The sequence below is a fragment of the Scandinavium lactucae genome (genome assembly GCF_033843265.1).
GTDB classification, from domain to species: domain Bacteria; phylum Pseudomonadota; class Gammaproteobacteria; order Enterobacterales; family Enterobacteriaceae; genus Scandinavium; species Scandinavium lactucae.
Map to the genome: position 1 here is coordinate 741,261 of NZ_JAWXRD010000040.1, position 56,246 is coordinate 797,506.

Genomic DNA, 56,246 nt, shown 5'->3' on the forward strand with positions numbered 1-56,246 from the left:
GCATGAGAATTAAGCTATGTCTCAGTGTTTTAATAGAATTATTCTTGTCACTATTATAAAAACAATCGAAAAATTCCTGATAAGCTTATAAATCAGCAGGTTTAGACGCCCACTAAAAAAACCAGGTTTAAAATCAGGATCACCATCTCATTTACTTAAGCTTTCTCTACGATAAATCCGTTACAGGAATAGAAATTAATTAATCTTGAATCTCATTCAAATGATTGAAAATATATTCTATAACTATCAGCATCATAGATGATTTGTGTGATTTACAAAATTGATGCAACATTATTTTAATGTACAACTTTATCATCACTTCTAAATGGTCAACCCTCTCATAAATTACATTTTAATATTCATTTTTACATTCTGTTACAGTGTTTGATCTTGCTTAAAGTTTAGTAATGACTAGATTGAAACCAGCAGCACCGAATATCGTTTTATTGACTTTTACCCATCTTGGGCTTTCGACTTTACGTATACACAGCAATGCAGCCTCAATCAGTACTTCTGGCATCACGTATATTTTTACGTGGGAACTGATAGCTGCTATAAAAAACGTTGGAGTTTCATCATGTTAAATGAAGTCCATAGTTTAGGTAGTACGCTCGTCCTTGTTACCAAACCGTCTTTGCAAGCCAGTGCGCTTTTACAATATTTAAAATCGACACTGGATATTTCAGGAAAAGTGCAGAATATTCATCGAATTATCGAAGAGCCGTTGCCTGACAGCATCATGATCTTCGATATGATGGAGGCGGATAAAAGGCTGATTACGCACTGGCAGGAGAATTTAGGCCGGAAAAACAACGGGATGAAATTAGCATTACTTAATACACCAGAGGAATACCCGTTCAAGGACATAGAAAACTGGCCGCATATCAACGGTGTCTTTTATAGCAATGAAACTGAATCACGTTTAATCGAAGGATTAAACATGATCATGCAGGGTGAATGCTACTTTTCACATAAGCTCGCCAGTTATTTGATTACCCATTCAGGTAACTACCGTTACAACAATGCCGAAAGCGCAATGCTGACGCAACGAGAACGGGAAATCCTCAATAAACTGCGGGTTGGCGCATCTAACGTCGAAATTGCGCGATCGTTGTTCATTAGCGAAAACACCGTCAAAACCCATCTGTACAATCTTTTCAAGAAACTGGCCGTTAAAAACCGGACCCAAGCTGTTTCCTGGGCAAATGATAATCTCAGGCGTTAAGTCAACAGGCAAACACCATGAAACGTTCCCTGTGCTGGCTTGCAGCGGCAAACCTGCTGCTGCTTGCGCCCTCTTCGCAGGCCGGAGAGGTCGAAATACCGGGTATCGTGGCCGATCATACCGTCTCGTCGGTAGGACATGATTTTTATCGTGCCTTTACCGACAAATGGGCCAGCAGCACCCGAGAAAATTTATCGATAAATGAACGCCCCAGCGCACGCTGGGGTAGCTGGATAACAATAACAGTCAATCAGGACGTAATGTTTCAGACCTTTTTATTCCCGATAAAACGGGAATTTGATAAGACCGTAGACGCAGCACTACAGATTACTCAAGAAGGTATTAATAAACGTCAAATCGACCAGACATTATTAAAAACGGACGATTTGGCACACGATGAATTTTAAACATAGAGGGTGGAGGCAATCATGCGTATCGCCTGTACTGTCGTTTTGCTCGCTTTGATTACACCAGCAAGTTGGGCCGGTAATATGGTTTTCCAGTTCGTTAACCCGAATTTCGGAGGAAACCCGAATAACGGCGCTTTCTTGCTAAACGAGGCCCAGGCGCAGAACTCCTATAAAGCGCCCGAAGGCAGTGACGATTTTGGTTATACCGCGCCGTCGGCACTGGATAACTTTACGTCAGCCATTCAGTCACAGCTTTTAAGTGGGTTGCTGGGTAATGTCGCCTCCGGAAAACCCGGACGCCTCGTGACCAATGATTTTATTGTCGATATTCAGAACAGTAATGGCCTGCTCACGCTAAACGTGACCGACCGAAGTACCGGGAAAACCTCAACGATTCAGGTATCCGGGGTGCAACAGACATCAACGAGTGACCAATAGTCACAGACCTCAACAGGAATATAATTATGAAGCGTTTATTTGTACTTCTGGTGGTCATCGTACTCAGTGGCTGTCTGACCGCCCCGCCGAAAGAGGCTGCAAAACCGACGTTAATGCCGCGGGCGCAGAGTTATCGTGACCTGACTCACCTGCCTTCCCCGCAGGGCAAGCTCTATGTTTCGGTCTACAACATTCAGGACGAAACCGGGCAATTTAAACCGTATCCGGCAAGTAACTTCTCAACTGCCGTGCCACAAAGTGCGACAGCGATGCTGGTGACGGCGTTGAAAGATTCCAAATGGTTTATTCCGCTGGAACGTCAGGGATTACAAAACCTGCTCAATGAACGCAAAATCATTCGTGCAGCACAGGACAATGGCACCGTTGGCGTCAACAACCGCGCGCCGTTACAATCCTTAAGCTCGGCGAATATCATTATTGAAGGGTCGATTATTGGCTACGAAAGTAATGTGAAATCCGGCGGGGTCGGGGCGCGTTATTTCGGTATCGGGGCCGATACGCAATACCAGCTTGATCAGATTGCAGTTAACCTTCGCGTGATTAACGTGAGCACCGGTGAAGTGCTGGCCTCGGTGAATACCAGTAAAACTATTTTATCTTATGAAGTGCAGGCCGGGGTATTCCGCTTTATAGATTACCAGCGCCTGCTGGAAGGAGAAATAGGGTATACCTCGAATGAACCGGTGATGCTGTGTCTGATGTCAGCCATTGAAACGGGCGTCATTTACCTGATTAACGATGGTATCGATCGTGGCTTGTGGAACCTGCAAAGTTCCGGCGAGGCGAACAATCCAATCCTTGCGAAATACCGCGATATGGCTTCACCGCCGGAATCCTGATACCGATTCGGCAAAAAAAAGCGTAGCCACTTAGCTACGCTTTTTTATTTCTGATTTAATTCTCGGGGTTCATCTTCACGGCATTCTCAGCCGGTTGTCGCCGGGTGCTCCAGGCTGCTAACCACAGTCCGCTGTTCTTCATCGCATAGCCAAAAATCAGCCCCACCAGCAGCGAAGGCACCACCAGTTTCCAGTCACCCTGCCCCGCAAAGGTGGCGCAGGCTCCCATAAAGGTGCCCGGCACAAACGACAGCAGCATCTGCTTCGCCTGTAAACACATCAGGAACGCGACCACGCCGGTCATCATATAACCGAGGATCTCCAGATGCGGCGCTAGCGCGCTGCCGTGGATAATCACCATCGCCCACACCACGCCGCTCATCACGGTGGCAGAAGCAATAGCCAGCCCTTTCAGCCCACCCTGCGGACAGGCAAAGTAAGCGGTACAGCCGAGAAAGCCCGCCCAACTGAGCAGGCCGAGAGACACGGCAACCCATCCCCAGAGACCGGAGAGAATGCCTGTTGTCAGCGCGAGAGAGAGAAGTATGTTCATGCCGCGCATCATAGCAGATGCGCGGCTAGCAGATGAGATCGGACGCACAATTTTTGCAACGACTGGCACTTCGTTACATTTACATTGTGATGCAAATCACCTTTTACTGCTCGTCGTCTTCCGAGATTTCGTCCCACATCGCGGAAATGGCTTCGCGGGTAATAGTCGACAGCGTACGCCAGAACGCGGTAGTAGCGTGAGCATCCAGCTTACCGAGGAAGGTGCCAACCCACGGCAGCAGATAATCGGCAAACAGGGTATCTACCGCTTCGTTCTCATCGTCAGCGGCGTTGTCTTCCAGCCAGGACGCCGCCAGCAGCAGCGTGCCGATGTGGTCGGCTGGCGTATCGCTCAGCGGCATTCCGCGTGAAGAGAGGAAGCTGCGCACATCGGCTTCTGTCGCCCCTTCAACCCAGGCGCTACGATAGGGGGAAACGCTACACTCTTCGCCGACGAACAGCGCGTTGTAATCTGTTGCCACCTCCTGCATATCGCAGCTCTTTTGCAGACGTTCCAACAACTCGTCCTGCTCCAGCGGCCAGCTCGCCGCCAGCTTGCCGTCACGAATCAGCGTAAACAGCGGCACCAGCAGCGGATCCTGCGGTTGACGGTAGTACAGAGAGCCCAGCACGCGGCAGAGGATTGAAAACTCGTTCATTCATTTATTCCATTGAGACAATTAAAGTTCAGAAAATTCAGCAATCGGCGGCACGCCGCGCGATTCGAGGAAATTCAGGAACCGACGCGGGGTGACATTAAGGATCCGCTCTTCGGGGAAATCGACCGCATCCAGAATTTTTCGGCACTCGGTAAAGTCACCCAGTGTGAACGCGGTGTGGGAATCTGAGCCTAACGCCACCCAACCTCCGGCATCACGCACCGCGGCGGCGACCGCCCGGCAGTTATCTTCGCTGCCGAGGCGCGAAGAGATGAAAGAGGAGTTATTGATTTCCAGCGCCACGTCGTGTTTCGCTGCAGCTTGCGCCACCGCGTTGATATCAATCGGGAATTTCGGGTTGCCCGGATGGCTTATCATGTGCACATTGCCGCTGGCGATCGCGGCAATCATCGCTTCGGTATGGGTGGCTTTATCCTGCGGCGGGAACACCGGTTCGTGGAATCCGGCGATGATAAAATCCAGAGAGGTCAGCATCGGTCCGGTGCAATCAATTTCGCCGAGCGTATTTTTAATGTTGGACTCAATGCCACGCAAAATCCCCACTCCATCGACCATCCGCGGCCAGATACGCATGTTGACGAAGTGCCAGTAGTGCGGGGCATCGGCCATATCAGGCCCGTGATCGGTAATCGCAAACAGCTTGATACCTTTGCGTTTCGCTTCGGCGATATAGTCATGAAGGGTGCTGTAAGCGTGGGTGCTGGCGACGGTGTGCATATGCAGGTCAACAGGATACATCACATTCTCCTCTCTCTTTTAAAGCCAAGCATAGCAGGAATGCCTGGCCTTTATTAGCGAAAAACCCGGCACCGCCGGGTTGAACTCAGTATCCGCGTGACCTGTCGACCTGCCCGGTAACGGCTTCCCCGTTCTCCAGCCCGGTGATGGTTTTACCGATATAGGTAATGGCTTCCTGCGGACGCGTCACTGCCGCAATGTGCGGGGTCATTGCCACGCGAGGATGACGCCACAGCGGGCTTTCAACCGGGAGGGGTTCGCGGCTGAACACGTCGAGCATCGCGCCTTTCAGCTTGCCATTCTCCAGGGCGCGCAGGAGATCATCTTCATTGACATGCACCCCACGCGCGAGGTTCAGCAGATAGCTGTGATCCTGTAGTTGCTCGAGCAGCGAATGATTAATGATACCAACAGTCTCTGCGGTATTCGGCAGCAGGTTAATCAGTACCCGCGTTTCACGCAGGAACTCGCTCAGTTCGTCGCTACCGGCAAAACTCTTCACATTCGGCCAGTTTTTAGGGCTCCGGCTCCAGACTCGTACCGGGAAACCCCACGCCAGCAGGCTTTCGGCGACTTTACTGCCCAGCACGCCCGCCCCCATGATGCCGATAGTAAATTCTTCCCGGGAGTATTCATCCAGCGGCTGCCAGCGCGTTTCCTGTTTCAGCACCTGATAATCATCAAAGCGACGGAACCAGTGCAGTACCTGGCTGACCGCATATTCTTGCATTTGCAGGCCCATGCCGGTGTCCTCGAGACGGAACAACGGAATCGACTGTGGCAGCATTTCCGGATGTGCTTTCAGTTTGCTGAGAATGGAATCCACCCCAGCGCCGAGTGCAAATACGGCTTTCAGGTCGCGGCCTTGCAGCATCTCGACCGGTGGATGCCACACCAGCGCGTAATCGGCACTTTCGTTGTCGCCACTCTTCCATTCCCGGACGCGGGCCCCCGGCAGTTGTTTTTCCAGGGCAGCGATCCACCACGCGGCATCAAAAGTGGGATGGTAAAAAATAATCTCCATACTGCTCTCCTTTTATAATGCGTCTTTCTTTTATCAGGACGTTTGCGCTTCGATTGTGTGTTGTTTTATATCGGTTTGTCAGCATAGCAAATTTCAGCGGGCTATTAGAGATTAAGCGGATGATGAGAAAAAAAGCGGATCGCGGTTAATCCGAAACCAGGTTGGCTGAAGTTTGGCTAATCGCGTGGATTTTTAAAAAAGTTGATTGACGCAAGTTACGCTTTTCCCTACATTAGCGCCCGTCCCAGCAACACTGGGAAGACAATATGGTGAGGTGTCCGAGTGGCTGAAGGAGCACGCCTGGAAAGTGTGTATACGGCAACGTATCGGGGGTTCGAATCCCCCCCTCACCGCCATATTCGAGATGAAAGCTCGTACGAAAGTACGGGCTTTTTTCTTTTATATCCTCCCGACAAGGGGGGATGAGAATCCCCGACCGGGGTTCGACAACTGGCGTCAGCCAGTTGGACAGACCGGACGCTTGCGGACGGACTGCCCGCAGGGCGAGCAAAGCGAGTCCATCCCCCCCTCACCGCCATATTTAAAGAAGAGCTCGCATGCAAATGCGGGCTTTTTTTTCGTCTGTCGCCCGGTGGCGCTACGCTTACCGTGCCTACAAAACCCGTATGACCGGCAGAGGCGCTCAATGCTTAACCGAACGCATCAAAATCAAGAAAATATCCTTGACCGTTTTCATCCAACTCCCTATAGTAGCGCCCCGTTGCCCCCGAGAGGTCAGGCAGCGAAACAATATGGTGAGGTGTCCGAGTGGCTGAAGGAGCACGCCTGGAAAGTGTGTATACGGCAACGTATCGGGGGTTCGAATCCCCCCCTCACCGCCATATTCGAGATGAAAGCTCGTACGAAAGTACGGGCTTTTTTCTTTTATATTCTCCCGACAAGGGGGGATGAGAATCCCCGACCGGGTCTACAAAACCCGTAGGCCTGATAAGCGAAGCGCCATCAGGCGGTAAACATTCCAAAAACAGCAAAGCCCGCATGCGCGGGCTTTGATATCGACAAACCAAACTCAGTTGTAGGCGTGTAACGTACGCTGGCAGAGCGCGGATCGCACGCAATCCTCTTTGTTAAAGCGAACGACACCGACCATATCGTCCTCCTCAAAACGTGCCAGCGCATCGCTCAGGCCAGACACCACGCCCCGCGGTAAGTCACACTGGGTGATGTCGCCATTGACGATAACCGTCACGTTTTCCCCGAGGCGCGTCAGGAACATCTTCATTTGCGCTGCGGTCACGTTCTGGGCCTCGTCCAGAATCACAACCGCGTTTTCGAATGTACGTCCGCGCATGTAGGCGAACGGCGCGATCTCTACCTTGCCAATCTCCGGGCGCAGGCAGTATTGCATGAAGGACGCCCCCAGCCTTCTGACCAGTACGTCATAGACCGGGCGGAAATACGGAGCGAACTTCTCGGATATGTCTCCGGGTAAGAAACCAAGATCTTCATCGGCCTGCAGAACCGGACGGGTAACGATTATCCTCTCCACATCCTTATGAATAAGGGCCTCTGCCGCTTTCGCTGCGCTGATCCAGGTTTTCCCACACCCCGCTTCGCCGGTGGCGAAAATCAGCTGTTTACTCTCGATAGCATTCAGGTAGTGCGCCTGAGCGTCATTGCGCGCTTCAATTGGAGAATGATCACGACTGTCCCTTGCCATGCCAATTGCTTCTACGCCACTCATCTGCACAAGCGAGGTGACCGATTCTTCTTCACGTTGTTTATGACTGCGTGAATCCCGTCTCAGCACACGTTTTGCTTCACGACGAGCTTTGATCACTGCTTTTTGTCTTCCCATGGATAGCACCTTGAGTTGTTGGTCAACATTACACGTGTCCGATTCGACACGATTATGCGCACTAACGTCTGAGGTTTGGCTTCCTTCTAAGCCATTGCTTGCCGGTTGAATAGACGTGATGACGCGACTACGCGCCCCGCGCATCACATCGTTGGTGAACTCATTGGTTGGTGTAAAAGAGAGGAATTTTGTGGCGAAGAAATCGCTGCCGGAGGTGAGGCCTCCGCGCTGACTGGTGCGGTTGGTTTTACATTTATTATGTCCGGTACAGGACCCACCCATTCGCGATCTCCTAAGTGACGACTTTCACGCACTGCCGGGAACTACCGCTGATGTAATAAGTACATCATGAATTATCATAAATGCAACATATTTTTTACCTGCAAGCAACCAAAACTATCCTGCCCGGACGGGCAGGACAGATTATCAGGCTTCCAACAGGCCCTGCGCGAGATAACCGGCGCGGTCTTTCACCCCTGGCAACACAAAGAAGTACCCGCCGCCAATCGGCTTGATGTACTCCTCCAGCGCCTCGCCGTTGAGCCGCTTCTGCACCGCCAGAAAACCTTTTTCCAGGTCATGCTGGAAGCAGACAAACAGCAGCCCCATTTCCAACTGACCCGAGTTGGTCACCCCGAGCGAATAGCTGTAGCCGCGACGCATCATCAGGCTGGATTCGGTTTCCGGAGTACGGGGATTCGCCAGTCGAATATGACTATCGAGCGCAATCACATCGCCATCAGGATCTTTAGCGTAGTCCGGGACATCGTGCTCGTGCTGCATCCCAAGCGGGGCCCCGGAATGCTTATCGCGCCCGAAAATGGTTTGCTGCTCTTTTAGCGGCGTGCGGTCCCAAAACTCGACGTGGAAGGCGATTATCCGCACCGCCTGATAGGATCCGCCGATGGCCCACGTCGGTTCATCTTGCCCTTCCGTGACCCACACGATGTTATCCATCAGCTTCGCGTCGTGGCTGTCCGGGTTGGCGGTGCCATCCTTGAAGCCCAGCAGGTTCACCGGGGTTTCTTTGCCTTTGCTGCGGGCGGCATGGTCAGAGATAAACCCTTCCCGCTTCCAGCGCACGCTCAGTAAGTCCGGCGAATGCTTAATAATATCGCGCAGCGCATGAATGACCGTGTCCTGGGTGTTGGCGCAGATTTGCAGCAGCAGGTCCCCATGACACAGCGCCGCATCCAGTGAATCATTGGGAAAACGCGTCATGTGCTGGAGTTTTTTCGGTGCATACGGGGCCAGGCCGTAGCGCTCATCAAACAGCGACTGCCCCACCGACACGGTGATGGTCAGATTATCCGGCGCGATAAACGACCCGAGAATACCGGAATCCATCGGTGGCAGGCGTGGATTAGGCGTATCCGGCGCAGGCCCGCCAGTGGTCAGGAAGGCAATGCGGTCGGTCAACAGTTTGAACAGCCGCGTGAGATCCGCCTTATCGCTCGCCAGCACGTCAAAGGCCACCAGCATCATCGACGCCTGCTGAGGGGTCAACACACCGGCCTGATGCAGCCCATGAAACGGCTGAGTTTCCATTCGGGCATCCGGCGACAATGTTCCCGGCGCGCTTTGCGGTTTCGCCGCATGGGCGACTGGACATCCCCCGGTCAGCGCCAGCGCGCCTCCCAGCGCGCCAATATTTTTCAGTAAGCGACGACGAGACGGCTCGGTCACATCGTGTGGTTTATTCTGTGCCATAACGCCTTAGTCCAGTCCGAGGATCCCACGCAGATGGGCCAAATCTTCCGCCAGCGTGGTGATAGGCCCTTTTAGCGCATTGCGGTCAGCGTTGGTCAGCTTGTCGTAAGTCTGGTAGCCGTCTTTGGTCTTATACTTCGCCAGGATGGTATCGACTTTTTTGAAGTTGGCATCCACTTTCGCCAGCAAGGCACTGTTTTCTTTCTGCAATTGAGGACGCAGCAGGTCGACAATTTTTTGTGCGCCATCAACGTTGGCCTGGAAATCCCACAGATCGGTGTGGCTGTAACGATCTTCTTCCCCGCTAATTTTGCTGGCAGCGACTTCTTCAATCAGACCCGCGGCACCACCGACCACTTTTGACGGTGGGAAGGCCAGTTCGCTGATACGTTTTTGCAATTCCTGCACATCGCTATTCAGCTGGGTCGCGTAACCGTCCATCCCTTTGGTGGAGTTATCGCCAAACAGGGCTTTCTCCAGACGGTGGAACCCGGTGAATTTCGGGTCTTCCGCTTTCTTCTCGTAATCGTCTTCACGGGCATCAATGCTGCCGTCGAGGTCAGAGAACAGCTCCGCGATCGGTTCGATACGCTCGTAGTATTGACGCGTCGGGGCGTAAAGGGCTTTGGCTTTTTCAATATCACCCGCTTTCACCGCGTCGGTAAAGGCCTGAGTGCCTTTGACCAGTTCAGCCGTTTGGGCGGTAACGTAAGTTTTATAGGCGGCAATCGCGTCGCCGAGGCTCAGCACGGCGTTAGCTTTCGCCGCATCCGCCGTGGCTGCGCCTTTAACGACCAGCGTGCCTTTCGGATTAGTCAGCAGGCCGCAGGTCATTTCATACTGACCCGGTTGCAGGTTGGCGGTCATTTTCTGAGTGAATCCCGGCGCGATATTTTCACGCTCTTCAACCACCATCACCCCTTTAAGAATTTCCCACTCCAGGGCTTTCTGGCTGTGGTTTTGGATGATGAATTGGGTTTTGCCCGCATTGACGGTGATGTTCATCGGCTCGCACTGTTTGTCAGTAACCGTGACTTTCACCTGCGGAATATCGGCGGCCTGCGCGGCAAAGGCGGAGGAAAACAGCGCAGCCATGCCCAGCTGCAGCGCACTACGGCGGAAATTAATCGTCATGACCCATCCCTTTAAATAAGTATGTTGTAACTAAAAGCCAATCATTGTTGTGCCGATCACGCCGTCCGGGAAGGACTCGTTTCGGCGCGAGGCGGCAGTGCGAACAGCACTAGCGCCGGGATCAGATAAATAAAGTACACCGCCACTTCGCTGACGCTGGGCGCTTCCTGGTAGCCGAAAATGCCTTCCAGCAGCGTGCCGAACAGCGTGTGGGTGGACAGCGTCTGGCTGAAATCAAACGCCACGTTCTGGAAATGGTTCCACAGACCGGCCTCGTGAAAGGCGCGGATCGCCCCCGCCGCCAGCCCGGCCGCCACCAGCAAAATAAACAGGCTAGTCCATTTGAAGAACGCCCCAAGATTGAGACGAATGCCGCCCCAGTAAATCATAAAGCCGAGTACCACCGCGGTCGTCAGGCCCAGTATCGCCCCAAGCGGTGGCCAGATGCCGAGATCCTGCTGAAAGGCCGCCAGCAAGAAGAACACCGACTCCAGGCCTTCACGCGCCACGGCGAAAAAGACCATCAGGATCAGCGCCCAGCCGTGGTTATTACCTTTCTGCAACGCGGTATCCACCGCTTCTTCCAGCTGCTTCTTCACATTGCGCGACACTTTGCGCATCCAGAACACCATCCAGGTCAGGATCAACACCGCGATAACCGCCACGATTCCCTCGAACATTTCCTGCTCTTTCTGCGGGAATTCACCGGTAGTTTCGTTGATGAAAATGCCCAGACCCAGGCATAGGGCGGCGGCGAGCACAACGCCAATCCACATCACGCCAATCCAGCGGCCGCGCTGCGTGCGTTTCAGATAGCTGGCAATCAGGCTGACAATCAGCGCTGCCTCCAGCCCTTCGCGTAACATAATGAGAAATGGAACAAACATGCCTGAAACCCTTCAGTGTGAACCGCAGTCAATCGATGCAAAGTTTCGTAAATATGAGTGATAGTGATTATCATTACGGCACAAGGAAACACAAGTGAAATATACGGAGAATGATGTCAGGTTGTAAAAGATTGCTGCGGTTATCGTTATCGTGCGAAGTAAAATCGCTAAGCTTATTAACAGGTAATCGTTTACGCTGCCGCTGCGCTGTGGCTAAATATGCCTCCCGTTTACCTGTAAATTGACTGAAATGGCCAATATTCTTCACTTCCTGCTGGCGCTGGTGGTTATCCTTGCCCTTGCCTGGCTGGTCAGCTTTGACCGCAAAAAAATCCGTATTCGCTATATTGCGCAGCTCGTTATTATTGAAATTGCGCTGGCGTTCTTTTTCCTGCATGCCGAAAGCGGTTTAGTCCTGATTAAATCGGTTTCGGGGGTCTTTGAATCGCTGCTCAAATTCTCGGCTGAAGGTAGCAACTTTGTCTTCGGGGGCATGAGCGATAAAGGTCTGGCGTTTATTTTCTTAGGCGTGCTGTGCCCGATTATCTTTATTTCTGCGCTGATCGGTATTCTCCAGCACTGGCGTATTTTGCCGATTTTCATTCGGGTCATTGGCACGCTGCTGTCGAAGGTCAACGGCATGGGCAAGCTGGAATCCTTTAACGCAGTGAGTTCGATTATCCTCGGACAATCGGAAAACTTTATTGCCTACAAAGGCGTGCTCTCCGACCTCTCCTCTCGGCGTCTGTTCACCATGGCAGCCACCGCGATGTCGACGGTATCGCTGTCGATTGTCGGTGCGTACATGACTATGCTCGACGCGAAATATGTGGTCGCGGCGCTGATCCTCAATATGTTCAGCACCTTCATTATCCTGTCGGTGATTAACCCGACGCGCCCGGATGCCGAAGCGGAAATTAAACTCGAGAAGCTGCACGAATCGCAGAGTTTCTTTGAAATGCTTGGCGAATATATTCTCGCCGGTTTCAGAGTGGCGATGATTATTCTGGCGATGCTGATCGGTTTTATTGCCCTGATTAGCGCGGTGAACGCGCTGTTCTCCACGGTATTCGGCCTGAGCTTCCAGCAGATCCTCGGGTACGTCTTCTATCCGCTGGCGTGGCTGATTGGTATTCCGCTGAGCGATGCGCTGAACGCGGGCAGCATCATGGCGACCAAACTGGTGGCCAATGAGTTTGTGGCGATGATCGAGCTGCAAAAAATTGCCGCCCAGATGACGCCGCGCGGCTTAGGGATCCTGTCGGTGTTCCTGGTGTCGTTCGCGAACTTTGCCTCTATCGGCATTGTGGCGGGGGCGATTAAGGGGCTGAACGAGAAACAAGGCAACGCGGTGTCCCGCTTTGGTCTGCGCCTGGTGTACGGCGCGACGCTGGTGAGTCTGCTGTCGGCAAGCTTTGCCGGGTTATTCCTGTAAGCTGATAACTGCCTGGCGGCTCTGGCAATATTCTGCCGAGAGACCGCCGGGCCATCACTCGCGAAGAGCATTATTAGTTGTGGTCCACCTGACGACGCAGCAGGTCGTCAATGGCCCGGATAGCCAAAGAATACCCCTCTGCTCCCATGCCGCAAATCACTGCGTTGACCGCACCAGACATGATTGAGTGTCGGTGCAGTGCATCCCGTGCATGAATATTCGACAAATGCAGTTCAATCAGCGGCGTGTGGATCACCTTCAGCGCGTCGAGCACCGGAATCGAATGAAACGACAAGCCGGCCGGGTTGATAATCACAGCAGCCCCCTCCTCAAAGGCTTCTTGAATCCAGTCCACCATCACGCCTTCATGGTTGGTCTGGCGGAAATCACATACCAAATCAAGTTCCCCGGCCAGTCGTTCACTGCGCTGACGTATCTGCTCGAGCGTGGTGTGTCCATAAATGTGCGGTTCACGACGCCCCAGCAAGTTCAGGTTAGGGCCGTTAAGAATAAAGACGGTGCGGTTCATGGTCGTCCTAATGTGTTATTTGAAAAGATGGCTGGAGCAGCAGTAGCCTCCGAGTCGGGTGCCGAAACGGTATTCAGGTTGATGCCACGGGTTTCAGGACCGATGAGGATCATGGCCAGCGAGATCAGATTAATTACCGCGCATAGCGTCACTAAAGGCCACGGCGAGTTGTGCGACTGACTCATCAACCACACGGCAATCATTGGCATCGGCCCCCCGATAATCAGGTTCGCCCCGGTGTAGGCCAGTGCGGAACCCGAATAACGAACCTGGGTCGGGAACGCTTCAGCGAAGGCCACTGGCTGGATGCCGCTCTGAAACTGAGTGAAGCCCAAGAATAACCCCATGATTGCCATGATCGCGGCGACGTTTAGCGTGTTAAGAATCGGGAAATAGACGAACAGGATCAGCAATGTCATGCATGAACCAAACGCCAGCGCCTTTTTACGGCCCCAACGGTCTGACAAATACCCCCCCGCCAGCGCGCCGAAAATCGCACACATGTTTGCCACCATCAATGACATAAAGCCTGTCGACTGACTAAAGCCCAGGTGCTTGGTCAGATAGCTGAGAGAGAAGATCACTATCAGATAGAACAGTGCGGCTGGCGAGCAGAAGAAAAACATCAGGCGCAGGATGGTTTTGTAGTGACTGCCCACCGCAGATTTGAGCGGGCTTTTTTCCTGCTTCTCCGGGGCCTTTTTCAAGGCGATGAACGCCGGGGTTTCATCGACTTTCAGCCGGATAAAGACTGCCACCACCACCAGTACGAAACTCATGACGAAGGGAATTCGCCATCCGAAGCTTTCGAATTGTTCGCTTGAAAGTGTCGCGGCCAGCCCCATCAGTACGCCGTTGGCCAATATCTGACTCATGGGTGAACACAAGCCGAGCAAACCAGAATAACGTCCGCGTCGGTCTGGAGATGCGTGCTCCAGCGCCATCAGTTGTGCCCCGGTGGACTCACCGCCCAGTGCGAAGCCTTGAATAATTCGCAGCAGCACAAGAAGGATCGGTGCCCAAATGCCAGCCTGCGCATAAGTCGGCAACAGCCCCATCAGTACTGATGCCAGCCCCATCAGGGTCACGGTAGCTAGCATCAGGTTGCGGCGGCCCAATTTGTCACCGAGGTAGCCACAGGTAATCGCCCCCAGCGGGCGAGCAGCCAGGCCAACACCGAAGGTTGCAAGCGAAGCGAGCAGTCCAGCGGTCGGCTCCATCGCCGGGAAAAACAGTTTAGGTAGAATGGTGGCCGATACCGCGCCATATAGCGTGAAGTCAAACCATTCCAAAGCAGTGCCAATGGTTGCGGCGGTGACTGCTTTTCGGGGCATGCGTAAATCATGACTCTCATTACTTGTTGTGTTCATAGAGGTATTTGTCCTTTATTTTTATGCGTGCAGGTAGGATTTCCATACAACTCCGTTCCGGCATAAGTGCGGGCAAGAAACGTCGAAGTAAATAGACATTAGCGCATCCCCTCTTCAGAATAATTATGAAAATTACGATAAATCGATAAGCTAACCTTATTAAGGTGGACTATGGAACTGCGTCATTTGAAAGCCTTCACCGTCGCCGCTGAATTGCAGCACTTCAGCAAAGCGGCCGAACAATTGGGCATTGCGCAACCAGCACTGAGCCAATTAATGCGAACACTGGAGTCCGAGCTGGGTCTGGCTCTGTTTCGCCGGGAAAACCGGGGGGTGGTATTGACCGCTGCCGGCGAGGCGTTTTTGACACATGCGCGGCAGTCGATCGAGTCCAGTAAACTGGCGATAGCCGCTGCCGGGCGAGCCCGGCGTGGAGAGGTGGGCGAGATCAATATCGGTTATCACTCAGCGTTGTTCGAGGCTCACCTGCCGCAATTACTGCGCCATTACTTCAGCACCTTCCCTGAGGTCAAAGTGTCGTTGGTGGACGCGGGTATTAGCGCGCAATTCGACATGTTGCTGAACCACACACTCGACCTGGCATTTGCCAGGGTGTTTAAAGATCACCTCCCCGACCGTCTGCGGACCCATCAATTCAGCCAGTCCAGGCTGGTTCTGCTCATCCCGGACAACCATGAACTGGCGGAGAGTTTTACGGGCGACCTGTCGACGTTGCGCCATGAGAAATTCGTGTTTTTGCAAGACGCCGCGGGCATCGGCCTGACCTCACACACCCTACAGGCGTGCCGACAAAATCACTTGCATCCCGAGAACATAATGTACGTCCCGTCGTTGATGAGTATTCCCGGGTTGGTCGCCGCAGGGATTGGATTGAGTATCGTGCCTGAAACAGTCACGGGTTTAACCATGCCTGGTATACGGATTGTGCCCTTAGCCCAACCGGAAATGGTGAGTGAGTTGTTATTGATTTCCAGGATTGATGAGCGTTCAAGCGCGGTACAGCACTTTATCAATGAAGCCCATGGTTGGGCTGATAAGGTGTAATGTTGGGATACAGGCATTCACCAGAATGAAATGCCAGAACGTCACTGGGTGAATCGTTAGGACTACAGACCCAGCGAAATACATCCATGATGCTGGTTTACTGATAATTAGCGGGAGTCCCTCAGGGGATTTCCCGCCGTTTGCTTTAGAACTGCACGCACACCGGCTGGTCAACGCGCATTACCGACTCCTGCGCAAAGCGGGATTTATAGACCCCACGCAGGGCTTCGATATTGCTTTCGCTCTGCGCATCCTTGCCATGAATCAGCATCAGCGCCTTGCTCTGCTCACGCGCCACCGTGCCGTTGTTGCCGAGCCACTGTCCGCGCGCATCAAACACCGTCAGGCCATCTTTGAAGCGCGGCGTCACGTCGTTATCAACAAACTGCTGCCACTCCTGGGCCGTAATGTCTTTCCCGGCCGGGCGGCTCAGGCCGAAGAACAGCGTGGTTTGCTGCATCTGGTTGTCCGCTTTACAGCTTTGCATGTCTGCGACTGATTTTTGCGATGGTGCCGTGCAACCGCTGAGGGCGAACGCCAACGCGATGGCAGCGGATCCCATTTTCATTTTGCTTGTCATTGCCTGCTATCCTCATTGTTTTTTTGCTGGAAGATATCAGCGCATTTTCAGGCAATTAGCAAGCAAAAAGCCCGCTGACGCGGGCTTGTGAAGGAGGGAAGCTTATTCCGGCTGTAAGCGTGACGGAGGCGCTGAATGGTAATGCGCATCCGCTTCGGCAAAGCGTTGTTGCATCGTCGCCGACGGGGCTTTGCCCAACAGGCTGAAGACCACGATCCCGATGCTGCCAAAGATAAAGCCAGGGATGATTTCATACAGACCCAACCAACCGAACTGTTTCCAGACGATAACGGTTACAGCCCCAATCACCATTCCCGCCAGTGCTCCGTTGCGGGTCATGCGTGACCACAACACCGAGAACAACACTACCGGGCCAAACGCCGCCCCGAAACCGGCCCAGGCGTAGCTCACCAGGCCCAGCACGCGGTTTTCCGGGTTTGCTGCCAGAGCAATCGCTACCAGCGCGACCACCAGCACCATCAGACGGCCCACCCAGACCAGCTCTTTCTGGCTGGCACCTTTACGCAGGAACGCTTTGTACAGGTCTTCGGTAATCGCACTGGAACACACCAGCAGCTGACAGCTCAGGGTCGACATCACCGCCGCCAGAATCGCCGACAGCAGAATGCCGGCAATCCACGGATTAAACAGAATTTGCGCCAGTTCGATAAACACGCGCTCGGCATTCTGGTTCACTGCCCCTGCCAGGTCAGCGTGCGTATTAAAGAAGGCGATACCGAAGAAGCCCACCGAGACCGCACCCGCCAGACACAAAATCATCCACGTCATACTGATCCGACGCGCATGCACGATGCTGTGGTGAGAATCCGCCGCCATGAAACGCGCCAGAATGTGCGGCTGACCGAAGTAGCCCAGGCCCCAGCCCATCAGCGAGATAATCGCCACGAAATTCAGGCCTTTGAGCATGTCGACGTTTTCGATGCTCTTTTGCTTAATCACTTCCAGCGAATCGCCGAAGCCACCGACGGTGATAATCACAATCACCGGGGTCAGGATCAGGGCGAAAATCATCAGGCTCGCCTGCACGGTGTCCGTCCAGCTCACGGCCAGGAAGCCACCGACGAAGGTGTAGAGAATCGTTGCCGCCGCTCCAGCCCACAGTGCGGTTTCGTAGCTCATGCCGAAGGTGCTTTCAAAGAGACGCGCCCCCGCCACAATGCCGGATGCACAATAGATGGTGAAGAACAGCAGGATCACCAGCGCGGAGATAATACGCAGCACACGGCTTTTATCTTCGAAGCGACCGGTGAAGTAGTCCGGCAGCGTCAGGGCGTTGTTGTTGACTTCGGTATGCACGCGCAGACGCCCGGCCACCAGTTTCCAGTTAATCCATGCCCCGACGCACAGGCCAATGGCAATCCAGCTTTCGGAAATCCCGGAGATGAAAATCGCGCCCGGCAACCCCATCAACAGCCAGCCGCTCATATCGGACGCACCGGCAGACAGCGCGGTAACAAAAGGGCCCAGGCTGCGGCCACCTAAAATGTAGTCATCGAAATTTTTGGTATTACGCCATGCAATAAACCCAATCAGGATCATGCCAAATATATAAACCAGAAAGGTCACCATCATCGGTGTGCTGATAGCCATTAATAATCTCCAGAATAACGCTGTTTTTTTCCCTTTACCGGAACGAAGTATCGGGTTCTTAGCTACGGCCGGTGCGTATCCTGCCGTATGCGGAATTTATTCACAAACGATTTAACACTGCATTTACAGATAATACATCCCGCCAACAGGATCAATTTCCTATAGGTTGCACTCGCTCACGCTTTTATCGGTTGCACCCTGCAAAAGTGTTAAGCGCCGCATAAAACCAGGCTTCTTCACAATAACGATGTTCATTTTTCAATGTTAAAAAGATTTAACAGGTCATTGCTTTTCCTGATTGCTGGTCAGGTCACACTTAACATGGTTGCACAAAGTTGCAACATGATAGATATTTCTGTGCAACTCAATAACGCAGCAGCAAAGAACAATGGGAGTAACTGGCATGGGCAGCACCACCATGGGCGTAAAACTGGACGACGCCACGCGCGAACGTATTAAAAGCGCGGCAACCCGCATTGACCGCACGCCGCACTGGCTGATTAAACAAGCGATCTTTAATTATCTGGAAAAGCTGGAAAACGACGAAGCGTTACCGGAACTGCCTGCCCTGCTGTCTGGTGCGGCAAATGAAAGTGACGAAGGCGTCATTCAGGTTGAGGAAACGCCGCAGCCGTTCCTCGAATTTGCCGAGCAGATCCTGCCGCAGTCGGTGACCCGGTCGGCGATCACCGCCGCCTGGCGTCGGGCCGAAACCGACGCAGTGCCCATGCTGCTGGAGCAGGCTCGTCTGCCGCAAAACGTGGCCGAAGAGGCGCACAAGCTGGCCTATCAGCTGGCGGAAAAACTGCGTAACCAGAAAACCGCCAGCGGTCGCGCGGGCATGGTACAGAGTCTGTTACAGGAATTTTCCCTCTCTTCACAGGAAGGCGTGGCGCTGATGTGCCTGGCCGAAGCGCTGCTGCGTATCCCTGACAAAGCCACCCGCGATGCGCTGATCCGCGACAAAATCAGCAACGGCAACTGGCAGTCACACATTGGCCGCAGCCCGTCGCTGTTCGTGAACGCCGCCACCTGGGGCCTGTTGTTCACCGGCAAGCTGGTGTCGACCCATAACGAAGCCAGCCTGTCGCGATCCCTGAACCGCATCATTGGTAAGAGCGGCGAGCCGCTGATCCGCAAAGGCGTGGACATGGCGATGCGTCTGATGGGCGAACAGTTCGTCACCGGGGAAACCATCTCCGAAGCGCTGGCTAACGCTCGTAAGCTCGAAGACAGAGGCTTCCGCTACTCCTACGATATGCTTGGCGAAGCCGCGCTGACCGCCGCCGATGCGCAGGCGTATATGGTCTCTTATCAGCAGGCGATCCACGCGATTGGGAAAGCCTCCAACGGGCGCGGGATTTATGAAGGCCCGGGGATTTCCATTAAGCTGTCGGCGCTGCACCCGCGCTACAGCCGCGCCCAGTATGATCGGGTGATGGAAGAACTTTACCCGCGTCTGAAATCCCTGACTCTGCTGGCACGCCAGTACGATATCGGCATCAACATTGACGCCGAAGAAGCCGATCGCCTGGAGATCTCCCTCGATCTGCTGGAAAAACTGTGCTTCGAGCCAGAACTGGCGGGCTGGAACGGCATCGGCTTCGTGATTCAGGCCTACATGAAGCGCTGTCCGTTCGTGATTGACTACCTGATCGACCTCGCCACCCGCAGCCGTCGTCGCCTGATGATCCGTCTGGTAAAAGGCGCGTACTGGGACAGCGAAATCAAACGCGCGCAGATGGATGGCCTCGAAGGTTATCCGGTGTATACCCGCAAGGTGTATACCGACGTGTCCTACCTCGCCTGCGCCAAAAAACTGCTGGCGGTGCCGAACCTGATTTATCCGCAGTTCGCCACCCATAACGCCCATACCCTGGCGGCGATTTATCAGCTGGCAGGCCAGAATTATTATCCAGGCCAGTATGAGTTCCAGTGCCTGCACGGCATGGGCGAACCGCTGTACGATCAGGTGGTCGGGAAAATTGCCGAGGGCAAACTGAACCGTCCGTGCCGTATTTATGCCCCGGTGGGCACCCACGAAACGCTGCTGGCGTATCTGGTGCGTCGTCTGCTGGAAAACGGGGCCAACACTTCGTTTGTTAACCGCATCGCCGACACCACCCTGCCGCTGGATGAGCTGGTCGCCGACCCGGTCAGCGCGGTGGAAAAACTCGCTCAACAGGAAGGCCAGACCGGGCTGCCGCATCCGAAAATCCCGTTGCCGCGCGATTTGTACGGCGAAGGTCGAGACAACTCTGCCGGGCTGGATCTGGCGAATGAACACCGTCTGGCGTCGCTTTCTTCATCGCTGCTCAATAGCGCCCTGCATAAATGGCGGGCTTTGCCGATTCTGGAACAGCCGACCGAAGAGGGTGATATGCAGCCGGTTATCAACCCGGCAGAGCCAAAAGATGTGGTCGGTTACACCCGGGATGCCACCGAGCGCGAAGTGGAGCAGGCCCTCACCAACGCGGTGAACAATGCGCCTATCTGGTTCGCCACCCCGCCGCAGGAGCGCGCCGCGATTCTGGAACGCGCCGCGGTAATAATGGAAGGCCAGATGCAGCAGTTGATGGGCATTCTGGTGCGCGAAGCGGGCAAAACCTTTAGCAACGCCATCGCCGAAGTGCGTGAAGCGGTCGATTTCCTGCATTACTACGCCGGGCAGGTGCGCGACGATTTCGCCAACGAAACCCATCGCCCACTGGGCCCGGTGGTGTGTATCAGCCCGTGGAACTTCCCGCTGGCGATTTTCACCGGACAAATTGCCGCCGCCCTCGCCGCCGGGAACAGCGTGCTGGCCAAACCGGCGGAGCAAACGCCGCTGATTGCTGCCCAAGGGATCAACATTCTGCTGGAAGCGGGCGTACCCGCAGGCGTGGTGCAACTGCTGCCGGGCCGGGGCGAAACCGTCGGGGCGCAGTTGACCTCCGACAGCCGCGTGCGCGGGGTGATGTTTACCGGTTCCACCGACGTGGCCACCCTGCTGCAACGCAACATCGCCAGCCGGCTCGATCCGCAGGGGCGTCCGACGCCGCTGATCGCCGAAACCGGCGGCATGAACGCGATGATCGTCGACTCGTCAGCCCTGACCGAACAGGTGGTGGTGGACGTGGTGGCCTCGGCGTTCGACAGTGCCGGACAGCGCTGCTCAGCCCTGCGCGTTCTGTGCTTACAGGATGAAATTGCCGACCACACCCTGACCATGCTGAAAGGCGCGATGGCGGAATGCCGGATGGGTAATCCAGGCCGCATGACCACCGATATCGGCCCAGTGATTGATGCCGAAGCGAAAGGCAATATCGAACGTCACATTCAGACCCTGCGTGCGAAAGGCCGTCCGGTATTCCAGGCGGTGCGCGATAACAGCGACGATCGCTGGGAATGGGCGCACGGCACGTTTGTGCCGCCAACGCTTATCGAACTGGACAGCTTCGATGAGCTGCAAAAAGAGGTGTTCGGGCCGGTGCTGCACGTGGTCCGCTATCGTCGCAACGAACTGAACGCGCTGGTCTCGCAGATTAACGCCTCCGGCTACGGCCTGACGTTGGGGGTGCATACCCGTATCGACGAAACCATCGCCCAGGTCACCGGCAGCGCTCACGTCGGCAACCTGTACGTCAACCGCAACATGGTCGGGGCGGTAGTCGGGGTACAACCGTTTGGCGGGGAAGGATTATCCGGCACCGGGCCAAAAGCCGGGGGACCGATGTATCTGTATCGCCTGCTGTCGAGCCGCCCGGACGATGCGCTACTCACCACCCTCAACCGTCAGGATGCCGATCACCCGGTTGATGCGCAGCTGAAAACGCTGCTCGAACAGCCTCTGGTCGCGCTGCGCGAGTGGGCTGGCAGCCGTCCAGCGCTGAAAGCCCTGTGCGATCGTTACGGCGAACTGGCCCAGGCGGGCACCCAGCGTCTGCTGCCGGGCCCGACCGGAGAACGCAACAGCTGGACGCTGATGCCGCGCGAACGCGTGCTGTGTCTGGCGGATAACGAAGATGATGTGCTGACGCAACTCGCCGCCGTGACTGCCGTCGGCAGCGAAGTGCTGTGGCCGGATGAAAGCCTGCACCACACGCTGGTTAAACAGTTGCCGAAAGCGGTGAGCGAGCGCATTCGTTTCGCTAAACGCGAGCAGATTACCGGGGAAGATTTTGACGCGGTTATCTACCACGGCGACTCCGATCAGCTGCGCGAGCTGTGCCAGCAGGTGGCGGCCCGCGACGGGGCAATCATCTCCGTGCAGGGCTTCGCCCGCGGCGAAACCAATCTGCTGCTGGAGCGTCTGTACGTGGAACGATCGCTGAGCGTCAACACCGCGGCGGCGGGCGGTAACGCCAGCCTGATGACAATCGGTTAAGGTTGTGATTTATTAGGGGCAACGCGCCCCTGTAGGCCCGGTACGCGCCAGCGCCACCGGGCTTTTTTTTGGAGAAAACACGATGAAACTGAGTATTATCGCCGCTGCCGCACTGCTTATCAGCACCTCCGTTCTGGCGGAAGACTGTGACAATGCCACCTCACAGGCCGCACTTAACGCCTGCGCCAGCAACGACTATAAAAAGCAGGATGATCTCCTGAATCAGACTTACAAAGAGGCGATGAAACTCGCCACCGAGACGCAGAAAACCCAGCTCAAAGCCGCGCAAAATGCATGGATTGCCTTTCGTGATGCCGACTGCGCATTTTTAACCTCTGGCGCTGACGGCGCATCCGTCGCCCCGATGGTTCACGCCCAGTGTATGACTGACAAAACCCGCGAGCGCACCGAGCTACTGAAGAGCACCCTCAGCTGTGAAGAAGGCGATGTGAGCTGCGTTTTCCCCCCACGTTAACGCAGGCGGATCCCTTCGATTATCATGCGCTGCACGTTCTCCACCGTTTGCTGAAAGAAGGTTTCATCGCGCAGCGTTTTACCGGTGACCGCCTCCACCTGCGTGGAAAAATCCGCGTAGTGCTGGGTGGCGGCCCAAATCATAAAGATCAGGTGATTGGGGTCGATCGGGGCCAGTTTTCCCTCGCTGACCCAGGCTGAAATAATCGCCGATTTTTCATCGACCAATGATTTCAAATCCCCTGTTAGCTCCGCCATTAACAGCGGCGCACCCTGTAACATCTCAAGGCAGAACAGCCGTGAAGCTTCCGGATGATCGCGGGAAACTTCCAGCTTAAGGCGAATGTATTCACCAATCGCCACCAGCGGGGTGAACTCCTGGCGAAAGGCACGCAGCGGGGCCAGCCAGATATCGAGGATATTGCGCATCACCGCAACATACAGCGCTTCTTTCGACGGGTAGTAGTAGAGCAGATTGGTTTTTGACACTCCCGCCTGCTCCGCCACCTGCTCCAGACGGGTACCATGAATGCCGAATTGTGAGAAGGTGTTCAGCGCCGCCGTCAGAATGGCTTCTCGTTTGGCACTCACCGCCTGGCTACGTTTTCCGGTTTTCTGCCCCATCACGCTCTCCTTATTCCTGCGCCGTACATTTGTTTTCCGCCTCTTCCGTCACCGGCGATAACGCTTTTTTCTTTTTGAATTTGAGTTCGCTGACCAGTACGCCCGCGATGATAAATGCCGCGCCGAGCAGGGCCAGCATCGGTAAACGCTCGCCCGCCATACGACCAAAAATACCCGCCCACACCGGCTCACCAGTATAAATGACCGTCGCCCGGGTCGGGGACACGCTGCGCTGGGCCCAGTTCATCACCACCTGAATAATGGCGCTGAAAATGCCTAACCCCAGCGCCACCGCCAGCAGACCCGGTGAAAAGGACGGCACCGATTCACCCGCAGGCACCATCATGGTGAAAGCCACCAGTGAGGCGGTCGCCAGTTGAACCACCGTCACCCGACGCACATCGACCTTCCCGGCCCAGGCGCTGATTAAAATGATTTCTGCCGCGATGGCCAACGCACCCGCGAGGGTAATGATTTCCCCTGCGCCCAGCGCCAACACATTACCGTCCGGCCCGGCCAGCAACATCAGGCCGATAAACGCCAGCGCTATCCCAATGCAGGACATCAAACCCGGCATGCGCCCGAGGCACAGCCATTGCAGTAATGGCACCAGCGGAACGTACATCGCGGTAATAAAGGCGGATTTACTGCTGGAGATGGACTGTAAGCCCCAGGTTTGCAGGCTGTAGCCAAACGCAATGGCAATGCCGATGACCACCCCTGCTTTCAGCTCAAGCCGGGTTAATCCGCCAAGCGTACGCCAGGACAGTACACCCACCGCCAGCGCCGCGGTCGCAAAACGCAGGCCAACAAAGAAGAAGGGATCGCTCAGCGTCACGGCATATTGCACCGCGAGGAAAGTACCGCCCCAGAACATGGTGATCACAATCAGGAGCGCTTCCTGAGGTTTTATCGAGAATTGATAGCGAGACAGAAAGGACATAACACCGCCGGGATGACATTCAGCCCGTCAGTTTGCAGATTCCCGCCAGGCTCTGCAACCACCAGAAATGAAAAAACCGCCGGGTTAACCCGGCGGCGGGGATTGATGGGCTCAGGTCGCCACATCATACGGCGTCAGACCACTAGCTATTACGATTGCTGCCGTGGCTGTTCTTACCCCCTTTTTTGCCCGCTTCAGAGGCGCGTTGAGGATCGTTTTTAAAGTTCCCCCCGCTGTGCTGGCCACCTTTACGACCTGCTTCTGATGCTCTATCACGGTCTTCGGCAAAATTGCCGGAACCGCCACGATGGTTTGCCATTACGGACCTCCAATCAATTGGTCAGACATCATATTGCATTACGTGAGTGTGGAAGATTCCACTGCGCGACCTCAGGGCAACACCCTGTTCGTTGCCGCGTGGAACTAAGCTTAGTGGAAGCTCATGATTCCTCCAGCAGACGGTAATATCCTGCAACATGCGCTCAGCGGAAAGTATGAGTTTGCCGCTCCGCGACGCATAAGCGACTCTTATGGCTTATGAAAAATTCGCACAAGAAAGTGTGTCATTTTGCTACAGGACAACTGCCGCTTGCCGTCACGTTCAACTGACTGAATTAAGGGGTGTTTTCACCAATGGACTGCCCCAACGTCAGCCGTGTAAATTCCCGACGTAAACGCCTTGCTTCATTAGCGCCACTTTTCCTGTTTTATAAACAATCACCTGGTATAAACCGGAGCTGTAAACGGTAGCGTTGGACGTTTTCTCATCCAGCGCACACGGCTTATCATCCAGGTAGGCGAAATAACCATTATCCACGCGAAAACTGACCCCATAGCCTTGATAACTGTGCGACATATGGGTTGCCGCCTGGCAGATCAACGAGGTTCCAGCCAACAGGAAACCTAACACGACAGACTTCATGCTCATCATCATTCACTCTTTTTATTTCCGTTTCGGACGGAGTTTTGTTTATGTCGGGCTGATTAGCCCCGATAGAAATGGATTACCAACCGATTGATACGCCTGCGCCATAGCCGACATTTTGTTGGGTATCGTCTGACACCGAGGCTTTAACAATGACGCTTTGCGATACGCGCGCCGACATCCCTACCGCAACGGCGTTTTCGCCTTCGTAACCACCTATACCCGCGCCGACGGAGAAGGTTTGCCCCTGAATGACCTGAGGAATATTCGCCTGAGCCATGGCCCCGGAGGCCCCGGCCGCCGCATCGCGTTTATTACTGTCGACTTCAGACTTCAGGTTGCTGAAATTGTTATTCAGCTTGTTAATTTGCGCGGTATTACTTGAGACCTGGGTTTGCGTTGCGCGGACTTCCGAATGAACGGTTTCGATGTTATTTCCGTTAATATCGATATCACGATGGTTTTGAGCAATTGCCGTTTGGTTATTAACGATTAATTTTTCATCCTGCTTTATGGCATCGCCATTTTTCACAATCGCATCCTGGTTTTGCGCAATACCTTTATGGTTGCGGTCAATCTCATGACTGTTATCAGCAAGGTGGCTGCTATTGTCTGCTATCGCTTCGCGCGTGCGCTGGATTTGGTCATGAGTTTGCTTAAGACCTTCCTGATTCTTTTCGATTTCTTTTTCATCCTGAACAATCGCATTGCTATTTGCAGTGACCACTTCACGGGTGCGTTTAATCGCCTCCTGATTCAGTTCAACACCCTCCTCGGTTTTCGCAATTTGACGTTGGTTTTGCGTAATGAGCCCATTCTCAGCATCATCGGATTTTTGTACCTCAGGCAGCGTGCTCTTTAACGGCGCAATCGGGTTATCTATGTTGCTATGGGTATCAGGATCGGGAGCAGAAACTGGCTGCGTGATTGACGGTTCAAGATTGACCATTGGCACGCTATGGGTTGTGCTGAGTGTAATCTGACCTAAGGTCAAATAACCATTTGTTGCAGGGTTCCATGGCTTATTGCCCGACAAATAAGTATTGGCTTCCTGAAGGGAATTTTTTTTCATTACTTCGTTGTAAACATAGGGGGCGATTTTTTGAATTTCTGGATGCAACGTAAAATAATCATTTGCCGCATCAAGATCGGTCCCCGTTAACGCATAGGCGGAAGGAACAATAGCAGTGAAAAACAGACAAGCAGGCACTATAAATTTCATTAAATTACCATCAGATCATTATTTAAAGGTCGAAGGAGTATCAGTACAAATGTCCTTGAGCTGAAACCGGGGTTGACACCTTACAAACAAAAATTCCTTTTATCCTGGTGATGGCCAGCTAAGCGGGGTGATTTTAGACGTACGGGATAGGGTAAAATTTGATTTAAGATAATTTTGCGAAATGTTTCACATGAGAAAAATTCGCTTTGTGAATAATAAAGGTGAGAAATTGTTGCGGCCTGTTACAGCACGAATAGCGTAGACAGATCATGTTGTATGAAAATTGTGAAACAGGGTTTCATGTGAAAAGAAAGGTGTCTGCACGTTACTCTGCGTTTATCTGGGTCTCAAAGTTGACCACAGCCACTCTGTGACCAACACTTTCAGAAGTATTGGGCTAAAACACAGTGTCATTACGGAGAATAAGGCTATGAGTGGAAACGCAAAAATTCTGGTTCTTTTTTATTCCATGTACGGACACATCGAAACAATGGCGCAAGCCGTTGCGGAAGGTGCGAACAGGGTGGATGGCGTGGATGTGACGGTGAAACGCGTGCCGGAAACCATGTCGGCGGAAGTGTTCGCCAAAGCTGGCGGGAAAACGCATACCGCCCCGGTTGCCACGCCGCAGGAGCTGGCTGATTACGATGCCATTATCATCGGCACCCCGACCCGCTTCGGCAATATGGCCGGGCAAATGCGCACCTTCCTCGATCAAACCGGTGGCCTGTGGGCCTCGGGTGCACTGTACGGCAAGCTCGCCAGCGTGTTCAGTTCGACCGGCACCGGCGGCGGCCAGGAACAAACCATTACCTCCACCTGGACCACCCTTGCCCATCACGGGATGATTATTGTGCCAATTGGCTATGCCGCACAGGAACTGTTTGACGTTTCTCAAGTACGCGGCGGCACGCCGTATGGCGCTACCACCATTGCAGGCGGGGACGGTTCCCGTCAGCCAAGCCAGGAAGAGCTGTCAATTGCTCGCTATCAGGGTGAACACGTTGCCAATTTGGCCGTGAAATTTAAAGCGTAATCTTCTGTAAGGAGGAGTGATATGCCAACACAGGAATCCAAAGCACATCGCGTGGGCGAATGGGCCAGCTTGCGAAATACCTCGCCAGAAATCGCTGAAGCCATTTTTGAAGTGGCGAAGTACGATGAAAAACTGGCGGAGAAAATCTGGGAGGAAGGCAGCGATGAAGTGCTGACGCGCGCCTTTGAAAAAACCGATAAAGACGCGCTGTTCTGGGGCGAACAAACTATCGAACGTAAAAACGTCTAAGCCAACAACTCCCCCGCCCTGCGGGGGAGCCTGCATTTATTTTGCCGCGTTATTTAATACCGCATTGAATTTATCTACCGGACAGAAACCGTCTGCATCCACCGGGCAGCCTTTCAGTTCCAGCGTCACGCGCTGCGGCGGGGCTTGCAGGGTCAGCACATCGGCGTTACGCAGCTGTTTGCTACTCTGATAGACATAGTCAATTTTCATCAGTTCACGATTGCCGCGGGTATCGTGCCAGCGCTGGAAGACGATTTTGCCGCCAATCGGGGTGCGTTCGTACTGGTCATGCAGCTGATAGGGTTTGAAATCCAGCGCCATTAACAGCGACGCAATGTTGGAATCGTGCCCCACCAGCAGCGTGAGTTTCGCCGCTTTGTTGGCATCGGTTACCAGCGTTTTATCAATGTATTTCACCAACGGTGCTGCCACGTTGCGCGCCACCTCCGGCGAGGTAAACAGACTGTCCTGATAGCCGTTTTTCAACTCTGACAGCACACGCCATTGCTGATCGGTTTTGATCTCCCCCCACGCCACCTGATCGAGCGGGAACCCTTCGTAGTATTGCAGCGTGAAGGCGTCCACTAGCGAGTTACCGATTTTCAGCGGCCCGGACACGCCTGGCTCTTTCTCAAACGGTGCGCTGAAGGTGTCTTTATCATCGCTCAGCGAACAGACTTTTTTCTCTTTGCAGGATGGCGAGTTCTGATAATCGACGATCTTCTCCAGCAGCTTGTAGCTGTCGTCGAGATTCATCTTCTGCCGCTCTTCTGCCATCACCTTCACCGCCTGCTGGCTGAACGCCGCCGAGGAATCGGTGATCACCGGGTTGAAGGTCGGGTCCATAGTGCCCATTTTTTCCTGATGATGAACCGGGACATCACAGCCAGGGAACGCGCCGGTGATAAAGAACTGCGCCGTCGCCACGGTACGTTGCAGACTGTTGGCGTAAGCATACACCGCATCAGACGGCGGACATTCCCCGGCGGTGACCATCCCCTGCTCGGCCAGCCATTCGCGCATGTAATGGCCCATGTACACCTCGAGCACGCCACCTTTGGTGGTCAATTGTCCACCAGGTACATCCCACTCTGGCCATTTGTTCGGCGTGGATTGTTCCAGCACGCTACCGTTATTGGCGAGGGGCGCACGCAGGTTGTGTCGACTCATGATCAACACCTGCTGGAGTTGATACCCCTGCGGCGCGGTTTGCGCCTGTCCGCCGAAAGAGGCCAGTAAAGACCCTATTACCATCACCGCCAGTGCGCTTTTTCTCATCCCTTAGTCCTCATGCGTTAATGAATTGTCTTTAGTGTGACAGAATTATGACAACTTACCGGGAAGTGCGCCGCAAACTGGCGATTTTATCTTCGCTTGCGGGCGGCGATGCCCTCATCCGGCGGGTCCTGTGCTACATTTTCCGCAGATGAGTCAGGGATCCCCATGAAAACGTTATTCAAAAAACTCAGCGCGATCAAAACGGTATTACCGCCCCACCGCTGTATTGGTCTGCTAACGCTGATTATCGGCTGCGTGTTTCTCAAACCGTTACTGCTGCACATTTACCATTTCATCCCGCAGGCGCGGGGCACCTTTACCGGCTGGAAAGATCTCATTTCGACCTTAGGTCTGCTGACATTACCGCAGGTGGGGCTCGGCATCGCCATGGTGCTGATGAGTATAGGTCTGTTTCTGCGTGCGCGGGTGGCGTGGTCATTTACCTTGATTTTGCTGGTCGCCGTAGCGCTGTTTAACTATTTGCTGCCCGGCGGCAGCCAGCATATCGGCAACTTTGCGCTGTTCGACGGTCTGTGCCTGCTGTGGTTCTGGCGCGAGTTCAGCCAGTCGAGCCTGGCGGCCGGGACACTGTTCGCGCTGATAAGCTTTGCCTCGTTGCTGACTTACGCCCTGTGCGGATCGCTGTATCTGGGGGAAGAGTTTCACCCGGTCATTGATGAGCTGTCGACCGCGCTCTATTTCTCGACGGTCAGCATGTCTACCGTCGGTTTTGGCGACATCGTGCCGGTCACCCCGTCGGCGCGCCTGTTTACCGTCTCGATCATTATTCTGGGTATTACCGTGTTCGCCACGTCAATCAGTGCGATTATCGGCCCGGTGATTGGCGGCAACCTTAAACGTATGATTAAAGGAAGAATTTCACACGCTATGCGCAAAAATCACATGATCATTATCGGCGCAACTCCGCTGGCGCTGAGCGTTTATAACGGCCTGAAAGAGCGCGGGGATACCGTGACGGTGATCGTACCGCCCGGCGTGGGCCATGATTATCCGGCGGATACCGATCTCATTACCGATGACCCATCGTCAGACAAAACCCTACGTGACGCAGGCGCGGATAAAGCGCGGTATATTCTGGTGCTGCGCAATGACGATTCTGATAATGCCTTTATTGTGCTGGCCGCGAAAGAAGTGGTGGGATCGGAAAGCAAAATCCTGGCGCTGGTCAATTCCGATAAAAACCTGAAGAAGATTAAACGGGTTCAGCCGGATATCGTTTTCTCGCTGCAAACCCTCGCCAGCGAAATGCTGCTGCGTAAGCTCAGCGGGGAAAATATGGATACCGATAATCTGATGGAACTGCTGTTCCAGGATGGGCATTAAATAAAACACCCGGCGGCATTGCGCTTGCACGAGCCTACTGATGGGGTAGGCCAGGCAAGTACAATGCCGCCGGGCAGTTTAGACGGTTAATTATTCAGTCACGCTTTTCTTCACGTCTTCCGCACCGGCTTTGGTTTTATCCCAGGCTTTGGCGCTGCCTTCTTTGGTCGCGTTCCAGGCTTTTTCAGAGCCCTGCTTGGTTTTATCCCATGCCTTCTCGCTACCCTCTTTGGTGCGGTTCCACGCTTTCTGGCTATCCTGCTTCATGTTGTCGGTCGCCGAACCGTCGCTATGTGCTTTATTCACCTGCTCCTGGGTGCGGTGCTCGGTCTGATGCAGTTTCTCTTTTGCTGTATCGGCCCCCTGATGGGCGGCCTGAACGGTGTCGTCTGTAGCATGCTGAATTTCACCCTGTGCCAGCGCGCCAGTGGTGATAAACATAAGGGACAGTGCAATTGCAGTCTTTTTCATTATCTGTATTCCTTTTTATCAAAGTCCGGAATCTACTTTATTTTTCAGCAAGCGAAGCGGCAAGACGATTATTCCTGGATTGGTGACGGAGGTTTTACTTTGTCCATCCCACTCTGCGTTGAGAATGGGTTCGCGTGTTAGGCTCATTCGACGTGACTTTCGTGGGCCAGCAGCAGGTTATATGCAACGTAGATTACCGTTTCAGGTGAAGCTATTTCTTTCTCTGGTGGGCTTTTCCTGCCTGCTGTTAGCCCTGCTGGGGGGTATTTTGTACCATGTCATTGACCGCCAGCTTCATCGTGACCTCGGCCAGCGCGCCCGCGTTCAGGCCAGTGAAATCGCCCTGATGCCCGGTCTCGCCGACAGCGTGGCCCGCCGTGACGTACCAGCGATCGCCCGTTTAATTCAGCCGCTGCGCACGCAAAGTGATGCCAGCTATATCGTCATTGGCGACGTGCATGAGAATCATCTCTATCATTCGGAATCTCCGGAACGCCTGCATCTGCCGATGATCGGCGGGGATAACGCTGAAGTCTTACAGGGCAAAACCATTATCTCGATGCGTAAAGGCGGAATTGGGGTTTCCTTGCGCAGCAAGGCCCCAATATTCAACCCTCAACATCAGGTCATTGGCATTGTTTCGGTCGGGTATCTCACCTCGTATATCGCCAATATTAACGCGGGTCTGCTGTGGCAGGCGGGTTTATATGGTCTGCTGCTGTTGCTGCTGCTGTTTATTTTTTCATGGATATTCACCCGCAACGTTAAAAAGCAGATGTTCTGGCTGGAACCCAAAGATATTGCCCAGTTGGTACGGCAACAAAAGGCGCTGCTGGAAGCGATGTACGAAGGGATATTTGCGGTTAACGATGAGAAGCAGCTGATTCTGATTAATCGCGCCGCCCGTGAACTCCTGGATATTCGCCAGCCTGAGAAAGAGCTGATTGGCCAACCGCTGGAAAAAATAGTGCAAACGCCACCGACCTTTTTTGCACAAAGCGATATGCCGGAAAACAGCAGCGTTCACGATCAAATCACGGTGTTAAATCAGCGGCAGATGATCGTCAACCGGGTGCCTATCGAGCTGGAACCCGGCGCAGGCAGCGGGTGGGTGTTCAGCTTTCGCGACAAAAATGACATCAACACCTTAAGCAGCCAGCTCAGCCAGGTTAAGCGCTATGCCGATAATCTGCGCATGATGCGCCATGAACAGCTGAACTGGACCGCTACCCTGGCGGGACTGCTGCAAATGCAGCGGTATGATGAGGCAATGCGCTATATACAGGCTCAATCGGAAGGCGCACAGGCGGTGCTGGATTTTGTTTCTGCCCGATTCACTTCCCCGACGCTGTGTGGCCTGCTGTTAGGGAAATTCGTCAGCGCCCGGGAAAAAGGGGTTGAGCTGGCGTTCGATCCGGCGTGTCAGCTGAAGCGGATCCCGTCCACCATCAGCGAAACTGCACTGATGTCGGTGATCGGCAATTTACTGGATAACGCGGTGGATGCCACCCTGAAAGCGCATAACACGCACGCCCCGGTCGAGCTCTATATTTCAGACCGAAACCAGGAGCTGCTGATTGAAGTCGCCGATCGGGGCGTCGGCATTGAGGATGCGCTTAAACCGCACATCTTTGAGCAAGGCGTTTCCAGTAAACCGTCAAAGCTGCATGAAATGGCCGGGTCGGATCATGGCATCGGCCTGTATCTGGTCGCGGGCTATGTCGACCAGGCCAACGGCACGATCGAAGTCACGGACAACACCCCGCAGGGCACTATATTTTCGGTGTTTATTCCCTTCCCTGCCCCAATATCAACAGGACCTTCCGATGAGTAAAAGCATCGCGTTCGATGTTGTTATTGTCGAGGATGAACCTTACCTCGCCGGTCTGCATCGTGATTTTATTGAGCAAAATTTTGCGCTGCGGGTGGTAGGTATCGCGGCGACGCTGGAAGAGGCAAGGGTCCTGCTGGTACGGCATCAGCCCCGGCTGTTGCTGCTCGACAACTATTTGCCGGATGGTCAGGGCGTGGAGCTCATCGACAGTGAACTACTGAAAAGCATCGACTGCTCGGTGATTTTCATCACCGCCGCCAGCGACATGCAAACCTGTAGCCACGCCATGCGCAGCGGCGCGTTTGACTACATCATTAAGCCGGTGTCGTTTCACCGCCTGCGCAGTTCGCTCGAGCGGTTTATGCAGTTGGTCGATACCCTGCAACACGTCAAAGTGGTCGATCAGACCGCGCTGGACCGGCTGTTTAACCTCCCGGCGATCGCCGCACCGTCGGCCCCGTCTACCAAAGGCATTGAGCCGAATACCCTTGAGCGGGTGCAGCGAATTTTCACCGCGAAACCGGATGTCACCTGGTCCGTCGAGCAGGTGGTGGACGAAGTGGGGATCAGTAAGACCACCTGTCGACGTTATCTGGAGTACTGCGTGGAAATGGGCGTTATCGTGGTGGAGATGCAGTACGGCAATATCGGCCATCCGCGTCGACTGTACCGCAAAAAAAACGGAGGATAATCGGTGCGTTTTCAGCTCGGCGGCTGCCCCCTCGCCGTGGTGTTAATGGTGTTAATTGCCTAAAAAAAGCCCCGAATCACAATTCAGGAAGATAAAAAAATCCCCCCATTGCCTGAAAGAGAGCTTGCGTTATGTTGGCCTTGAGTTTCATAAATGTAACTATAAGGTTAAATATAATGTCGAACACTTCACGCTTCTCTCTAATGACTGCCGCTGTGCTGATGTCTGCCTCTGCTATGTCGGCGTTACCTCAAGGTTATCCGGCGGATTACCAAAAGATTGTTGATGCTGCGACCAAAGAGGGGAAAGTGGTTGTCTATTCCACCACCGATACCAAAGCCGCAGGCCCGCTGATTCAGGGGTTCGAAGCCACCTACCCCGGCATCAAAGTGGAATATAACGACATGAACAGCACCGAGCTGTACAACCGTTATATCAGCGAACAGGCGGCGGGCGGCACCAGCGGCGACGTGATCTGGAGTTCGTCGATGGACACCGCGCTGAAACTGGCGGTCGACTATGCGCAGGAATACAAATCCCCTGAGCAGGGTCAGCTCCCGAAATGGGCGATGTGGAAAGACAAAGCCTACGGCACCACCTACGAACCGGTGGTATTTATCTATAACAAACGCGAGATCCCGGCGGGTGAAGTGCCTGACTCCCACGCTGCGCTGGCGAAGTTGATTGCCAGCCAGACCGACAAGTTCAGTAAGAAAGTCACCACCTACGATATCGAGAAATCGGGCCTCGGCTTTATGCTCTCGGTTCAGGACGCCAAAGCCGATCCGAACTATTTCCACACGCTGGCTGACATCGCCAAAGGCGGGTTAGCCGTGCAGTCGTCCACCGGCACCATGATGGAACGCGTCTCCTCCGGCGAAAACCTGATTGGCTTTAACATCCTCGGTTCCTATGCCGAAGCCCGCGCCAAAACCGACCCTTCACTCGGCATCTCTTATCCGAAGGATTACACCCTGGTGCTGTCCCGCGTGTCGTTCATCAGCCAACAGGCGCAAAACAGCAATGCGGCAAAGCTGTGGCTGGACTATGTGTTGTCTGAAAAGGGCCAAAGTATTCTGGCTAATCAGGCAGACATCCCGTCTATTCGTCACGACATCGACGGCAAGAACGACATTGATGGCATGACCAAAATGTTAGGCAAAGCGCTGAAACCTATTCCGGTTGACGACAGCCTGCTGGAGTACCTGCAACCGAAAAAACGTCTGGAATATATCAAACAGTGGCGCACCGCTGCGGCGAAGTAGCACCCAAGTGGTGGATGGCGCGTTGCTTATCCCCCCTTCAACAGCCCGTCGTAGGTCGGATAAGCGCAGCGCCATCCGACATTTAAAGGAAGTCGTATGCGTGCATTACTCAGAAAGTGGCAAAGCCTGCCGCGCGGCGTGGTGGTGTTGCTCACCGCGCTGGTTATCTACGTGCCACTGTCGTTTATCGTGGTGCAAAGTTTTCTCTCCGCGCCATTCTTTTCGCCGTCAAAAGAGTGGAGCCTGGAGTCGTTTGGTTTCATCTTTACCGATCCGGATTTCTATAAAGCGCTGAAAAGTGGCTTTATTCTCGCCTTCGGGCTGGTGATTATCGCCATCCCGCTGGGCGGCATTCTGGCATTCCTGATGGTGCGGACCGATTTGCCCGGTAGACGACTGATTGAGCCACTGATCCTGGTGCCGATTTTCGTCTCGCCGATGGTGCTCGGCTTTGGCTATGTGGTGGCCGCCGGTCCGGTCGGGTTCTTCTCGCTATGGGCGCAGTCGCTCCTCGGCTTCGTGCCGTGGAACATCTACGACATGTCGAGCATTGTGGTGATTGCGGGCCTGACGCATGTGCCACACGCCTATCTGTATATCTCTTCCGCGCTGCGCAGCGTGGGCTCGGACGTTGAGGAAGCTGCGCGTATCGCAGGTGCGTCGCCATTACAGGTGATGACCGCGGTCAGCCTGCCGATGGTGCGCCCGTCGATCCTGTATGCGTCGGTGCTGCTGTTCTTCCTCGGGCTGGAAGTGTTTGGCCTGATGCTGGTGCTCGGCGATCCGGAAGGCAACATGGTGCTGGCCACCTATCTGTATCAGCTGACCAATAAACTCGGCACGCCGTCCTATCACTTAATGGCCGCCGTGGCAGTGGTGCTAATTTGTATCACCATCCCGCTGGTGATGTTGCAGCGTCGCCTGATGCGCACCGCCAACCGCTTCGTGACCGTCAAAGGCAAGGCGTCCCAGGCTCGTGCTTTGCCGCTGGGGAGATGGCGCTGGGTGGCAGGTGCAGTGGTGGCCTTCTGGCTGACGGTGACCATCGGCGTACCGCTGATGGGCGTAGTCCTGCGGGCATTTATCTCCAACTGGGGCGTTGGGGTGTCGATTTGGGATGAGCTCTCGCTGAACACCTTCCGCACAATCTGGGCACAGCCGAACCTGCTGCGGGCGATCGTCAACTCGATGGCGATTGGCGTTTTCGGCGGCGCGCTGGCGGTGGGCTGTTATCTGTTTATCGGCATCGCCATGCACCGCAAACCGGACAACGTGACGCGTTTTCTCGATTACAGCGTGCTGGTGCCGCGCGCGGTGCCGGGGCTGCTGGCCGGTCTGGCCTTCCTGTGGGTGTTCCTGTTCCTGCCGATGTGGCTCGATAACGCGCTCAAATCCGGCTGGCTCTCCGGGATGCCGTGGTCGCAGTGGCTGCGTGACAACCTGATTGTCTGGCTGCGGTCGTTGCGCAGCACCATTTTCAGCGTCTGGCTGGCGTACACCGTGGTGTGGATGGCCTACGGCCTGCGGTTGATCTCCTCCACGCTGTTACAGGTCGGGCCAGAACTGGAAGAGGCGGCGCGCAGCACCGGGGCCACCCGGGGTCAAATCACCCGCCACGTCACCATTCCGCTGTCACGCTACGGTCTGATCGGCTCATGGCTACTGATGTTCCTGATCTTCGAGCGCGAATATTCAACCGGGGTGTACCTGCTTTCACCGGGCACTGAAACCATCGGCTCGATGCTGGTTTCGCTGTGGGCTGCGGGTGCCATCGATATCGTGGCCGCCCTTTCGTTTATCAATATCCTGCTGGTGGTGGTAGGTCTGGGCATTGCCCTGCGCTTTGGAGTCAAATTACATGATTGAATTATCGGTCGATAATCTGCATTTAACCTACGGCGACAACCCTGTGCTGAAAGGCGTGTCGATGAACCTGAAACGCGGAGAAGTGGTGTCGTTACTTGGCCCTTCCGGCAGCGGAAAAACGACCCTGCTGCGCGCCGTCGCCGGGCTGGAAAAACCGACCCAGGGCGCGATTATTATCGGCAATAACAAGGTCTATGGCGGCACGCCGCGCAGTGAAATTCCGGCGGAAGAACGTAACCTCGGGCTGGTGTTCCAGTCCTATGCGCTGTGGCCGCACAAAACCGTGTTTGAGAACGTGGCCTATCCGCTGAAACTGCGTAAAGTCGCCAGCGCGGAAATCGCCCAGCGCGTGCAGGCGGTATTGGATCAGCTCGGCCTCGGGCATCTCGGGAAACGGCATCCGTATCAACTTTCCGGCGGGCAGCAGCAGCGGGTGGCGATTGGCCGGGCGCTGGTGTATAACCCGCCGGTTATTCTGCTCGATGAACCGCTGTCGAACCTTGATGCCAAACTGCGCGAAGAGGCCCGGGTGTTCCTGCGCGAGCTGATCATTAAGCTCGGTCTGTCGGCGCTGATGGTGACCCACGATCAGGGCGAAGCAATGGCGATATCCGACCGGATTCTGCTGCTCAATAACGGCAAAATCGAGCAACAGGGCACCCCGCAAGAGATGTACGGCTCACCGAAGACGCTGTTTACCGCCGAGTTTATGGGCAGTAATAACCGCCTGCACGGCAACGTGACGGAGGTGCGTGACGGCAAAGCCCGCATCGAAGGCCGCGGTTGGGCGCTGTGGGGATTAGCCGGGGAAGGCGTGCAAAGCGGTCAGGAAGGCACGGCGGTGATCCGCGTGGAGCGTGTCGCCCTGGTCGACGGGCCGGGTGAAAACCAACTGGAACTGCCGCTGCTGACCAGCATGTATCTGGGCGATAAATGGGAATATCTGTTCCGTACCTCCGGCGATGATTTTGTGATCCGCGCCTACGGGGCCGAGGTGCGTGATCCGCAGCATAGCCATCTGGCCCTGCCGGAAAAACACGTCTGGATTTTCCCGAAATCCTGATTCTCTCTATAGGGAAGTATGGGAGCCGCGCCAGGTGGCTCCCTGATTTTCGCTCATTTTATGCCGCCAGTACGCACGCCTGGCCGGTCACCGCCAGTGAGACCGGCATCCCCACCCGCCAATGCTGCTGACTGACGGTCTTGAGCTGCAACGGCGTTGACCACTGCGGTGATGACAGCGTCAGCGTCGACAAATAGCCGGTAAAGTCCACGTCGCTGATGGTGATCGCCTGGGAGCCGCTATCCGGCGCAATCACGATTTGCTCCGGGCGCAGCATCACCCGCCATTCCCCCGAGAGCTGTGGTTGGCTTACCGGGATCACGCCTAATTCGCAATGGGCAAAACCGTTGTTGACCTGTGCGGAAAACATCAGCGCATCGCCGAGGAACAGCGCGGTGGCTTCATCCACCGGCTGCGAATAGACCTCGGCGGGCGAGCCGACCTGGGTAAAACGGCCTTCGCGGATCACCGCAATCTGGCTGGCAAACGACAGGGCTTCGTGCTGATCGTGAGTCACCAGTATTGAGGCCACACCCGCATGGGCCAGCAGATCGGCCGTGGCTTTTCGGGTCGCGGCGCGCAGGCCGGTATCCAACGCCGAGAACGGCTCATCCAGCAGCATCAACACTGGCTCTTGCGCCAACGCCCGGGCCAGCGCCACGCGCTGCTGTTGTCCGCCGGAGATCTCATGCGGCCAGTGGTGCTGTAAACGGGTATCGAGCGACACCAACTCCATCAACTCGGCGACCCGGCGACGGTTCTCCTCTTTCGATCCACTTAAACCGTAGGCAATGTTCTCCCCCACTTTCATGTGCGGGAATAGCGCCCCTTCCTGGGGGACAAACCCAATCCCGCGCTGATGGGCCGGAATAAAAGTATGCTGATCATAAAGCGTGGTGCCGGACAGCGTGATGCGCCCGCTGTCGGGGGTTTCAAACCCGGCCAGGATACGTAATAAGGTGGTTTTTCCCGAGCCGGACGGCCCGACAATCACCGTTCTGCTGGCGGGCATCACCGATAAACTCAGGTTGTCCAGCACCGTTGTCTGGCCAAATTTTTTAGAAATGTTTGCTAATTCAATCATTTTACAGACCTGCCAGTTTTTGCGACTGCACGTACAGAATACCGGTTAACGGGAGAGAGATAAGGACCATCAGCAGCGCATAGGGCGCGGCGGCAACGTAATCAATTTCACTGGTCAAAGCCCAGAAACCGGTTGAAAGCGTGCGGGTGCCCAGAGGCGACAACAGCAGCGTGGCGGTGAGTTCGTTAGTAATCCCCAGGAAGACCAGCGCCGCACCTGCCGCAGCACCCGGTGCCGCCAACCGAAGAGTAATCGTCCCGATGGCCCGGGCCTGCGTTTTACCTAAACTGCGGGCGACGTTTTCCAGCTCAACCGGTGCCTGGGCAATCCCGGCGCGCAGGTTGATCAGCGCTCGCGGAGTGAACATCAGCAAATACGCGAGGAACAGGGTGATTTCGGTCTGATAGATGGGCCGCATGTAATGAATGGTCACCGTGACCAGCGCCAGGGCAACCACAATCCCGGGCAGCGAACTGGCAAAATAGTTGCAGCCTTCCAGCACCCGGAACAGCGGGCGCGGATACCGCACCGACAGCCACGCAATCGGGATGCCCGCCAGAATAATCACCAACGCGCCTCCGGCGGCCAGGAGCAACGTCTGGCGCAATGACAGCCAAAGATCGGCCTGAGCCCAGTTTTCAATACCGCCGAGCCACAGCCAGCGGAACAGCACCGCTAACGGCACCACCAGCGCCAGAACAATAACGCCCCCGGCAAACAGCTGACCGAATACACTTTGCAGCCGGGTCAGGCAGCGGGAATGCTGTTCCCGCGGGGAACCGGCCCCCACCCGGGCATAACGGGCTTTGCCGCGCGTCGCCCCTTCCAGCGCCAGGAACATCAGGCAGCATAAGGCCAGCACGCCCGCCAGCATATTGGCCGCCGGGCCGCTAAAGGTCGACTGGAACTGGTCGTAAATGGCGGTAGTGAACGTATCAAAACGGATCATCGCGTACAGGCCATATTCCGCCAGTAGATGCAGAGTCACCAGCAGCGCACCGCCCCAGATAGCCAGCCGGAGCTGGGGCAAAACAATACGGAAAAAGATGGCCCACGGCGGGGTGCCGAGCGAGGCGGCGACATCCTCCAGGGTTGGGTCGAGACGACGCAGCACCGCAGCCACGGGCAGAGTGATAAACGGGTAATAGGCCAGCACTGAGAGAAACACCCCGGCGGATAAACCGTGCATCGAGGGCACGGCGCTGACCCAGGCATAGCTTTGCACAAACGCCGGGATAGCCAGCGGGGCCACCGCTAGCATCGACCAGATACGCTTCCCGGCAAGCGAAGTTCGTTCTGTCAGCCAGGCCAGCAGCGTCCCGGTAAACACAGAAAGCGGGACGGCAATCACCACCAACAGCAGCGTGTTGCTCAACAACTCAGCCACACGCGGGCGAAAAATGAGTGCCTTGACGGTTTCCCAGCCGGTATCAAACCCCACCGCCACCACAAACGCTGGCGGTATCAATGACAGCATCGAGAAGAAAATTGCCAGCAACACCATCACAAACGCAGGACGGCGCTGTCCATCACGAGTCTGTCCGCGTTGACACTCGGAAACGTTAACCACTGACATCAGGCACTCACCACCGCAGGGATTAAAGAAGGCCAGCTTCAGTCATCAAATCAATGACTTTTTTGCTGTTGAGCGATGACGGTTCAACCTTTGGTGCATCCAGGTCTTTCAGGGGAACCAGTTTAGGGTTGGACTGGGCGTTGACGCCGACCGCATATTCAAACGCGTCATTGGTCCGCAGCATATCCTGACCGGCTTTACCGGTAATCCACTTCATGAAGGCCTGAGCCTGCGGCTGATGCTTGCTGGAGGCCAGCACGCCACCGCCGGAGATGCTGACAAATGCCCCCGGATCCTGATGTTTAAAGTAATAGAGTTGGGTATTTTTACTGTTTTCGCCGGTTTTCGCCTGGTCAACAAAACGGTAGTAGTGATAAATCACCCCGCCATCAATCTGTCCCGCGTTGACCGCTTTCATTACTGTGCTGTTACCTTTGTAGGCGACGAAGTTGGTTTTCATCGCTTTCAGCCAGTCGAGGGTCGCTTTCTCCCCTTTCAGCGCCAGCATGGCACTGACGATAGCCTGGAAATCTGCCCCGGAAGGCGATGCCGCCCAGCGCCCTTTCCACTCGGGTTTAGCGAGATCCATCAGCGATTTCGGCAGCTCAGCTTCTGACAGTTTCGCTGGGTTATAAACGAATACCGTGCTGCGGGCGGCAATGCCCATCCAGCGGCCATGCTCGGGACGCCAGGTCGGCGGCACCTGGCTCAGCGTGTCTTTATCCAGCGGTGCGAACAGTTTAGCGTTATCCACCAGCACCATCGCCGGGGAGTTTTCCGTCAGGAATACGTCAGCCGGAGAGGCGCTGCCCTCCTGTACCAGTTGGTTGCCCAACTCGCTGTCGCCGCCGTTACGCAGCGTGACTTTAATGCCTGTCTCCTTGGTGAACCCGTCCACCCACGACTTAACCAGGTTTTCGTGCTGGGCGTTATACACCACGATACCGTCGTTGTTATCCGCTGCGCAGGCCAGAGACGACACCAGCATTGATGAAGTCACTACTGCAATTGAGCAAAGCGTCGATACGCTAAATTTCATCCGTTAAACCCTCATTAAAATGAATACATCACACAGAATGCATAGCGGGCGGATTACAGCACAACATCAGTTGAATGATAATGAAAACAGTTATCATTTCTAAATAAAGGTTAATAATTCGGTCAAATGAGGATTTCCTGAGATGAAAATCCTGCCCTGGCGTTGATGAGTCGACAAAGCTTAATAAAACCTTAGGTAAACCGTTTTGCGTTCAGAACGGACGCAGAGATATGCCTTAAAAATTTTGTTGTATGCTTTAGGGTGTTAGGCGAATAACCCATAAAAATGCTTCGAGGTCATAGTGAATTCATTCAAATTCGTTATGCAGTTGTTGGTATGGTGCGCACTCTATTTCGCTCTTGGATATATCTCACTTTTCCTCGATGATCCGGCAAGCCAGGTTTCCTTTGTCTGGTTCCCGGCAGGCCTTGCCGTGAGCGCATTCTTGTTAACCTCGCGCCGCCGCTGGCCGTGGCTGTTTCTGGGGTTATTTATCGTCAGGACGGGGCTGGATGTGACCCTGTGCCACTCGCTTGAAACCTCTCTCGTACACTCAGTCATCTCATTGAGCAACGACCTGGCGATTGCCTGGTGTGTACGCCATTTCACCCGCCCGCACGACACGCTGCACAGCCTCGGGGTGTGGCTCGCGGCCACCTTATTCATCAGCGCCGTGGCCGCCGCGCTGGGCGGTGGATGGGTGGTCCTGCGCCACGAAGTGGACTTTATTCAGACGCTGTGGATTTGGTGGTCGGCCAACGTGGTCGGCACCCTTTTGGTAACCTCGATTGTGATGGGCCTGTTCTGGCGACCAGCCGCCGATATACGGCGTCATTGGCTGGCGGGCGGTGTATTGTGGCTGCTGTTATGCCTGAGTGCTGTGTACGTTTTCCATCAGCCGATTGGCGGCCCTCGGGGTGAAGCCTTCATGTTCAGTCTGGCCTGTATTCCCGTGATGGTGATGATAGCCATCCCGGTTGTCAGCGGGAATCAGATGGGCGCGGCGGCATTTCTCAGTTTTTGCATTATCGTGATTTATTATTCATGGCAGCGTAATGGCCCGCTATTTATCCCTGGCTTAAAACCGGGCGAACCACTTTTGCTGGCCCAATGCTATCTGTCCGGCACCGCCCTGCTGCTAATCTTTATCTATTTCCTCAGGCACTCACCCAAAACTTTTCTTACGGTATCCTGGTATCTGGACCCCCGAAGCGGTCATCTGACCTGGGATGACCGTTCGCCGAATGTGCTCACCCAACAACTGTCGACTATTCCCGACACCGACCGGCTGCTGTCGCTGATGTCTCCCGGCGATCGGCAAATTATGCGTGAACGATGGACTCGCGTGCAGAGCGGCAGCACCATCAAAGGGTCGTTTCGATTTTTACTTACCCTTTCTCCGACTCTTACATTGCATCTTCAGGAAACAAAACTGATTGCCTTGCAGCAGCCTGACGGCGTGGTGCTGATTGGCTACTGGACGGGCGAATCTCAGGGCCAGGGATCGGCTCGCGTGTTCAAGGGGACGTAATCCATGCTGCAGATAGCACTGTTATTGATGGGCGCTAACTTTCTGCGAAAAGCCGCGCCGTTTCTTGCCGTGATCGGTGTGCTCTGGGGCGTACTGGGCCTCTCTATTTTCCTCGACGGCATGGAAGGTATGCGCTATTTCCCGTTTCATGTCTTCGGCATTTTGCTGCTGATTGAAAGCCTGATCACTCTACTCCTGGCAGGCAGCGCCAAGGGTGCGCAAAAATCGGTTTTTTATTTTAAAGGCGGCATCTTTTGCTTTATTGCGATTCTTATTCTCTCCGGGCGGGAGAGCAGCAATCTGTTACTGGCTATTTTGTTCGGTTTTGCATTTTTCATCACCGGACTGTTTGTGATGGCATCCGCGTGGGTGGTGCGTTACGAAAACTGGCGTCGGGTGTTTCTCGGCGGGTTGGCGCAGCTGGCGTTCGCCCTGTTCCTCTTTCTGCCCTATCCCACCCACCATCATGGCACCATTTCACAGTTTCTCGGCGTGATTATGATTCTGGGCAGCATCCAGTGCCTTAGTCTGGCGCGGCGTGCGTTCCGGCTGCGTGAAGGGGTGTCCTCAGAACTCAGGAACGATGCGCCCGCCGCGGGACCTTTAATTGTGCATGTCTGGACCCCGGAAGGATCGTCTGGAAAATCGCCCATTCCCCGGCCGGTTATCAATCGTTACATCGCCGCGGTGGATATTGACGGGGTGATCTCGACCGGGCACGCCGCGCTGGAAATGTCACCCGATGTGTATATCAGCCTGTATCCCGCTGTCGATATCGACCGTTCGCCGTCAGAGTTTTTTAACACCCTGAAAGCGATTCAGGAAAATAATGTGCCGGGTCAATTTCAACCGAGCTATCAGCAGGAGGCCGCGGCCTGGTGCGACTCCGACCGAAAAATCATCTTCCAGCATTACAACGCCAGCGCCTTACGCCGTTATTGGGAAAATTACCGCGAGGTAAACACCTATAACCTGACGTGGCGCAACTGTTCGAGCAGCGTGGCGTATGGGCTTGAAGCGGCGCTCGAGGGGATCCTCTCTGACGGGCGGGGAGGGTTGCATTTCATCCGCTTATTTTTCATGCCCGAACTGTGGATTGCGGCTCAATTACGAAAGCGTGCCACCACCATGGCCTGGACCCCCGGCCTGATGCTGGATTATGCGCGGGCATTGCACGTGCTGGTTCATCCCAGGGAACATTCGTGGATGCAGCGCTGGAAGCAACAACTGGACAGAACAGGTTGATGGCAGCCCAATGGTGAATAAACACGGTGTCACCGAACTCACCTTAGGGGTGAGTTATACCTTTTAATTAACGGTCATTCCTGACAAACAGGACACGCGAAATGAAAAAAAATGCAGTGGTATGCAGCGTAGTCGTTCTCTGTACGGGTCCCGCCTGGGGGGCGGACTATCTTTCGGGCCAGCAACAACAATACATTCATGATGGTTTTTCACTTACCACCTCGCTTGGTTATATGGGGGGAGAGTCGAAAGAATATGTTTATGACAATAATAAACTTCTCAGTCGCCTTGACTGGAAAATCAAGAACTCGGCAATCCTCAAAATGGAGGCAAATTACGATCTCCTGCCATGGCTAAGTATTAACGCGGCAGGCTGGACGTCGCTGGCCTCCGGATCTGGTCATTTAAATGATTTCGACTGGCAGGATCCTAATTCTTCGTCGAAAACCGACAGTTCCTCCAGTCGGGCCATATTGAATGAAGCCAATCAATACGATCTGAGCCTCCGGGGATGGGTACTCAATAACGAAAATTACAAGGCTGGGGTGATTGCCGGTTATCAGGAAAGTCGCTTTAGCATGACAGGCAAAGGAGGGACTTATGACTATGCCGGAACCGATGCCAATGGTCAGTACGACCCCAATCTCCCGCGCGAACACGGTTCCTTTCCGCCGAATCAATCCGTTATCGGCTATAAACAGACCTATCGCGCCCCGTATATCGGTCTTATCGGCAAATACGCCATCAATAATTTTGAATTTAACGGACTGCTGAAATATAGCCATTGGGTGGATGCCAAAGACAACGACAACCATTATTTAACCGGTGCAACCAGCGCGACAAATACCAACAATGCAGAGCTGTGGGCAGGCCAAATTAACGCCGGATACTGGCTAACATCCCAGGCGAAAGTCTTTACCGAGGCCGACTATACCTATTACCCCAATAAAAAAGGCAAGATTGAACAATGGGATAGCGACGGTTATCAGTCAGCATCCAGTGGGGGTGGCATTCAGAACAGGAACTGGACCATTACCGCGGGACTTCAATATTTATGGTAAACAGGTGAAGGCCTCGGATGTTACTTAATAAGCGGATATTAGCCGTCATCTTTTCGGTGACGGTATTCAGCCTGACCTACGGCCTCAGCTCGCCCTTACTGGCCTTTAAACTGATCCATGCAGGGATGAGCGAAAGCCTGGTGGGCATCAATGCCGCGATGCATGCCGCCGGGGTATTCATCATCGCGCCTTTTTTACCCGCGTTATTCCGTCGATTTTCCCCCGCGACCTTAATGCTGGTCTCGCTTGGGGCTATCGCCGTTATTTTCATCCTGTTCGGCATGGTGGGACTGCCATTCTGGTTTCTGTTAAGAGCGGGCCTCGGCCTGTTCAGTGAAATCATCATGGTCCAAACCGAGACCTGGCTCAATGGCAACACGGTCGAACGCGCCAGAGGCAAAGTGTTAGCCCTGTATACCGCAGGCATGTCGCTCGGGTTCGCCACCGGCCCGTTGATTCTCGCCTGGAGCGGCAGCGATGGAAATCTGGCGTTTTACATCGCCGCCCTACTGGCGGCTATCGCCGTGGTGCTGGTCATGACCTTCGGGATGCCGCGCGTGGCGGTTGAAGAGGATGCCCCGGACGGCTTTCTCAGCAGTCTGAAATTGGCTGCGCTGCCGATTATGGCGACGGTGCTCAATGCGGCGGTCGAAATGCTCGGCATGAATTTCCTCTCCCTCTACGCCATTAAACTGGGCTGGAGCGAATCTGCCTCGGCATTGTTGATTTCAGTGCTGATGTTTGGCGCGATTGCGTTGCAGCTGCCGCTTGGCTGGCTGGCCGATAAGGTTAACAGGCTGGCTTTGATGCGCATCCTGGCCTTTATCGCCGCAGGGCTGGCCTTTATCTGGCCAACCATCCTCGCCGTCCATTGGCTGTCGTACGTAATGCTGTTTATCTGGGGAGGCATTTTTGTCGGGATTTACACCGTGGCGATCACCTGGGTAGGTGAGCGTTTCCAGGGCAGCCAGCTGGCAGGGATTTATGCAGCCATGTCTGTCGCCTGGGGCGCTGGCGCATTAGCAGGCCCGCTGCTGGGCGGCGTTGCGATGCAATATTCGTTACACGGTCTGCCGTGGCTGACCGGGGCAATGTGTTTGGTTTTTGCGGTAATCAGCTTAAGACCAGAGAGATCCCGCGCCATTTAAACGCCTGTCTCTACCAATTATTGTGAGGGACAGGCGTGCAATACGGAATATAAAGTAGCGGATGACCCAGGACCCAAGAAGTAATATCAAAAAAGCTCGCCTGAGCGAGCCTTCAAAACACTATCATCCAAAACGTGTTTATTTACTCACGTCATGGGTAACCGATCACTGATACTCAGGGTCAGGTTTCTTTGTTATCCGATTACGAATATCACGGCGGACAATCTCAATCGTCCACATCCACAAGATATGGCCGAGAGTCTCCGAGAGCAGCTCATCAAATGGCAACTGCCATAGTGGTGGTGCCCAATGGAAAAGCGGCAACATTACACCATGAAAGCCCAGGGTAACGAGGATGGCAAATGCTGCCCCCTGCCATAGCTTTATCGCAGGAAACACCTCTGCAACCAAACAGTAAAACATTGCAAAGCCAATGGAAAAGAGATGATGAATCCCTGCCACGCCCCAATTCACTATATGTCCAGAGTAATGGTAAATCATTTCATTTACCTTAAATCCCATATCCTGAAGCATTTCTGCTGGAGGGATGGCTCTGTCCGGCGTACGAGGTGGCATGGGATTTTCAGTACCCCACTTGACGAAACTTGATATGTTGCCACCCAAAAAACCCGCCCACAGCGCAGCAACATAGTTTCTGGTATGCGTCCTGGTTATTTCAAACATTGTCTTAGCATTCCTGTTGTTAATCTGAGCGCGAAAGATGCAACAAAACGACAACTTAAAATTAGCAACGAATGCGAAATATTCAAATAGTACAGTAATGGAATGTGTAGACGATTGCGGGCAGATATAAAACAGAAAGTCAGTCTGTGACGCCTCATCATAATGTCAAAATTATGCCGACGCGCTGGACGTTCCGATGAGGAGTGAAAAGGAGTAAAAACGATGGCTGAGCGGCAAAAATATGCCCAGAGACTATACCAACACTGTACCAGCACTGTACCAAGCGCCCAAAGCAACAAGGGGTTACCTTTCGGTAACCCCTTGTTTAATTTGGCGGAAGCGTAGAGATTCGAACTCTAGAACCCTTTCGGGTCGCCGGTTTTCAAGACCGGTGCCTTCAACCGCTCGGCCACGCTTCCTAAGTGGGACGCACTATAAACATCCCCGAACTTTCTGTAAACCCCTCTTTTGTTCGCTTGCCTGAAAAACAGTCAAATTGGTGTTATTTGGCTGAAATAACAACATTTTGAGCAGTTATTCAGCACACTTTTCTGCATTAAAGCCTTTAATGCTTTTTGATGTACATGTCTTTGGTGTAGTAGTAACCGAGCTTATCCGGCGTAAATCCCCCCACCCACGGCTTCACGAGGTGCGTTCGCACGTAGTGATAGACCGGAATCGCCGGAACATCCTGACCTAACAGGTCTTCAGCCTGCTGATAGAACCTGCCGCGCTCGGCGGTATCTTTGGCTTTCGCCGCGTTGTGCAGTGCGTCATCGTAGGCTGGATTGCTGTATTTACTGGTGTTCTCGCTGTCGCCGGTACGGAAATTATTCAGGAACGTTGCCGCGTCATCGTAATCGGCGATCCACGCATAGCGCACCGCATCGAAATTACCGGTGTGCATGGTGTCGAGCATGGTCTTCCATTCCTGGTTTTGCAGCTTCGCCTCGACGCCGAGGTTTTTCTTCCACATCGAGCTGACGGCAATCGCGATTCGCTGGTGCGATTCAGAGGTGTTGTACAGCAGGTTGAACGACAGCGGATGGTTTTCCCCAAACCCGGCTTCGGCAAGCAGCTTTTTGGCCTCGGCAATGCGTTTTTCCTGCGGCCAGCTGGCGTAATCCGGACCGTGTAGCGTGACGCCGCCAATCTCAGGCTGGCTGATGAGCCACGCGGGACGCTGTCCCTGCCCTAATACTTTATTGGCAATGATGTCTTTATCTAACGCCATGTTCAGCGCCCGACGCACGCGCGCATCGTTGAAGGGTGCCTTTGTGGTGTTGAACTGGTAATAGTAGGTGGCAAGCTGTGGCGAAACGTCGACCTGATCGCCCAGGGTTTTCTTGAGCATCGCAAACTGGTTAATCGGCAAGGTATAGACGATGTCAATTTCACCGGCCTTGTAGCGGTTCACATCGGCGGCCTCGGAGTGAATCGGCAGGTAGGTCACTTTATTAATGACCGTATGCGCATCATCCCAATATTTTGGATTACGTACCGCAATAATCCGCTCGTTCACCACCCACTGCGAGAGCTTATACGCCCCGCTGCTGACGAAATGTTCCGGCAGCGTCCATTTGTCGCCAAAGCGATTGACAAGCACCTGGTCGACTGGCACCAGCGACGGGTGCGCCAGCATCGCGAGGAACGCCGCATTCGGCTGCGTGAGCGTGACCTGTAGGGTGTTGTCATCCAGCGCTTTCACGCCCAATGTCTCCGGGGTCTTTTTCCCAAGTGCAATGTCGGCGGCATTCACGATATGCATGTTGCCGGGATAACTGGCGTAAGGCGATGCCGTTTTTGGCGAGACCAGACGCTGCCAGCTCCAGACAATATCCTGCGCGGTGATGGCCGTACCGTCGGACCAGGTAACGCCGGGACGCAAATGGAAAGTCCAGACGGTATTGTCTTTATTCTCCCATTTCTCAGCCAGACGCGGCTCTATGCTGCCGTCCGGTTTCACCGCCACCAGCCCGTCGAACAGATCGCTGATGATGTTGAACTCGACGTCGCTTTCCACCTTATGTGGGTCGAGGGAGGCCGGTTCATTGCCGTTATTTCTGACCAATTCCTGTTTATCTGCCAGCGGTGTTCCCTCCGGAACCTGAGCCGCCCAGGCCATTGATGCGCTACCGATCAGCCCGACGGCGAGTAATGCCCGCGTAATGTGATTGCATTTTTGTGGTTTCATATCCATTGCCTTATTGATTTCATTATTGATGACACCGCCTTCAGTGTTAGCGGTGGTTTTATAAGAACGCAATATTTTTCAGTGACCTATAAGATGTCGATCTGACTAATCCACCAAAAGCAACGAAGATGCTGCCGCGAAATTTATCGTCGATATAATCGTCTGTTTAGGAGGGGGAACGAGTCGGTAAAGATGGGTAAAAGCACTAGAGCTTTGGACTTTGTTTCCATATTCTCAGTAGTTATTACACCTGTCATCAATATAGAGAGTGACTATGGATCGCATTATTACCTCATCGCGTGACCGTACATCGCTACTGAGCACGCACAAAGTTCTGCGCAATACCTATTTTCTGCTCAGCCTGACGCTGGCGTTTTCAGCAATCACCGCCACGGCCAGTACCGTGCTTATGCTGCCATCGCCGGGGTTGATCCTGACGCTGGTAGGGATGTACGGCCTGATGTTCCTGACGTATAAACTGGCGGATAAACCTACCGGTATTATCGCGGCGTTTGCCTTCACCGGCTTCCTGGGTTACATCCTGGGGCCAATGCTGAACGCCTATCTGTCCGCAGGAATGGGCGACCTGATTGGTCTGGCACTGGGCGGTACCGCACTGGTGTTCTTTGCCTGTTCCGCCTACGTTTTGACCACCCGCAAAGATATGTCTTTCCTCGGCGGGATGCTGATGGCGGGCGTTATCGTGGTGCTGGTCGGGATGGTGGCAAACATCTTCCTGCAGATGCCTGCGCTGCATCTGGCAATTAGCGCGGTGTTCATTCTGATCTCTTCCGGGGCCATCCTGTTTGAGACCAGCAATATCATTCGCGGTGGTGAAACCAACTACATCCGCGCCACCGTTAGCCTGTACGTATCGCTGTACAACATCTTTGTCAGCCTGCTGAGCATCCTCGGCTTCGCCAACAAAAACTAACGTTGACCGTGCTTCATCCCAGGCCCCGCTTATGCGGGGCTTTGTTTTTTGCTACACTGCAGCGGTTTCTGATAACGGCTATGAATGATTATGTTGAACTTTGAAGGCAAAGAAATAGAGACCGATAACGACGGTTATCTGAAAGAGAGCAGCCAGTGGAGCGAAGGCCTGGCAGAAGTGATTGCCGCGAAAGAAGCGATAACTCTCTCCCCTGAACACTGGGAAGTGGTGCGCTTTGTGCGAGACTTCTATCTCGAATTCAACACCTCGCCCGCCATCCGTATGCTGGTTAAAGCGATGGCCAATAAATTCGGCGAAGAGAAAGGCAACAGCCGCTACCTGTACCGCCTGTTCCCAAAGGGCCCGGCCAAGCAAGCCACCAAAATTGCCGGCCTGCCTAAACCGGTAAAGTGCATTTAATAGCGGATGCCGAAATCGGTCCAGGTTTTCCCGGGCTGGTACGGTTCGGTCAGAACCTTATCCACCCGGGCACTACGCGGTCCACCGGCTTTTAACCATCCCACCAGCTGTTCCACTTGGTCCGCCTCACCGCACGCCAGCACTTCCACACTGCCATCATCGAGATTACGCGCGTATCCGGTTAACCCGAGCTTTAACGCCTCGCGCTGCGTGCTGTAGCGGAAGCCTACGCCCTGCACCATGCCGTGAACCCAACATCTAACACAAATACAAGAATTATTTTTCATCATAAGTACCTCACACGAATAGCTTATATAAGTTTAGTACTCAACAGTAACAACCTCACACACGACACTCGTACCGTTCCATTCATCACGGTAAATCGACGTATCGATCCCACAGCCTGGTTCAAACGACCATCCAGTACTATCAACGAATTTCTTGTACTTCTGTGACTCTCTACGTTCATAGCAATGTACGCCGCTGTACTGAAATCCTGCTGAACCTTGCGGTACTATCCAAACGCCATAGGATGAAAACTTACTGGCATGTTCAATCACCTTGTACTCAAATTCACTGCCCTTATAACGGCCTGTATACGCCTCTGACGTGTTGATCTTACCGAATGGTGGATTGCCATAGGCCACACGATAGGATCGATCTGGTGAGTACTGGAGAGCGTCACCACATATCCATTCAGCTTCTGGAAGTACCCTCTCCCCAATCATTACGTACTCTGGATTCAGTTCAACACAAGTTATATGTGAAGGCTTATTCCTTAAGTACTGGTAGTAGCTAAGGCGACCAATCCCGGCACACAGTTCGATACAGTCACCACTACACCCGGCATCGAGAATGAAATCCCACGCTAGCATTTCGGGAGTGAAGAAAGCACCAGTTGCACCGATACCATCACCCTTGTAGTTATTGAAGATGAACTCTTTATCATCTTGAGTTAATTGTTTATCTGAGTAGACTAGATCCATCACCTGGATGTGTAATCCTGATTCCTTTTTTGTAATTCTTGCCATATACTCATAAAATCCTTTTATAAGAGATATCATTTATGAACCGCTCCCAAAAAATCGGTATAGTAATAATATCCATTAGCGTACTATTAACCATATTTACTCTAATCATTGCTGATTGGAATGGTATTGGAATATCACCTAAACAAACATATTTTGAATCATTCCTGAACGGAACAGCCGCAATAGAATTGCATTCATCTACAATAGAATTTTCCGGATGGAATGAGTGTCTATTATGTGAAAGTAAACTTGCGATATATTATTTTATGCTTCCAATAAAATATGTATTGTTTGTTTTATTAGCTATAATCATTTACGGTATGCTGCTAGCAGCAAACATTATTACATTTCTATTTAAAATATCTTAAAAAGAAAAAGGCTGCATCAAATGATACAGCCTTACCTTAACTCTATATATTTCTGGTTTTCCTTTGAATCCCTCAGTTCATAGCAGTCCCTGCTATAGACAAAATCAGATGAATCTTGCAGAACAATCCATACACCATGCAGTGCAAATGTTGTACGAAGAGAAATAATCTTGCTCTCAAACTCGCAACCGTTATATCGGCCTGCTTATGCTTACGACGTATTGCTCTACCCAAAAGATGAATTGCAATATGCAACACTGTAGAATTCAAATCCGTTCTTGATGAAAGGCGAAGGATTATGTAATTTTAATTGTTGTTTTTCAATGCTAGTCATAATACACTCACTATTCGTGATGGCATTTATTTCCCATCTCTAAATCCCATTGGCTTTTAAAATACCTATTTAAACGTGACTTTTTTGTTTTGGAGTTTAGATGAATAAAATAAAGCATACTAAATTAATCGATGATGTAATAAATGAATTATTATCAAACGTGCCCAACGATGTCTATCGACTTTATAGCAATAGCAAAACAGTATACATACCCATCAATCAAAGCATTATAAATCTCATAGATACCGATGCAAACATGCATAAAATAGGAAATGAGGATTATGTAAAGTCGGCACTCCACAAAAGATACTCTTTACTAATTGAAGGTTATTTTGAGTTATTTACAAAAATTCTTCATAATGAATATGTACCATACGAATACCAGAAAAACACACTTGAAACATACTTAAGAAAGTGTGATGATATTTTAGTAATGTCAATTGATAAAATTAGTCAAAGCTCATTCGATGAGTATGTAGATGCGATTACTATGCCCGTAACATCAACTATAGATAAAGAAACTACAATATCAACAGATGACTTATCAACCGACACCATGATTACAAGTGTAATGGGAGAGAAAAAATATTTCGCTAATTGTGCCCCTCCTCCGGTAACCACCCTTCACTCAATGGCATGTAATCAACATTTTTCAACTTTCAAAACTTCAGATAAAGGGCTAATAAAACTCATAAGGACAAACGGTGATGATTTTGTTTTTCATGCTAGTTATATATCCGAAGTTCTTCCTTGCTATGAGTTTGAAAAACCGTTAGCACATCCTTTTAGAAGTGGAGTACAAATACTACTGGATACTATTTCTGACACGCTTAGCCGATTTAATAGTGATGGGGCCAGTAAAACAGTCTATACTGCAATACGATTAAGTGGGAAATATGAAGGATTGATTTATATTGCAGAGGAATATGAATCATCACTGCAAAAAATAAAAGAAGCAATATCAGTATCCCAATCCATCTATGACAAGAAGCATGGTAGTTTCTCATAGAAAATTGCAAAAAAAGGATGAGTGCAAATAAGGACTTATCCTTTTCAAATATTTCTATCAAAATTTATACCATGTGAGATGTATTTTTTACTTAATTATGACGGGAACTTGTGAAGTTAATCCTTGCAACATTGAATCACGGACCACCAATCAAGATTATCAGTACTTTCCATATTTCATCAAGTGGAACTATGGGAAGTACTATACCAAACAGGAGCAATACTGGCACAATGACGTAGTTCCATAGAATGATGAACGTCAGTACCCACCCTAAGCCCTGTCGCCATGTGAAGCCCTTACGCGTTTCTTCAAGTGTGATCTGGTTCTGTTCATGGCTGTTCTGTGCGACCAGCTCTTGCTTGCTTTGTTCTTTCTTCTGGAAGAAACCTACTCCAGTTTTGATTAAATCAATTATCATCCCAATCATTCAATGATCCCCACGCAATACACCCAAAAGTGTTTTCCCTTAACGAATAGTTTTTTATGTTCGATTACGTACACATCCATTTCATCACCTTGTAGTGACCATGTAAGTACTGAACCGTCCGTTATATTTTGTTTTTTCTCATAGCAAACATTCATAAAATGCTCGATATTAATCTGTTTACTCTTTAGTACCTTCTTGAACTTATTACCAAGAAAGCATTTATGAATAGGCATACTATTAGCCTCTGGTGTATTCCCATCGAGTTTAATCTCACTGGTTAGTTCACCATAATGTTCTTCGAAATTCATCTTGTTACCTTAAATGTTCCTTGTATACCACTCATGACTAACATCACGCCATCATTCACTTCCTGATAGAAATCATAAATTAGTTTACGGCGTTTACTTTCTCGTAGACCGATTACACGCTTTTGTTTTTTCTTTTGAGCAGTATCTATTAATCGTTCTTTTCCGTTTTTACCTTTGACTATCTTGTATCGTCCACTTGATAAGTTCTTTTTCAGACCACTAATGTTACCCTGCTTTGTTAGTCGGGCTTTTGAAGTCGGTACAAATTTATCAATGGCCTTTTGTTCAACCAGTACACCATATAAGTACTGTGCCTGAACATCTTTGACCATGATTGTAGCTGTAACCCCACCACCCCGTTTTTTATAAAAGAATAGAATTGATCGTTGAGTGAAAGGTACTGCACCTTTGTCTACGGCATTGTTCATATCTGCCTGTACTTTCATAGATAATACTCTTGAACGCTTAATTATTTCATCTTGGAACTGTTTACCTAACTTCGTTCCTGTTGTTTGTATATAGTTCGTGGCGTTATCTATACCCGTTATTCTTGTCATGTATTTACCTCACACCCAACATATCAATTAGATCTTGCAGTACTTTAAATAAATCTAAACGGTTCTTTGGTAATCGTGCTTTACACATAATTGCTTTATTCAAACAGTCGGGATGTAAACCAAAGTAGCTAATCAATGCTGTTTCTAAAATCGTTGCCTCTGCGTCAGATTTAACACAGTACAAAATATTTTTAGTGTATGGCATTCCGGCATCAATCATTTCGTTAACGCACTTACTACTACCGGTATAATCAGGCCAGTTCGATTCAACTGAAGTAGCCTTTAAATTCTTTATGTCGCGTACTTTTTTATAGATTTGCTTCTTACCGAAATAGTACTCGCCAGTCTCTGGAAACTGAATAATGTAGATGAACGAAACATAATTCCCATCTGTTACTTCAGATATATCCCACATATCAGTTTCGAACATCTCCCATGCTTTATTAACTCTCACAATAAATATCCCTATATAGATTTATTATAGGTATTTATTAATGAGTAATTTAAAAGACAGATTAAAAGAATATGAAGGTACTATCGCTTATCAAAAGAAACTAAAGTACTTTCACGATAACAAATTTTGGACATACAAAGATTCACTAGGATTTGAAACCATTGGCTACGGTCATTTACTACATGTTGGTGAAAAGCTTCCAGATGGTATTACTATTGAGCAAGCAGAAGAACTACTGGACCAAGATATACTAATTGCAGTGCATAACGTCGAAACACTCAATATCTGGCTACCTGACGACTGGAAAGATTTCCTTGTGATAATGATGTTCCAGTTAGGTTTAGGCGGGGTACAGAAATTCAAAAAGATGTTAGCAGCCCTTAAAACCAAAGATTACCCGGAAGCCATCAGACAGGCTAAAGATTCATTATGGTATAAGCAAACCCCTAATCGTGTTGATACAATGATTGCAGTACTAACTCACAAATAATAAAAAGGCGATAGTATCAAACACTATCGCCTTTTTTCTTATTGTTTCTGTTCAAGAATAGTAATAATCTTTTCAATTTTCACATCCAGATCATGAATCTGGTTTTCAAGTTTAGTTAGAGCATCACGCATCTTATTTTGATCTGTTTCAATACGTACCATACTGCTTTCTTGTACTGCCTGCTTTGTTTCTAAGTCAGAAACTCGTGTAAGTAGTTCATCGGTATCTTTTGTATTGTCACGGAATATTGTGTATAAAAATACACCACCAGAAATAACAAGAGCCAAAATCGTCCCAATATCCATTGCAATTAGTTCTCGCTTATTATTATTTTTACAATAGTATTTATGTTCAGTATCCAGTAAAAGTAGCTAAAGCAATTTGAAAGCCATTGTTACCCATTGCCTGACGATATGTTTTCTGGTTCTTATTTACATACTGCAAGCTGAATGAAGTACTGCTATTGCGTCGAATAACTATTCCCGAATAACCGATTGTTTCCCCATCATCACTTAAGTTACCCGGACATTGTGACCAGCAAAACCACGGATTAGCAACAGGGCTTGTTACTGTGATTGCAGTACTCAAATCAGTTGCCGCAGGTACAGTTAAGAAACCTTGTATACGGGGCATG

Annotated in this window: 56 protein-coding genes, 3 tRNA genes and 1 other RNA gene (1 of these 60 only partly in view); 27 read left to right on the plus strand and 33 right to left on the minus strand. The window is 52.6% G+C overall.

Annotation, left to right across the window (positions count from 1 at the left end; genetic code table 11):
- The first annotated feature begins 577 nt into the window (after positions 1–577).
- The 4 genes from csgD to csgG are packed head-to-tail and all read left to right on the plus strand — an operon-like array spanning position 578 to position 2,933.
- Positions 578–1,225 (plus strand): biofilm master transcriptional regulator CsgD, encoded by a 648-nt coding sequence (csgD, locus tag SIK69_RS21295; protein WP_319629922.1) that lies wholly within the window; start codon positions 578–580, stop codon positions 1,223–1,225.
- Between the two features lie 17 nt (positions 1,226–1,242).
- The gene (csgE, locus tag SIK69_RS21300; protein WP_319629921.1) at positions 1,243–1,632 is read left to right on the plus strand and encodes a curli production assembly/transport protein CsgE; all 390 of its coding nucleotides are present in this window, start codon (positions 1,243–1,245) and stop codon (positions 1,630–1,632) included.
- A 21-nt stretch (positions 1,633–1,653) separates the two neighbouring features.
- Entirely contained in the window at positions 1,654–2,073 is a 420-nt protein-coding gene (gene csgF, locus SIK69_RS21305) for a curli production assembly/transport protein CsgF (protein ID WP_319629920.1), read from the plus strand.
- A gap of 26 nt (positions 2,074–2,099) precedes the next feature.
- A complete protein-coding gene (csgG, locus tag SIK69_RS21310) occupies positions 2,100–2,933 on the plus strand; it encodes a curli production assembly/transport protein CsgG (protein WP_319629919.1) in 834 nt (277 codons plus the stop codon).
- Between the two features lie 55 nt (positions 2,934–2,988).
- On the opposite strand, the gene SIK69_RS21315 is transcribed toward csgG, so the two are convergent.
- The 4 genes from SIK69_RS21315 to ghrA form a co-directional block, all read right to left on the minus strand.
- Complete coding sequence (locus SIK69_RS21315; protein ID WP_319629918.1) at positions 2,989–3,486, minus strand: DUF1097 domain-containing protein; 498 nt, start codon at positions 3,484–3,486, stop codon at positions 2,989–2,991.
- Positions 3,487–3,589: 103 nt separating this feature from the next.
- Positions 3,590–4,144: a TorD/DmsD family molecular chaperone gene (locus SIK69_RS21320; protein ID WP_319629917.1), complete on the minus strand. Its 555-nt coding sequence runs from the start codon at positions 4,142–4,144 to the stop codon at positions 3,590–3,592.
- A gap of 21 nt (positions 4,145–4,165) precedes the next feature.
- Positions 4,166–4,903 (minus strand): phosphatase, encoded by a 738-nt coding sequence (locus SIK69_RS21325; protein ID WP_319629916.1) that lies wholly within the window; start codon positions 4,901–4,903, stop codon positions 4,166–4,168.
- Between the two features lie 85 nt (positions 4,904–4,988).
- Positions 4,989–5,927: a glyoxylate/hydroxypyruvate reductase GhrA gene (ghrA, locus tag SIK69_RS21330; RefSeq protein ID WP_319787032.1), complete on the minus strand. Its 939-nt coding sequence runs from the start codon at positions 5,925–5,927 to the stop codon at positions 4,989–4,991.
- A 268-nt stretch (positions 5,928–6,195) separates the two neighbouring features.
- Between ghrA and SIK69_RS21335 the strand changes: the two genes are divergently transcribed.
- The 3 genes from SIK69_RS21335 to SIK69_RS21345 all read left to right on the plus strand — a co-directional run bounded on the left by SIK69_RS21335 (position 6,196) and on the right by SIK69_RS21345 (position 6,769).
- Positions 6,196–6,283 (plus strand) — tRNA-Ser (locus SIK69_RS21335).
- Between the two features lie 45 nt (positions 6,284–6,328).
- Positions 6,329–6,465: non-coding RNA, RtT sRNA (locus SIK69_RS21340), on the plus strand.
- Between the two features lie 216 nt (positions 6,466–6,681).
- Positions 6,682–6,769, plus strand: a tRNA-Ser gene (locus SIK69_RS21345).
- A 188-nt stretch (positions 6,770–6,957) separates the two neighbouring features.
- Here the strand turns inward: SIK69_RS21345 and phoH are convergent.
- The 4 genes from phoH to efeU all read right to left on the minus strand — a co-directional run bounded on the left by phoH (position 6,958) and on the right by efeU (position 11,477).
- Positions 6,958–7,746: a phosphate starvation-inducible protein PhoH gene (phoH, locus tag SIK69_RS21350; RefSeq protein ID WP_319629914.1), complete on the minus strand. Its 789-nt coding sequence runs from the start codon at positions 7,744–7,746 to the stop codon at positions 6,958–6,960.
- 426 nt (positions 7,747–8,172) lie between these two features.
- Positions 8,173–9,456 carry an iron uptake transporter deferrochelatase/peroxidase subunit gene (efeB, locus tag SIK69_RS21355; protein ID WP_319787033.1) on the minus strand — a complete coding sequence of 428 codons (1,284 nt, stop codon included), beginning with the start codon at positions 9,454–9,456 and terminating at the stop codon, positions 8,173–8,175.
- A 6-nt stretch (positions 9,457–9,462) separates the two neighbouring features.
- A complete protein-coding gene (gene efeO / locus SIK69_RS21360) occupies positions 9,463–10,590 on the minus strand; it encodes an iron uptake system protein EfeO (RefSeq protein ID WP_319787034.1) in 1,128 nt (375 codons plus the stop codon).
- A 56-nt stretch (positions 10,591–10,646) separates the two neighbouring features.
- The gene (gene efeU, locus SIK69_RS21365) at positions 10,647–11,477 is read right to left on the minus strand and encodes an iron uptake transporter permease EfeU (RefSeq protein ID WP_319629911.1); all 831 of its coding nucleotides are present in this window, start codon (positions 11,475–11,477) and stop codon (positions 10,647–10,649) included.
- Between the two features lie 250 nt (positions 11,478–11,727).
- Between efeU and SIK69_RS21370 the strand changes: the two genes are divergently transcribed.
- On the plus strand, positions 11,728–12,912 hold the full coding sequence (locus tag SIK69_RS21370) for a NupC/NupG family nucleoside CNT transporter (RefSeq protein ID WP_319787035.1): 1,185 nt from the start codon (positions 11,728–11,730) through the stop codon (positions 12,910–12,912).
- 73 nt (positions 12,913–12,985) lie between these two features.
- Here SIK69_RS21370 and SIK69_RS21375 read toward each other — a convergent pair whose 3' ends face one another.
- Positions 12,986–13,441, minus strand: coding sequence for a type II 3-dehydroquinate dehydratase (locus SIK69_RS21375; RefSeq protein ID WP_319787036.1), 456 nt, complete (start codon positions 13,439–13,441; stop codon positions 12,986–12,988).
- A complete protein-coding gene (locus tag SIK69_RS21380) occupies positions 13,438–14,775 on the minus strand; it encodes an MFS transporter (protein WP_319629908.1) in 1,338 nt (445 codons plus the stop codon). Before SIK69_RS21380 ends, SIK69_RS21375 begins: the two co-directional genes overlap by 4 nt.
- Before the next feature lie 207 nt (positions 14,776–14,982).
- Here SIK69_RS21380 and SIK69_RS21385 point away from each other — a divergent pair, with 207 nt between their 5' ends.
- Complete coding sequence (locus SIK69_RS21385) at positions 14,983–15,876, plus strand: LysR family transcriptional regulator (RefSeq protein WP_319787037.1); 894 nt, start codon at positions 14,983–14,985, stop codon at positions 15,874–15,876.
- Between the two features lie 145 nt (positions 15,877–16,021).
- On the opposite strand, the gene SIK69_RS21390 is transcribed toward SIK69_RS21385, so the two are convergent.
- Complete coding sequence (locus SIK69_RS21390; protein ID WP_374941344.1) at positions 16,022–16,444, minus strand: DUF3574 domain-containing protein; 423 nt, start codon at positions 16,442–16,444, stop codon at positions 16,022–16,024.
- A gap of 114 nt (positions 16,445–16,558) precedes the next feature.
- Entirely contained in the window at positions 16,559–18,067 is a 1,509-nt protein-coding gene (gene putP / locus SIK69_RS21395) for a sodium/proline symporter PutP (protein WP_319629905.1), read from the minus strand.
- Positions 18,068–18,470: 403 nt separating this feature from the next.
- Between putP and putA the strand changes: the two genes are divergently transcribed.
- Positions 18,471–22,433, plus strand: coding sequence for a trifunctional transcriptional regulator/proline dehydrogenase/L-glutamate gamma-semialdehyde dehydrogenase (gene putA, locus SIK69_RS21400; RefSeq protein ID WP_319630567.1), 3,963 nt, complete (start codon positions 18,471–18,473; stop codon positions 22,431–22,433).
- 82 nt (positions 22,434–22,515) lie between these two features.
- A complete protein-coding gene (locus tag SIK69_RS21405; protein ID WP_319629904.1) occupies positions 22,516–22,908 on the plus strand; it encodes a lysozyme inhibitor LprI family protein in 393 nt (130 codons plus the stop codon).
- Here SIK69_RS21405 and rutR read toward each other — a convergent pair.
- The 5 genes from rutR to SIK69_RS21430 form a co-directional block, all read right to left on the minus strand.
- Positions 22,905–23,531 (minus strand): HTH-type transcriptional regulator RutR, encoded by a 627-nt coding sequence (gene rutR, locus SIK69_RS21410; protein ID WP_319629903.1) that lies wholly within the window; start codon positions 23,529–23,531, stop codon positions 22,905–22,907. The two genes, SIK69_RS21405 and rutR, sit on opposite strands and share 4 nt — an antisense overlap.
- Positions 23,532–23,541: 10 nt before the next feature.
- Complete coding sequence (locus SIK69_RS21415) at positions 23,542–24,474, minus strand: DMT family transporter (RefSeq protein ID WP_319629902.1); 933 nt, start codon at positions 24,472–24,474, stop codon at positions 23,542–23,544.
- A gap of 142 nt (positions 24,475–24,616) precedes the next feature.
- Entirely contained in the window at positions 24,617–24,793 is a 177-nt protein-coding gene (locus tag SIK69_RS21420; RefSeq protein WP_015964929.1) for a con-10 family general stress protein, read from the minus strand.
- 330 nt (positions 24,794–25,123) lie between these two features.
- Positions 25,124–25,396 carry a hypothetical protein gene (locus tag SIK69_RS21425; protein ID WP_319629901.1) on the minus strand — a complete coding sequence of 91 codons (273 nt, stop codon included), beginning with the start codon at positions 25,394–25,396 and terminating at the stop codon, positions 25,124–25,126.
- A gap of 82 nt (positions 25,397–25,478) precedes the next feature.
- Positions 25,479–26,621, minus strand: a complete 1,143-nt coding sequence (locus tag SIK69_RS21430) for a YadA C-terminal domain-containing protein (RefSeq protein ID WP_319787039.1) — start codon at positions 26,619–26,621, stop codon at positions 25,479–25,481.
- Between the two features lie 430 nt (positions 26,622–27,051).
- Between SIK69_RS21430 and wrbA the strand changes: the two genes are divergently transcribed.
- The gene (gene wrbA / locus SIK69_RS21435) at positions 27,052–27,657 is read left to right on the plus strand and encodes an NAD(P)H:quinone oxidoreductase (protein ID WP_319629899.1); all 606 of its coding nucleotides are present in this window, start codon (positions 27,052–27,054) and stop codon (positions 27,655–27,657) included.
- Between the two features lie 21 nt (positions 27,658–27,678).
- Complete coding sequence (locus SIK69_RS21440; RefSeq protein ID WP_319787040.1) at positions 27,679–27,906, plus strand: YccJ family protein; 228 nt, start codon at positions 27,679–27,681, stop codon at positions 27,904–27,906.
- 36 nt (positions 27,907–27,942) lie between these two features.
- On the opposite strand, the gene agp is transcribed toward SIK69_RS21440, so the two are convergent.
- Complete coding sequence (gene agp / locus SIK69_RS21445) at positions 27,943–29,184, minus strand: bifunctional glucose-1-phosphatase/inositol phosphatase (protein WP_319787041.1); 1,242 nt, start codon at positions 29,182–29,184, stop codon at positions 27,943–27,945.
- A gap of 165 nt (positions 29,185–29,349) precedes the next feature.
- On the opposite strand from agp, the gene kch reads away from it, so the two are divergent.
- Positions 29,350–30,528 (plus strand): voltage-gated potassium channel protein, encoded by a 1,179-nt coding sequence (gene kch, locus SIK69_RS21450; RefSeq protein ID WP_319629896.1) that lies wholly within the window; start codon positions 29,350–29,352, stop codon positions 30,526–30,528.
- A 90-nt stretch (positions 30,529–30,618) separates the two neighbouring features.
- Here kch and SIK69_RS21455 read toward each other — a convergent pair whose 3' ends face one another.
- Positions 30,619–30,999 carry a KPN_00521 family repetitive protein gene (locus SIK69_RS21455; RefSeq protein WP_319629895.1) on the minus strand — a complete coding sequence of 127 codons (381 nt, stop codon included), beginning with the start codon at positions 30,997–30,999 and terminating at the stop codon, positions 30,619–30,621.
- A gap of 181 nt (positions 31,000–31,180) precedes the next feature.
- Between SIK69_RS21455 and SIK69_RS21460 the strand changes: the two genes are divergently transcribed.
- The 5 genes from SIK69_RS21460 to SIK69_RS21480 all read left to right on the plus strand — a co-directional run bounded on the left by SIK69_RS21460 (position 31,181) and on the right by SIK69_RS21480 (position 37,718).
- Positions 31,181–32,833, plus strand: coding sequence for an ATP-binding protein (locus tag SIK69_RS21460; protein ID WP_319787042.1), 1,653 nt, complete (start codon positions 31,181–31,183; stop codon positions 32,831–32,833).
- A complete protein-coding gene (locus SIK69_RS21465; protein WP_319787043.1) occupies positions 32,826–33,524 on the plus strand; it encodes a response regulator in 699 nt (232 codons plus the stop codon). The genes SIK69_RS21460 and SIK69_RS21465 overlap by 8 nt, the downstream gene beginning before the upstream one ends.
- A gap of 176 nt (positions 33,525–33,700) precedes the next feature.
- Positions 33,701–34,789, plus strand: a complete 1,089-nt coding sequence (locus SIK69_RS21470) for an ABC transporter substrate-binding protein (RefSeq protein WP_319787044.1) — start codon at positions 33,701–33,703, stop codon at positions 34,787–34,789.
- A gap of 96 nt (positions 34,790–34,885) precedes the next feature.
- Entirely contained in the window at positions 34,886–36,655 is a 1,770-nt protein-coding gene (locus tag SIK69_RS21475) for an ABC transporter permease (RefSeq protein ID WP_319629891.1), read from the plus strand.
- Positions 36,648–37,718, plus strand: a complete 1,071-nt coding sequence (locus SIK69_RS21480; RefSeq protein WP_319787045.1) for an ABC transporter ATP-binding protein — start codon at positions 36,648–36,650, stop codon at positions 37,716–37,718. The genes SIK69_RS21475 and SIK69_RS21480 overlap by 8 nt, the downstream gene beginning before the upstream one ends.
- 58 nt (positions 37,719–37,776) lie before the next feature.
- Here the strand turns inward: SIK69_RS21480 and SIK69_RS21485 are convergent, their stop codons facing one another.
- From SIK69_RS21485 to SIK69_RS21495, 3 genes are all read right to left on the minus strand, one after another.
- Positions 37,777–38,802, minus strand: a complete 1,026-nt coding sequence (locus tag SIK69_RS21485; protein WP_319787046.1) for an ABC transporter ATP-binding protein — start codon at positions 38,800–38,802, stop codon at positions 37,777–37,779.
- A gap of 1 nt (position 38,803) precedes the next feature.
- Positions 38,804–40,306, minus strand: coding sequence for an ABC transporter permease (locus tag SIK69_RS21490; protein WP_374941386.1), 1,503 nt, complete (start codon positions 40,304–40,306; stop codon positions 38,804–38,806).
- A gap of 94 nt (positions 40,307–40,400) precedes the next feature.
- Entirely contained in the window at positions 40,401–41,417 is a 1,017-nt protein-coding gene (locus tag SIK69_RS21495) for an iron ABC transporter substrate-binding protein (protein ID WP_319787048.1), read from the minus strand.
- Positions 41,418–41,718: 301 nt separating this feature from the next.
- Here SIK69_RS21495 and SIK69_RS21500 point away from each other — a divergent pair, with 301 nt between their 5' ends.
- From SIK69_RS21500 to SIK69_RS21515, 4 genes are all read left to right on the plus strand, one after another.
- A complete protein-coding gene (locus SIK69_RS21500) occupies positions 41,719–42,948 on the plus strand; it encodes an MASE1 domain-containing protein (RefSeq protein ID WP_319787049.1) in 1,230 nt (409 codons plus the stop codon).
- 3 nt (positions 42,949–42,951) lie between these two features.
- The gene (locus SIK69_RS21505; protein WP_319787050.1) at positions 42,952–44,193 is read left to right on the plus strand and encodes an HdeD family acid-resistance protein; all 1,242 of its coding nucleotides are present in this window, start codon (positions 42,952–42,954) and stop codon (positions 44,191–44,193) included.
- A 101-nt stretch (positions 44,194–44,294) separates the two neighbouring features.
- Positions 44,295–45,254, plus strand: a complete 960-nt coding sequence (locus SIK69_RS21510; RefSeq protein ID WP_319629884.1) for an omptin family outer membrane protease — start codon at positions 44,295–44,297, stop codon at positions 45,252–45,254.
- Between the two features lie 17 nt (positions 45,255–45,271).
- Entirely contained in the window at positions 45,272–46,402 is a 1,131-nt protein-coding gene (locus SIK69_RS21515) for an MFS transporter (protein WP_319787051.1), read from the plus strand.
- Positions 46,403–46,567: 165 nt separating this feature from the next.
- On the opposite strand, the gene SIK69_RS21520 is transcribed toward SIK69_RS21515, so the two are convergent.
- The 3 genes from SIK69_RS21520 to SIK69_RS21530 form a co-directional block, all read right to left on the minus strand.
- Positions 46,568–47,086 carry a YagU family protein gene (locus tag SIK69_RS21520; protein WP_319629882.1) on the minus strand — a complete coding sequence of 173 codons (519 nt, stop codon included), beginning with the start codon at positions 47,084–47,086 and terminating at the stop codon, positions 46,568–46,570.
- A gap of 331 nt (positions 47,087–47,417) precedes the next feature.
- A tRNA-Ser gene (locus SIK69_RS21525) sits at positions 47,418–47,505 on the minus strand.
- Between the two features lie 146 nt (positions 47,506–47,651).
- Complete coding sequence (locus tag SIK69_RS21530; RefSeq protein ID WP_319787052.1) at positions 47,652–49,280, minus strand: ABC transporter substrate-binding protein; 1,629 nt, start codon at positions 49,278–49,280, stop codon at positions 47,652–47,654.
- 274 nt (positions 49,281–49,554) lie between these two features.
- On the opposite strand from SIK69_RS21530, the gene yccA reads away from it, so the two are divergent.
- Together yccA and tusE are read left to right on the plus strand one after the other, a co-directional pair.
- Positions 49,555–50,214 (plus strand): FtsH protease modulator YccA, encoded by a 660-nt coding sequence (gene yccA, locus SIK69_RS21535; RefSeq protein ID WP_319629880.1) that lies wholly within the window; start codon positions 49,555–49,557, stop codon positions 50,212–50,214.
- Positions 50,215–50,304: 90 nt separating this feature from the next.
- Entirely contained in the window at positions 50,305–50,634 is a 330-nt protein-coding gene (gene tusE, locus SIK69_RS21540; protein WP_319629879.1) for a sulfurtransferase TusE, read from the plus strand.
- Here tusE and yccX read toward each other — a convergent pair.
- Both yccX and SIK69_RS21550 read right to left on the minus strand, forming a co-directional pair.
- Entirely contained in the window at positions 50,631–50,924 is a 294-nt protein-coding gene (gene yccX / locus SIK69_RS21545) for an acylphosphatase (protein WP_374941382.1), read from the minus strand. The genes tusE and yccX overlap by 4 nt on opposite strands.
- A 30-nt stretch (positions 50,925–50,954) precedes the next feature.
- Entirely contained in the window at positions 50,955–51,665 is a 711-nt protein-coding gene (locus SIK69_RS21550; RefSeq protein ID WP_319787054.1) for a class I SAM-dependent methyltransferase, read from the minus strand.
- Between the two features lie 802 nt (positions 51,666–52,467).
- Between SIK69_RS21550 and SIK69_RS21555 the strand changes: the two genes are divergently transcribed.
- On the plus strand, positions 52,468–53,376 hold the full coding sequence (locus SIK69_RS21555; protein WP_319787055.1) for a hypothetical protein: 909 nt from the start codon (positions 52,468–52,470) through the stop codon (positions 53,374–53,376).
- 136 nt (positions 53,377–53,512) lie between these two features.
- Here the strand turns inward: SIK69_RS21555 and SIK69_RS21560 are convergent, their stop codons facing one another.
- The 4 genes from SIK69_RS21560 to SIK69_RS21575 are packed head-to-tail and all read right to left on the minus strand — an operon-like array spanning position 53,513 to position 55,122.
- Positions 53,513–53,803, minus strand: coding sequence for a hypothetical protein (locus SIK69_RS21560; RefSeq protein ID WP_319787056.1), 291 nt, complete (start codon positions 53,801–53,803; stop codon positions 53,513–53,515).
- On the minus strand, positions 53,800–54,111 hold the full coding sequence (locus tag SIK69_RS21565) for a hypothetical protein (RefSeq protein ID WP_319787057.1): 312 nt from the start codon (positions 54,109–54,111) through the stop codon (positions 53,800–53,802). The genes SIK69_RS21560 and SIK69_RS21565 overlap by 4 nt, the downstream gene beginning before the upstream one ends.
- Complete coding sequence (locus SIK69_RS21570; protein ID WP_319787058.1) at positions 54,108–54,668, minus strand: hypothetical protein; 561 nt, start codon at positions 54,666–54,668, stop codon at positions 54,108–54,110. Before SIK69_RS21570 ends, SIK69_RS21565 begins: the two co-directional genes overlap by 4 nt.
- Positions 54,669–54,672: 4 nt before the next feature.
- Entirely contained in the window at positions 54,673–55,122 is a 450-nt protein-coding gene (locus tag SIK69_RS21575; RefSeq protein ID WP_319787059.1) for a hypothetical protein, read from the minus strand.
- Between the two features lie 40 nt (positions 55,123–55,162).
- On the opposite strand from SIK69_RS21575, the gene SIK69_RS21580 reads away from it, so the two are divergent.
- Complete coding sequence (locus SIK69_RS21580; RefSeq protein ID WP_319787060.1) at positions 55,163–55,612, plus strand: glycoside hydrolase family protein; 450 nt, start codon at positions 55,163–55,165, stop codon at positions 55,610–55,612.
- Positions 55,613–55,650: 38 nt separating this feature from the next.
- Here SIK69_RS21580 and SIK69_RS21585 read toward each other — a convergent pair whose 3' ends face one another.
- Entirely contained in the window at positions 55,651–55,917 is a 267-nt protein-coding gene (locus SIK69_RS21585) for a hypothetical protein (protein WP_319787061.1), read from the minus strand.
- A gap of 46 nt (positions 55,918–55,963) precedes the next feature.
- On the minus strand, positions 55,964–56,246 hold the end of the coding sequence (locus tag SIK69_RS21590) for a DUF8377 family phage-derived protein (protein WP_319787062.1). 374 nt of this gene lie beyond the right edge of the window; 283 of the gene's 657 nt are visible here — the last part of the coding sequence; the start codon falls outside the window, past its right edge — the gene reads right to left on this strand; its stop codon occupies positions 55,964–55,966.

Bases quoted from the DNA above. Each gene is read 5' to 3' on its own strand.
- csgD (WP_319629922.1), top strand. From the start codon at position 578: ATGTTAAATGAAGTCCATAGTTTAGGTAGTACGCTCGTCCTTGTTACC.
- csgE (WP_319629921.1), top strand. From the start codon at position 1,243: ATGAAACGTTCCCTGTGCTGGCTTGCAGCGGCAAACCTGCTGCTGCTT.
- csgF (WP_319629920.1), top strand. From the start codon at position 1,654: ATGCGTATCGCCTGTACTGTCGTTTTGCTCGCTTTGATTACACCAGCA.
- csgG (WP_319629919.1), top strand. From the start codon at position 2,100: ATGAAGCGTTTATTTGTACTTCTGGTGGTCATCGTACTCAGTGGCTGT.
- SIK69_RS21315 (WP_319629918.1), bottom strand. From the start codon at position 3,486: ATGAACATACTTCTCTCTCTCGCGCTGACAACAGGCATTCTCTCCGGT.
- SIK69_RS21320 (WP_319629917.1), bottom strand. From the start codon at position 4,144: ATGAACGAGTTTTCAATCCTCTGCCGCGTGCTGGGCTCTCTGTACTAC.
- SIK69_RS21325 (WP_319629916.1), bottom strand. From the start codon at position 4,903: ATGTATCCTGTTGACCTGCATATGCACACCGTCGCCAGCACCCACGCT.
- ghrA (WP_319787032.1), bottom strand. From the start codon at position 5,927: ATGGAGATTATTTTTTACCATCCCACTTTTGATGCCGCGTGGTGGATC.
- phoH (WP_319629914.1), bottom strand. From the start codon at position 7,746: ATGGGAAGACAAAAAGCAGTGATCAAAGCTCGTCGTGAAGCAAAACGT.
- efeB (WP_319787033.1), bottom strand. From the start codon at position 9,456: ATGGCACAGAATAAACCACACGATGTGACCGAGCCGTCTCGTCGTCGC.
- efeO (WP_319787034.1), bottom strand. From the start codon at position 10,590: ATGACGATTAATTTCCGCCGTAGTGCGCTGCAGCTGGGCATGGCTGCG.
- efeU (WP_319629911.1), bottom strand. From the start codon at position 11,477: ATGTTTGTTCCATTTCTCATTATGTTACGCGAAGGGCTGGAGGCAGCG.
- SIK69_RS21370 (WP_319787035.1), top strand. From the start codon at position 11,728: ATGGCCAATATTCTTCACTTCCTGCTGGCGCTGGTGGTTATCCTTGCC.
- SIK69_RS21375 (WP_319787036.1), bottom strand. From the start codon at position 13,441: ATGAACCGCACCGTCTTTATTCTTAACGGCCCTAACCTGAACTTGCTG.
- SIK69_RS21380 (WP_319629908.1), bottom strand. From the start codon at position 14,775: ATGCCCCGAAAAGCAGTCACCGCCGCAACCATTGGCACTGCTTTGGAA.
- SIK69_RS21385 (WP_319787037.1), top strand. From the start codon at position 14,983: ATGGAACTGCGTCATTTGAAAGCCTTCACCGTCGCCGCTGAATTGCAG.
- SIK69_RS21390 (WP_374941344.1), bottom strand. From the start codon at position 16,444: ATGAAAATGGGATCCGCTGCCATCGCGTTGGCGTTCGCCCTCAGCGGT.
- putP (WP_319629905.1), bottom strand. From the start codon at position 18,067: ATGGCTATCAGCACACCGATGATGGTGACCTTTCTGGTTTATATATTT.
- putA (WP_319630567.1), top strand. From the start codon at position 18,471: ATGGGCAGCACCACCATGGGCGTAAAACTGGACGACGCCACGCGCGAA.
- SIK69_RS21405 (WP_319629904.1), top strand. From the start codon at position 22,516: ATGAAACTGAGTATTATCGCCGCTGCCGCACTGCTTATCAGCACCTCC.
- rutR (WP_319629903.1), bottom strand. From the start codon at position 23,531: ATGGGGCAGAAAACCGGAAAACGTAGCCAGGCGGTGAGTGCCAAACGA.
- SIK69_RS21415 (WP_319629902.1), bottom strand. From the start codon at position 24,474: ATGTCCTTTCTGTCTCGCTATCAATTCTCGATAAAACCTCAGGAAGCG.
- SIK69_RS21420 (WP_015964929.1), bottom strand. From the start codon at position 24,793: ATGGCAAACCATCGTGGCGGTTCCGGCAATTTTGCCGAAGACCGTGAT.
- SIK69_RS21425 (WP_319629901.1), bottom strand. From the start codon at position 25,396: ATGAAGTCTGTCGTGTTAGGTTTCCTGTTGGCTGGAACCTCGTTGATC.
- SIK69_RS21430 (WP_319787039.1), bottom strand. From the start codon at position 26,621: ATGAAATTTATAGTGCCTGCTTGTCTGTTTTTCACTGCTATTGTTCCT.
- wrbA (WP_319629899.1), top strand. From the start codon at position 27,052: ATGAGTGGAAACGCAAAAATTCTGGTTCTTTTTTATTCCATGTACGGA.
- SIK69_RS21440 (WP_319787040.1), top strand. From the start codon at position 27,679: ATGCCAACACAGGAATCCAAAGCACATCGCGTGGGCGAATGGGCCAGC.
- agp (WP_319787041.1), bottom strand. From the start codon at position 29,184: ATGAGAAAAAGCGCACTGGCGGTGATGGTAATAGGGTCTTTACTGGCC.
- kch (WP_319629896.1), top strand. From the start codon at position 29,350: ATGAAAACGTTATTCAAAAAACTCAGCGCGATCAAAACGGTATTACCG.
- SIK69_RS21455 (WP_319629895.1), bottom strand. From the start codon at position 30,999: ATGAAAAAGACTGCAATTGCACTGTCCCTTATGTTTATCACCACTGGC.
- SIK69_RS21460 (WP_319787042.1), top strand. From the start codon at position 31,181: ATGCAACGTAGATTACCGTTTCAGGTGAAGCTATTTCTTTCTCTGGTG.
- SIK69_RS21465 (WP_319787043.1), top strand. From the start codon at position 32,826: ATGAGTAAAAGCATCGCGTTCGATGTTGTTATTGTCGAGGATGAACCT.
- SIK69_RS21470 (WP_319787044.1), top strand. From the start codon at position 33,701: ATGTCGAACACTTCACGCTTCTCTCTAATGACTGCCGCTGTGCTGATG.
- SIK69_RS21475 (WP_319629891.1), top strand. From the start codon at position 34,886: ATGCGTGCATTACTCAGAAAGTGGCAAAGCCTGCCGCGCGGCGTGGTG.
- SIK69_RS21480 (WP_319787045.1), top strand. From the start codon at position 36,648: ATGATTGAATTATCGGTCGATAATCTGCATTTAACCTACGGCGACAAC.
- SIK69_RS21485 (WP_319787046.1), bottom strand. From the start codon at position 38,802: ATGATTGAATTAGCAAACATTTCTAAAAAATTTGGCCAGACAACGGTG.
- SIK69_RS21490 (WP_374941386.1), bottom strand. From the start codon at position 40,306: ATGGTGTTGCTGGCAATTTTCTTCTCGATGCTGTCATTGATACCGCCA.
- SIK69_RS21495 (WP_319787048.1), bottom strand. From the start codon at position 41,417: ATGAAATTTAGCGTATCGACGCTTTGCTCAATTGCAGTAGTGACTTCA.
- SIK69_RS21505 (WP_319787050.1), top strand. From the start codon at position 42,952: ATGCTGCAGATAGCACTGTTATTGATGGGCGCTAACTTTCTGCGAAAA.
- SIK69_RS21510 (WP_319629884.1), top strand. From the start codon at position 44,295: ATGAAAAAAAATGCAGTGGTATGCAGCGTAGTCGTTCTCTGTACGGGT.
- SIK69_RS21515 (WP_319787051.1), top strand. From the start codon at position 45,272: ATGTTACTTAATAAGCGGATATTAGCCGTCATCTTTTCGGTGACGGTA.
- SIK69_RS21520 (WP_319629882.1), bottom strand. From the start codon at position 47,086: ATGTTTGAAATAACCAGGACGCATACCAGAAACTATGTTGCTGCGCTG.
- SIK69_RS21530 (WP_319787052.1), bottom strand. From the start codon at position 49,280: ATGAAACCACAAAAATGCAATCACATTACGCGGGCATTACTCGCCGTC.
- yccA (WP_319629880.1), top strand. From the start codon at position 49,555: ATGGATCGCATTATTACCTCATCGCGTGACCGTACATCGCTACTGAGC.
- tusE (WP_319629879.1), top strand. From the start codon at position 50,305: ATGTTGAACTTTGAAGGCAAAGAAATAGAGACCGATAACGACGGTTAT.
- yccX (WP_374941382.1), bottom strand. From the start codon at position 50,924: ATGATGAAAAATAATTCTTGTATTTGTGTTAGATGTTGGGTTCACGGC.
- SIK69_RS21550 (WP_319787054.1), bottom strand. From the start codon at position 51,665: ATGGCAAGAATTACAAAAAAGGAATCAGGATTACACATCCAGGTGATG.
- SIK69_RS21555 (WP_319787055.1), top strand. From the start codon at position 52,468: ATGAATAAAATAAAGCATACTAAATTAATCGATGATGTAATAAATGAA.
- SIK69_RS21560 (WP_319787056.1), bottom strand. From the start codon at position 53,803: ATGATTGGGATGATAATTGATTTAATCAAAACTGGAGTAGGTTTCTTC.
- SIK69_RS21565 (WP_319787057.1), bottom strand. From the start codon at position 54,111: ATGAATTTCGAAGAACATTATGGTGAACTAACCAGTGAGATTAAACTC.
- SIK69_RS21570 (WP_319787058.1), bottom strand. From the start codon at position 54,668: ATGACAAGAATAACGGGTATAGATAACGCCACGAACTATATACAAACA.
- SIK69_RS21580 (WP_319787060.1), top strand. From the start codon at position 55,163: ATGAGTAATTTAAAAGACAGATTAAAAGAATATGAAGGTACTATCGCT.
- SIK69_RS21585 (WP_319787061.1), bottom strand. From the start codon at position 55,917: ATGGATATTGGGACGATTTTGGCTCTTGTTATTTCTGGTGGTGTATTT.